The 57,671-nt window shown below is 30.7% G+C and carries 52 protein-coding genes and 1 pseudogene (2 of these 53 only partly in view); 4 read left to right on the plus strand and 49 right to left on the minus strand.

The window, feature by feature from the left end; all coding sequences use genetic code 11:
- From murA to JOC70_RS10185, 16 genes are all read right to left on the minus strand, one after another.
- Positions 1-1,156, minus strand: partial view of a UDP-N-acetylglucosamine 1-carboxyvinyltransferase gene (gene murA / locus JOC70_RS10110; RefSeq protein ID WP_204598767.1) — the 5' portion only. It extends 104 nt beyond the left edge of the window; only the first 1,156 of its 1,260 coding nucleotides appear in the window; its start codon is at positions 1,154-1,156; its stop codon lies beyond the left edge, outside the window.
- Between the two features lie 21 nt (positions 1,157-1,177).
- A complete protein-coding gene (locus JOC70_RS10115; protein WP_204598768.1) occupies positions 1,178-1,870 on the minus strand; it encodes a YwmB family TATA-box binding protein in 693 nt (230 codons plus the stop codon).
- 218 nt (positions 1,871-2,088) lie between these two features.
- Positions 2,089-3,267: an acetyl-CoA C-acetyltransferase gene (locus tag JOC70_RS10120; protein ID WP_204598769.1), complete on the minus strand. Its 1,179-nt coding sequence runs from the start codon at positions 3,265-3,267 to the stop codon at positions 2,089-2,091.
- 129 nt (positions 3,268-3,396) lie between these two features.
- Positions 3,397-4,551: a non-hydrolyzing UDP-N-acetylglucosamine 2-epimerase gene (gene wecB, locus JOC70_RS10125; RefSeq protein ID WP_204598770.1), complete on the minus strand. Its 1,155-nt coding sequence runs from the start codon at positions 4,549-4,551 to the stop codon at positions 3,397-3,399.
- Between the two features lie 18 nt (positions 4,552-4,569).
- The gene (locus JOC70_RS10130; RefSeq protein WP_204598771.1) at positions 4,570-5,604 is read right to left on the minus strand and encodes a glycosyltransferase family 4 protein; all 1,035 of its coding nucleotides are present in this window, start codon (positions 5,602-5,604) and stop codon (positions 4,570-4,572) included.
- 14 nt (positions 5,605-5,618) lie between these two features.
- A complete protein-coding gene (locus tag JOC70_RS10135) occupies positions 5,619-6,107 on the minus strand; it encodes a deoxycytidylate deaminase (protein WP_204598772.1) in 489 nt (162 codons plus the stop codon).
- A gap of 115 nt (positions 6,108-6,222) precedes the next feature.
- Positions 6,223-6,852, minus strand: a complete 630-nt coding sequence (gene upp, locus JOC70_RS10140) for a uracil phosphoribosyltransferase (RefSeq protein WP_204598773.1) — start codon at positions 6,850-6,852, stop codon at positions 6,223-6,225.
- 21 nt (positions 6,853-6,873) lie between these two features.
- Positions 6,874-7,323, minus strand: coding sequence for a ribose 5-phosphate isomerase B (gene rpiB / locus JOC70_RS10145; protein ID WP_204598774.1), 450 nt, complete (start codon positions 7,321-7,323; stop codon positions 6,874-6,876).
- 67 nt (positions 7,324-7,390) lie between these two features.
- Positions 7,391-7,840, minus strand: coding sequence for a low molecular weight protein arginine phosphatase (locus JOC70_RS10150; RefSeq protein WP_204598775.1), 450 nt, complete (start codon positions 7,838-7,840; stop codon positions 7,391-7,393).
- Positions 7,841-7,920: 80 nt separating this feature from the next.
- Positions 7,921-8,973 carry an L-threonylcarbamoyladenylate synthase gene (locus tag JOC70_RS10155; protein ID WP_204598776.1) on the minus strand — a complete coding sequence of 351 codons (1,053 nt, stop codon included), beginning with the start codon at positions 8,971-8,973 and terminating at the stop codon, positions 7,921-7,923.
- A gap of 35 nt (positions 8,974-9,008) precedes the next feature.
- Entirely contained in the window at positions 9,009-9,749 is a 741-nt protein-coding gene (locus tag JOC70_RS10160) for a ZIP family metal transporter (RefSeq protein ID WP_341534882.1), read from the minus strand.
- A gap of 45 nt (positions 9,750-9,794) precedes the next feature.
- Complete coding sequence (locus tag JOC70_RS10165) at positions 9,795-10,397, minus strand: hypothetical protein (RefSeq protein WP_204598778.1); 603 nt, start codon at positions 10,395-10,397, stop codon at positions 9,795-9,797.
- 25 nt (positions 10,398-10,422) lie between these two features.
- Positions 10,423-11,496, minus strand: a complete 1,074-nt coding sequence (gene prfA, locus JOC70_RS10170) for a peptide chain release factor 1 (RefSeq protein ID WP_204598779.1) — start codon at positions 11,494-11,496, stop codon at positions 10,423-10,425.
- A 93-nt stretch (positions 11,497-11,589) separates the two neighbouring features.
- A complete protein-coding gene (gene prmC, locus JOC70_RS10175; RefSeq protein ID WP_204598780.1) occupies positions 11,590-12,465 on the minus strand; it encodes a peptide chain release factor N(5)-glutamine methyltransferase in 876 nt (291 codons plus the stop codon).
- Positions 12,466-13,398 (minus strand): DUF1385 domain-containing protein, encoded by a 933-nt coding sequence (locus JOC70_RS10180; RefSeq protein WP_204598781.1) that lies wholly within the window; start codon positions 13,396-13,398, stop codon positions 12,466-12,468.
- Positions 13,399-13,402: 4 nt separating this feature from the next.
- Positions 13,403-13,984 (minus strand): thymidine kinase, encoded by a 582-nt coding sequence (locus JOC70_RS10185; RefSeq protein WP_204598782.1) that lies wholly within the window; start codon positions 13,982-13,984, stop codon positions 13,403-13,405.
- A 168-nt stretch (positions 13,985-14,152) separates the two neighbouring features.
- On the opposite strand from JOC70_RS10185, the gene rpmE reads away from it, so the two are divergent.
- Positions 14,153-14,365, plus strand: coding sequence for a 50S ribosomal protein L31 (gene rpmE, locus JOC70_RS10190; RefSeq protein ID WP_035304707.1), 213 nt, complete (start codon positions 14,153-14,155; stop codon positions 14,363-14,365).
- Positions 14,366-14,407: 42 nt separating this feature from the next.
- Here the strand turns inward: rpmE and rho are convergent, their stop codons facing one another.
- From rho to ypeB, 7 genes are all read right to left on the minus strand, one after another.
- The gene (gene rho / locus JOC70_RS10195) at positions 14,408-15,799 is read right to left on the minus strand and encodes a transcription termination factor Rho (protein WP_423880672.1); all 1,392 of its coding nucleotides are present in this window, start codon (positions 15,797-15,799) and stop codon (positions 14,408-14,410) included.
- Between the two features lie 187 nt (positions 15,800-15,986).
- On the minus strand, positions 15,987-16,328 hold the full coding sequence (locus JOC70_RS10200) for a hypothetical protein (RefSeq protein ID WP_204598784.1): 342 nt from the start codon (positions 16,326-16,328) through the stop codon (positions 15,987-15,989).
- Between the two features lie 92 nt (positions 16,329-16,420).
- Complete coding sequence (locus tag JOC70_RS10205) at positions 16,421-16,726, minus strand: ribose-5-phosphate isomerase (protein ID WP_204598785.1); 306 nt, start codon at positions 16,724-16,726, stop codon at positions 16,421-16,423.
- 105 nt (positions 16,727-16,831) lie between these two features.
- The gene (locus JOC70_RS10210) at positions 16,832-17,254 is read right to left on the minus strand and encodes a YwiB family protein (RefSeq protein WP_204598786.1); all 423 of its coding nucleotides are present in this window, start codon (positions 17,252-17,254) and stop codon (positions 16,832-16,834) included.
- Positions 17,255-17,290: 36 nt separating this feature from the next.
- Positions 17,291-18,271: a tRNA 4-thiouridine(8) synthase ThiI gene (locus tag JOC70_RS10215; RefSeq protein ID WP_204598787.1), complete on the minus strand. Its 981-nt coding sequence runs from the start codon at positions 18,269-18,271 to the stop codon at positions 17,291-17,293.
- Positions 18,272-18,283: 12 nt separating this feature from the next.
- Positions 18,284-19,315, minus strand: a complete 1,032-nt coding sequence (locus tag JOC70_RS10220; RefSeq protein ID WP_204598874.1) for a D-alanine--D-alanine ligase — start codon at positions 19,313-19,315, stop codon at positions 18,284-18,286.
- A gap of 153 nt (positions 19,316-19,468) precedes the next feature.
- Positions 19,469-20,836, minus strand: a complete 1,368-nt coding sequence (ypeB, locus tag JOC70_RS10225) for a germination protein YpeB (RefSeq protein WP_204598788.1) — start codon at positions 20,834-20,836, stop codon at positions 19,469-19,471.
- 242 nt (positions 20,837-21,078) lie between these two features.
- Here ypeB and JOC70_RS10230 point away from each other — a divergent pair, with 242 nt between their 5' ends.
- Positions 21,079-22,209, plus strand: coding sequence for an MGDG synthase family glycosyltransferase (locus tag JOC70_RS10230; RefSeq protein WP_204598789.1), 1,131 nt, complete (start codon positions 21,079-21,081; stop codon positions 22,207-22,209).
- A gap of 83 nt (positions 22,210-22,292) precedes the next feature.
- Here JOC70_RS10230 and spoIIR read toward each other — a convergent pair whose 3' ends face one another.
- The 12 genes from spoIIR to JOC70_RS10290 all read right to left on the minus strand — a co-directional run bounded on the left by spoIIR (position 22,293) and on the right by JOC70_RS10290 (position 36,084).
- Complete coding sequence (spoIIR, locus tag JOC70_RS10235; protein WP_204598790.1) at positions 22,293-22,976, minus strand: stage II sporulation protein R; 684 nt, start codon at positions 22,974-22,976, stop codon at positions 22,293-22,295.
- Between the two features lie 92 nt (positions 22,977-23,068).
- Complete coding sequence (locus tag JOC70_RS10240) at positions 23,069-24,253, minus strand: Ger(x)C family spore germination protein (protein ID WP_204598791.1); 1,185 nt, start codon at positions 24,251-24,253, stop codon at positions 23,069-23,071.
- On the minus strand, positions 24,237-25,343 hold the full coding sequence (locus JOC70_RS10245) for a GerAB/ArcD/ProY family transporter (protein WP_204598792.1): 1,107 nt from the start codon (positions 25,341-25,343) through the stop codon (positions 24,237-24,239). The genes JOC70_RS10240 and JOC70_RS10245 overlap by 17 nt, the downstream gene beginning before the upstream one ends.
- A 19-nt stretch (positions 25,344-25,362) precedes the next feature.
- Positions 25,363-26,820 carry a spore germination protein gene (locus JOC70_RS10250; RefSeq protein ID WP_204598793.1) on the minus strand — a complete coding sequence of 486 codons (1,458 nt, stop codon included), beginning with the start codon at positions 26,818-26,820 and terminating at the stop codon, positions 25,363-25,365.
- 14 nt (positions 26,821-26,834) lie between these two features.
- Entirely contained in the window at positions 26,835-27,041 is a 207-nt protein-coding gene (locus JOC70_RS10255; RefSeq protein WP_204598794.1) for a CLC_0170 family protein, read from the minus strand.
- Positions 27,042-27,155: 114 nt separating this feature from the next.
- On the minus strand, positions 27,156-28,001 hold the full coding sequence (ispE, locus tag JOC70_RS10260) for a 4-(cytidine 5'-diphospho)-2-C-methyl-D-erythritol kinase (RefSeq protein WP_204598795.1): 846 nt from the start codon (positions 27,999-28,001) through the stop codon (positions 27,156-27,158).
- Positions 28,002-28,114: 113 nt separating this feature from the next.
- Positions 28,115-30,739, minus strand: a complete 2,625-nt coding sequence (cphA, locus tag JOC70_RS10265) for a cyanophycin synthetase (RefSeq protein WP_204598796.1) — start codon at positions 30,737-30,739, stop codon at positions 28,115-28,117.
- Positions 30,740-30,742: 3 nt separating this feature from the next.
- Complete coding sequence (locus tag JOC70_RS10270) at positions 30,743-31,540, minus strand: cyanophycinase (RefSeq protein WP_204598797.1); 798 nt, start codon at positions 31,538-31,540, stop codon at positions 30,743-30,745.
- 129 nt (positions 31,541-31,669) lie between these two features.
- Positions 31,670-33,232 carry a DUF3794 and LysM peptidoglycan-binding domain-containing protein gene (locus JOC70_RS10275; protein ID WP_204598798.1) on the minus strand — a complete coding sequence of 521 codons (1,563 nt, stop codon included), beginning with the start codon at positions 33,230-33,232 and terminating at the stop codon, positions 31,670-31,672.
- 357 nt (positions 33,233-33,589) lie between these two features.
- On the minus strand, positions 33,590-33,823 hold the full coding sequence (locus JOC70_RS10280) for a Veg family protein (RefSeq protein ID WP_035304675.1): 234 nt from the start codon (positions 33,821-33,823) through the stop codon (positions 33,590-33,592).
- 275 nt (positions 33,824-34,098) lie between these two features.
- Positions 34,099-34,965 (minus strand): sporulation peptidase YabG, encoded by an 867-nt coding sequence (gene yabG, locus JOC70_RS10285; RefSeq protein ID WP_204598799.1) that lies wholly within the window; start codon positions 34,963-34,965, stop codon positions 34,099-34,101.
- Positions 34,966-35,079: 114 nt separating this feature from the next.
- Entirely contained in the window at positions 35,080-36,084 is a 1,005-nt protein-coding gene (locus JOC70_RS10290) for a CotS family spore coat protein (protein ID WP_204598800.1), read from the minus strand.
- A 171-nt stretch (positions 36,085-36,255) separates the two neighbouring features.
- On the opposite strand from JOC70_RS10290, the gene JOC70_RS10295 reads away from it, so the two are divergent.
- Positions 36,256-37,380, plus strand: a complete 1,125-nt coding sequence (locus JOC70_RS10295) for a glycosyltransferase family 4 protein (RefSeq protein ID WP_204598801.1) — start codon at positions 36,256-36,258, stop codon at positions 37,378-37,380.
- Between the two features lie 15 nt (positions 37,381-37,395).
- On the opposite strand, the gene JOC70_RS10300 is transcribed toward JOC70_RS10295, so the two are convergent.
- The 3 genes from JOC70_RS10300 to JOC70_RS10310 are packed head-to-tail and all read right to left on the minus strand — an operon-like array spanning position 37,396 to position 40,197.
- Positions 37,396-38,415 (minus strand): CotS family spore coat protein, encoded by a 1,020-nt coding sequence (locus tag JOC70_RS10300; protein ID WP_204598802.1) that lies wholly within the window; start codon positions 38,413-38,415, stop codon positions 37,396-37,398.
- Positions 38,416-38,426: 11 nt separating this feature from the next.
- The gene (locus tag JOC70_RS10305; protein ID WP_204598803.1) at positions 38,427-39,167 is read right to left on the minus strand and encodes a spore coat protein; all 741 of its coding nucleotides are present in this window, start codon (positions 39,165-39,167) and stop codon (positions 38,427-38,429) included.
- Positions 39,168-39,189: 22 nt separating this feature from the next.
- The gene (locus JOC70_RS10310) at positions 39,190-40,197 is read right to left on the minus strand and encodes a CotS family spore coat protein (RefSeq protein WP_204598804.1); all 1,008 of its coding nucleotides are present in this window, start codon (positions 40,195-40,197) and stop codon (positions 39,190-39,192) included.
- A gap of 178 nt (positions 40,198-40,375) precedes the next feature.
- Here JOC70_RS10310 and JOC70_RS10315 point away from each other — a divergent pair, with 178 nt between their 5' ends.
- Positions 40,376-41,494, plus strand: coding sequence for a glycosyltransferase family 4 protein (locus JOC70_RS10315; RefSeq protein ID WP_204598805.1), 1,119 nt, complete (start codon positions 40,376-40,378; stop codon positions 41,492-41,494).
- A gap of 3 nt (positions 41,495-41,497) precedes the next feature.
- Here JOC70_RS10315 and JOC70_RS10320 read toward each other — a convergent pair whose 3' ends face one another.
- The 11 genes and pseudogenes from JOC70_RS10320 to ileS form a co-directional block, all read right to left on the minus strand.
- Positions 41,498-42,769: an ABC transporter substrate-binding protein gene (locus JOC70_RS10320; protein WP_204598806.1), complete on the minus strand. Its 1,272-nt coding sequence runs from the start codon at positions 42,767-42,769 to the stop codon at positions 41,498-41,500.
- A gap of 247 nt (positions 42,770-43,016) precedes the next feature.
- Positions 43,017-43,778, minus strand: coding sequence for a nickel pincer cofactor biosynthesis protein LarB (gene larB, locus JOC70_RS10325; protein ID WP_204598807.1), 762 nt, complete (start codon positions 43,776-43,778; stop codon positions 43,017-43,019).
- A complete protein-coding gene (gene larE, locus JOC70_RS10330) occupies positions 43,771-44,586 on the minus strand; it encodes an ATP-dependent sacrificial sulfur transferase LarE (protein WP_204598808.1) in 816 nt (271 codons plus the stop codon). The genes larB and larE overlap by 8 nt, the downstream gene beginning before the upstream one ends.
- Before the next feature lies 1 nt (position 44,587).
- A pseudogene (gene larC, locus JOC70_RS10335) lies at positions 44,588-45,789 on the minus strand (nickel pincer cofactor biosynthesis protein LarC).
- Positions 45,790-45,858: 69 nt separating this feature from the next.
- Positions 45,859-46,464, minus strand: coding sequence for a DNA-3-methyladenine glycosylase (locus tag JOC70_RS10340; RefSeq protein WP_204598809.1), 606 nt, complete (start codon positions 46,462-46,464; stop codon positions 45,859-45,861).
- 69 nt (positions 46,465-46,533) lie between these two features.
- Positions 46,534-48,867, minus strand: coding sequence for an ATP-dependent Clp protease ATP-binding subunit (locus JOC70_RS10345; protein WP_204598810.1), 2,334 nt, complete (start codon positions 48,865-48,867; stop codon positions 46,534-46,536).
- A gap of 146 nt (positions 48,868-49,013) precedes the next feature.
- Complete coding sequence (locus JOC70_RS10350) at positions 49,014-50,342, minus strand: VanW family protein (protein ID WP_204598811.1); 1,329 nt, start codon at positions 50,340-50,342, stop codon at positions 49,014-49,016.
- Positions 50,343-50,505: 163 nt separating this feature from the next.
- Positions 50,506-51,573 (minus strand): sugar phosphate nucleotidyltransferase, encoded by a 1,068-nt coding sequence (locus JOC70_RS10355; protein WP_204598812.1) that lies wholly within the window; start codon positions 51,571-51,573, stop codon positions 50,506-50,508.
- Positions 51,574-51,678: 105 nt separating this feature from the next.
- Positions 51,679-55,767: an AAA domain-containing protein gene (locus JOC70_RS10360; RefSeq protein ID WP_204598813.1), complete on the minus strand. Its 4,089-nt coding sequence runs from the start codon at positions 55,765-55,767 to the stop codon at positions 51,679-51,681.
- Between the two features lie 248 nt (positions 55,768-56,015).
- Positions 56,016-57,014, minus strand: a complete 999-nt coding sequence (locus JOC70_RS10365) for a LacI family DNA-binding transcriptional regulator (RefSeq protein ID WP_204598814.1) — start codon at positions 57,012-57,014, stop codon at positions 56,016-56,018.
- 73 nt (positions 57,015-57,087) lie between these two features.
- Positions 57,088-57,671, minus strand: the final stretch of a protein-coding gene (ileS, locus tag JOC70_RS10370) for an isoleucine--tRNA ligase (RefSeq protein ID WP_204598815.1). It continues 2,527 nt past the right edge of the window; 584 of the gene's 3,111 nt are visible here — the last part of the coding sequence; the start codon falls outside the window, past its right edge — the gene reads right to left on this strand; it ends in the stop codon at positions 57,088-57,090.

The following is a 57,671-nucleotide window of genomic DNA, read 5'->3' on the forward strand; positions in this document are numbered from 1 at the left end:
CTTCTGCTGCAAGCCCACATAGGACAAGTGCTGCTCCTGCTCTTAAATCCGTGGCTTTTACTTCACACCCTGTTAATTTATTAACACCCTGAACAATAGCGCTTCTTCCATCTACCTTTATATTTGCTCCCATTCTTTTCATTTCTGAAACATGCATATATCTGTTTTCAAATATAGTTTCTGTTATTAAACTAGTTCCATCCACGGTACATAAAAGAGACATCATTTGAGACTGCATATCTGTTGGAAATCCTGGATATGGCATTGTTTTTATGTCTGTAGCATTAAGCTTATTAGTTCCATCAACTATTAAAGCTTCTCCTTTAACATCTATCCTAACTCCCATTTCAATAAGTTTTGCTATTACAGGCCTTAAATGCTGATAATTTACACCATTTATCTTTATTAAACTCTTAGTAATTGCAGCTGCTACCATAAATGTTCCCGCTTCTATCCTATCATATATAGGTTTATGAGTTATTCCTTTCAATTCTTTGACACCATCAATTCTTATTGTATCCGTTCCTGCTCCAGTAATTTTTGCTCCCATCTTATTCAAAAAGTCTGCTAAATCTTCTATTTCAGGTTCTTCTGCAGCATTCTCTATTATAGTTTCTCCTTCAGCCAGTACTGCTGCCATCATTATATTTTCAGTAGCACCCACAGATGGGAAATCTAAATAAATTTTCTTTCCTATAAGCTTTTTGGCTCTAGCTTCTACATATCCATGCCCTATGTTGATTTCAGCTCCAAGGGCATTTAGCCCCTTCAAATGAAGATCTATAGGTCTTGTTCCTATATTACATCCGCCTGGTAGGGATACTCTAATCCTACCAAATCTTGATATCATAGGCCCCATTATCAAAAATGAAGCTCTCTGCTTTTTTACGAGTTCACTACAAGGTTCAACATCACATACGGATTTTGTATCAATTATTATCTTTCTATCCCCTGTATCTATATCAATATCTGCTGATACAGATCTTAGTATATCACTTATAACAAAAACGTCTTCAAGCATAGGAGCATTATCTATAATACATTTATCTCCGCTTAAAATACTTGCCGCTATAATAGGAAGAACTGAATTTTTTGCAGCACTTATTTCAACTTCACCCTTCAAGGTTTTTCCGCCCTTGATTATAATCCTATCCATATATATCCTCCATAAAAATTACTAATAAGTTATAGGTATAACTGGTGTAGCTAAGATCATATAATCTCCCGTATCATAACTGCATAAAGCATAATTAAAATCTATAAATCTTCCTCCAACATTTAATTCATCATATTGATGAGTATATGCCGTGGTACTTAACCCATTATTTATTTCTACTGTTTTTATCTCTTTTGTATTAAAAGACTTTAATATACCTATAACTTGTTTATTTAACTCTTTCATATTCGAATTAATAGTTTTTGCTTTTATATATTCAAAAAAGACTACTTCCTTATCACACTCAATAGAGTTCTTGATTTTTGCTTTTAATTCAGCTAATTGATTTTCATGACTGTATTCTTTTATATTGATAGATATAATATTATCATTGTCAGAATTTATACTTTGAATATTTCCTTCAACTGCAGGGCTTGAAAACTCCATATAGTAATTCCCGTCATTTTTCTCTATATTAATTTTAGTGCTTTTATCATAGTTTAACTTCATGAGAATAGATTTACACACCTCTTCTCCAGAATTCTGTGTAGAAAAGTTTACTTGAACTCCATACTCCATTACCTGAGCTCCAGTTCTGTTAATTATTTCCGAAAACATGTCTACTTTTTGGTTTGCTTGAGAGTACATCGGAAATTTATATCCCCATATTATTAACATTATGATAACCACAATAACCCATCTTAACTTTTTCATATATTTGCCCTAAAGAGCCTTCCCCCTTTTAATTCATCTTGAAACCTATTTGAATTATGGACAAATACATGCTATTTATTCAATAAATATATTACTAATATATAATTTTAGAGAAAAAGTGTTACTAAAAAGAAATATAATAAAGCCTACACGTAAAATTTTACAAAAATAAAGAGATTGAGCAAATTACTCAATCTCTTTATATAAAACTAATTATATTATCTTTCAACTATTAAAGCTGTTCCCATTCCGCCACCTATACATAAAGTAGCTAAACCTTTTTTAGCATCTCTTTTCTGCATTTCGTGAATTAATGATACAAGTATTCTAGCACCTGACGCTCCAATTGGATGTCCTAATGCTATAGCTCCACCATTAACATTAACCTTGTCCATGTTAAATCCTAAATCTTTAGCAACAGCTATACTCTGTGCAGCAAATGCTTCATTAGCTTCAATTAAATCTAAATCTTCAACTGCTATGTTAGCTTTTTCTAAAGCTACTTTTGTTGCATGGAATGGACCATATCCCATTATAGCTGGATCTAATCCTGCTGAACCGTAGGATGTTATTTTAGCTAATGGAGTTAATCCTAATTCCTGAGCTTTTTCAGCACTCATTACTACAAATGCAGCCGCTCCATCATTTATACCTGATGCATTACCAGCTGTAACTGTTCCATCTTTCTTGAATGCTGGCTTTAATTTTCCTAATTTTTCTATAGTTGAACCAAATTTTGGGAATTCATCTGTATCAAATACCTTTGGCTCTCCCTTTCTTTGTGGTATAACAACTGGAACTATTTCATCCTTGAATTTTCCTTCTTTTATAGCTGCTTCAGCTTTTAACTGTGAGCTTAAAGCAAACTGATCTTGCTCTTCTCTAGTTAATCCCCATTTTTCAGCTATATTTTCAGCTGTAACTCCCATATGATACTGGTTGAAAGCGTCCCATAAACCATCGTTTATCATTTCATCTACTAGTTGTCCATTTCCCATTCTTTGTCCCCATCTTGCATCATTCATTACATATGGAGCTCTGGACATGTTTTCCATACCACCAGCTATGATTACATCAGCATCTCCTGCTTTTATCATTTGAGCTGCTAAGCTTACTGCTCTTAATCCTGAACCACAAACTTTGTTTATTGTGAATGCTGAAACTTCTTGTGGAAGACCTGACTTTATAACTGCTTGTCTAGCTGGATTTTGTCCAAGACCTGCTTGTAAAACGTTTCCCATTATAACTTCTTGTACATCTTCTGGCTTTATTCCTGCTCTTTTTACAGCTTCCTTTATAACGATAGCGCCTAACTCAACTGCTGGAACATCTTTTAATCCTCCACCAAAAGAACCTAATGCTGTTCTAACTGCACTAACTATAACTACTTCTTTCATTAGTAACCCTCCTAAAAATATATTTTTATTAAAATTTATTTTATAATTCACAAATTTTTCTGTCAACAACTCCATTATAACCATAAATTAAAATTTAATCAATAGATTTTGTTAAAAAAAACACAAAGTTTATATTACTTTAAATTCTTTTGGTTTTTTCGTCTCTTTTTTAAAATGATATAATATAGCTTCTACTATTCTCTGAGATGCAAAACCATCCCCATAAGGATTTATAGCCTTACTCATTCTTTCATAACAATTTTTATCCTCTATAAGAATCCTTGCATTTTCTAATATGGTATCTATATCTGTCCCTACAAGTTTTACAGTGCCTACATCTACTGCTTCCGGCCTCTCTGTTACATCTCTTAGGACTAATACCGGCTTCCCTAAATGAGGCGCTTCCTCCTGAAGTCCTCCTGAATCTGTCATAATCATATAGCATTTATTCATTAGGTTGTGAGTTTCCTTAGTATCTAAAGGAGAAAGAAGGTGTACTCTATCCATTCCCCCTAAGTATTTATATACTACATCCTTTACTATAGGATTTAAATGAACAAGGTATACCAGCTCCACATCTTCATATCTTTCAACTAATATTTTTAAAGACTTACAAATGTTTTCTATACCCTGCCCCCAATTTTCTCTTCTATGAGCAGTGACCATTATGACCTTCTTATTTTGGTAATCTATATTATTTAGTTCATTATTTTCAAAAACATAATTATCTTCTACTGTAACATTCATTGCGTCTATTACAGTATTTCCTGTAATATATATATCTTCTCTTTTTACCCCTTCTAAAAGCAGGTTATTTTTAGAACTTTCAGTAGGCGCAAAATTTAAATCTGCTATAGCTCCAGTAAGCTTTCTATTCATCTCTTCAGGAAACGGAAAGTTTTTGTTATGCGTTCTAAGTCCCGCCTCTACGTGCCCCACCTTAATTTTTTGATAAAATGCAGCTAGAGCTCCTGCAAAAGTTGTTGTTGTATCACCATGCACTAATATTAAATCAGGTTTTTCTTTTTCAAATACTTCTTCTAATCCTTGTAAAACCTTAACTGTAATCCCTGTTAAACTTTGCTTACTTTGCATTATATCCAAATCATACTCTGGAGTTATATCAAATAATTGAAGTACTTGATCAAGCATTTGTCTATGTTGCGCTGTAACACAAACTATACTTTCAACCTTCTCATACTTTTTTAGCTCCTTTACCAGCGGTGCCATTTTTATAGCCTCTGGTCGGGTTCCAAATATAGTAATTATCTTAATTTTTTCCATTACCTTACCTCCAGAAAATCATTCTTTGTGTTTAAAAAATCCAAATTTCCACGCAATAATAACTATTAAAATCATTATTGATGCTAATAAGAAATAAGAATTTGCACTGCTTATTTGCATAGCTATTATTGCAAAAGCCCCTAGAACGGTACTTATAAGGTACATTATTATAACCGCTTGCCTTTGAGTTAATCCCATATCCAACAATCTATGATGCAAATGTCCCCTATCTGCACCCATTATAGGCTTACCATTTATTTTTCTTCTTATCATGGCAAATAAAGTATCATATATAGGAAGTCCTAGCGCTAATATAGGTACTGATATAGCAAAGGCAGCCGCTGACTTAATAGCACCTTGTATAGATATGGCTCCTAATAGAAATCCTAAGAGCTGTGCTCCCGTATCCCCCATAAATATAGAAGCAGGATAAAAGTTATATGGCAAAAATCCCATTATAGATCCGATAAGTACAGATGTCAGTATTGCCGCTTCCATTCTAGTACTTATATTAAGCAAAGCTATAATAAACAATGTTACAGTTGAAATCAATGCTACTCCAGCTGCTAATCCATCTAGTCCGTCTATAAGATTAATAGCATTAGTTATTCCTACTACCCAAATTACGGTGAGTGGTACGGAAAGCCACATTATATTTATATAAGAATCATAGCTGGAGAAAGGATCTGTAACAGATATTATCTTTATATCATATAAAATCAAACATATTGCAGCTGATATTTGAAGCAATAACTTTATAATTGGTTTCAAATCATATTTATCATCTAGAAATCCTGCTATGACAATAATAGTAGCACCTATAATTATTCCCTTTTCTTGTTTAATTAAATGTCCATTTTTTAACATCATTGTAATGATAAAAGAAAAATATATAGCTAATCCCCCTAAAAGTGGAGTTGGCTTTTTGTGTACTCTTCTTTCATCTTTAGGTACATCTATTGCATTTATTTTTATTGCTAACCTTTTTATTAAAGGAGTAAAAAGAAATGATAAGATTGCTGCAATCACTCCTAAGAAAAGCATATTGTCCATATTTATCTCCCCATTTAATATGATCCATCTCCCGCAAGTGAATCATCATTTTCTATCCATTGATTTACGAGTATTTCTCTAAATTCTTCCTTAGTATCTCGTATTACTACTTTATCAATTCCTGAATTTATTATAAACCTTTTACATAAAGAACACGGCGATGCATTTTCTACAAATTTTCCTGTCTTTTCTTCTTTTCCTACTAGGTACATAGTAGAACCTATCATATCCTGTCTTCTTGCAGAAATTATGGCATTTTGCTCAGCATGCACAGATCTGCATAATTCATATCTTGTACCTCTAGGTACATTAAGTTCTTCTCTTCTGCAATATCCTAAATCACAGCAATTAACTCTTCCACGAGGAGCTCCACTATATCCCGTTGACATAATTTCATCATTCTTTACTATTATAGCTGCAAAATTTCTCCTAAGACAAGTTCCCCTCTCTAATACAGTTTCACATATATCAAGATAATAATTATTTTTATCTATTCTATCCATAGTTCCTCCGTTATTACAAATACTTAGTACTACTATGTACTATTCTATACTAAAAAAATACTAATTAAAAGTATAAGTAATTTAAAAGTCGGCTTAAATTAGCCGACTTTTAATATTATTTAGTTCCAAACAATCTATCTCCTGCATCGCCTAGACCTGGTACTATATATCCCTGTTCATTTAGTTTTTCATCTATTCCAGCTACATATACATCTACATCTGGATGTGCATCCATAACAGCCTTTACTCCTTCTGGAGACGCTATAAGGCACATAAGCTTCATATTCTTTGCTCCCTTTTCCTTAAGAAGAGTTATAGCATCTATAGCAGATCCACCTGTTGCAAGCATAGGATCTGTAACTATTATATCTCTTTCTCCTATATCCTGTGGGAGCTTACAGAAATATTCTACAGGTTTAAGTGTTTCTTCATCTCTATATAATCCTATATGTCCAACCTTTGCTGCTGGGATAAGTCTTAACATACCATCTACCATACCAAGACCTGCTCTAAGTATAGGAACTATAGCAACCTTTTTCCCTGCTAATACCTTACATTTTGTTTTACATATGGGTGTTTCTATTTCTACTTCTTCCACTTGAAGATCTCTTGTAACTTCATAAGCCATAAGCATTGCTACTTCTTCTACTAGTTCTCTAAAATCCTTAGATCCTGTATTTTTATCTCTTATAAATGCAAGTTTATGTAATATTAATGGATGTGCTATTTGTGTTACTTTACTCATTATTATTCCTCCCTATAATCTCTATTTATTATATTTTGCTTCTATATCAGAAATTTTATCTATTCTATTTTGGTGTCTTCCACCTTGAAATTCAGCACTTAAAAATGCATCAACTATATCAAGCGCCAACCCTAAACCTACTACTCTCTGTCCTAATGCTAATATATTAGCATTATTATGCTCTCTACAAGAATGTGCACTAAATGTATCTGAACATAGAGCTGCTCTTATACCAGCAACCTTATTGGCTGCAATACTTATTCCTATTCCTGTTCCACATACAAGTATACCAAAATCAAAATTCTTACTAGCTACCTCTTCTGCAACCTTTAAAGCATAATCTGGATAATCAATAGACTCCTCTGAAAAAGTACCAAAGTCTTTTAATTCTATGCCCTTGTTTTTTAAATGTTTTATTATTTCCTCTTTTAATGGAAATCCAGCATGATCACTTCCTAATGCTATTTTCATAAAAACACCTCCAAAATAATTATAATTCTTAGTTTACCCACAAAAAAGGAAGATAGGAGTAGCTATTTTAGATACCTTTATCTTCCTTTAATTTATTTAATAATAATATAATACTATTTTTTAATTGTTCAAATGTATTTTTGTAAACAGAAAGTGTGCCACCATAAGGGTCTAAAATTTCACCTTCTATGCCGACAAAACTATTTAAAGAATATATGTTATTTTGATATGTTGGATAAACTCTTTTTAAATAATCGCATATACTTTCTGTCATAGTAAGTATAAGATCACTATCTTTAATATGTTCTTCTGTAAGTTGTATTGCTTTTCTGTCGCTTATATCAACTTTTAAATTTTCCATAACAACAGCTGAAGAATTTAAGGAGGTTTTACTACCGCTTACTACAGCTACTCCTGCTGATAATCCTTGATGTAACTGTTCTGAGCAATAATTAAATATAGCTTCTGCCATACAACTTCTACAAGTATTACCTGTGCATATAAATAAAACCTTCATAATTACCTCCTTATTTTTTCTTTAACTATCAGTTAATCATTTTATATTAATACTAGCTCTATGTCAATATCAACATAAAGTTATATAGATATTATATCAAATCCTGCTGATTTTTTTAACCTATTCATAACAGCAATTCCCATTCCCTTTTCTTCAAATGCTTCCGAAAGAATCACATCAACATTTTTATCATCAAACCTTCTTAAGGTTTCGAATAGGTTCTGTGCTATTACATTTATATCGCTTCTACTTCCCAAAGTTTCTACTATTGCATTATGATATTTATTTAATGTCTCATCTGTAGCTATTACCCCTACATTTTTCCCTTCCTTGGTATACTTATCTATCAATTCATTAATCTTTGTTATTGTAAAACCTAGATCACCTTGCACAACTTTTACTGGTGCCTTCGGAGCATAGTGCCTATACTTCATGCCAGGTGCTTTAGGCCTTAACTTTTCTTCTGGCTTCTTCATTATACCAGGATCTATATAAACGCCTTTTTCTACTTCCTTTAGCATTTCTAACGTAACTCCACCAGGCCTTAGTATACACGGAGGATATATTGTACAATCTATAATGGTAGATTCCACACCTACATTTGACTTTTCTCCTCCAATTATATAGTCAACTTTGCCATTTAAGTCTTCTACGCATCTTTCCAAATCTGTTGGACTAGGTCTTCCTGAAATATTGGCCGAAGGTGCTGCTATAGGCACTCCTGATGCTTTTATTATTTCTCTTGCTACTTTATTGGATGGCATTCTTATTCCTATGCTGTCAAGTCCTGCACTAGTGGTGTTAGGAATTTTGTTACTTTTAGGCAATATTATCGTTAAAGGTCCAGGCCAAAACTTCTTTATAAGTTTAAAAGCAACCTCTGGAACTTCCTCTACTAAGCTTTCTATATCAGATACTTCTGCAATGTGTACTATAAGAGGATTATCTTGTGGTCTTCCTTTAGCCTCAAATATTTTTTTTACAGCTCTATCATCTAAAGCATTGGCTCCTAATCCATATACGGTTTCAGTGGGAAAAGCCACTAGACCTCCATTTCTTAAAATATATCCTGCTTCTTTTATTGCTTCCCTATCTAAATTATTGTAATTTAGCTTTACAATTTTTGTATCCAAAGATTACATCTCCTTCTAAAGTCATTGTTTTCGTCCTACAACAACGTGATTATAGCAAGTCCTACAATTATACCTAAAAGTATTCCAAATGTAGTAGTTATTCCTTCCCAAAGTTTATTGGATTCTGGTATCATTTCCCCACACACTACATATAACATTATCCCTGAAGCAAATGATAAACTTATTCCTAGTGCGCTCTGAGAAATATTCCCTATATACAATCCCATAAAATTTCCAAATATAGTAGGCACCGCTGTAAGAAAAGTATATATAATTATTTTTAACATCTTAGTTTTTGAAGCCATAAGTGGGGCTGCAACTGCTAGACCCTCAGGAATATCATGTAGCGCTATTATTATGCTCATTTTTATTCCGAGTATCCCTCCTGTAGCAAATCCACACCCCATTATAATTCCCTCAGGGAAATTGTGCATCATAAGCCCTATAGCCGTAATAAAAGCTATCTTTGCATGCTTGTTTATTTTCTTTTCCTCAGTTTTTTTATCTATAAATGCTACTGTTAGTATCCCCATAATACAACATATAATCGTATATACAAAGCTCCACTTGCTTAATGCTTCCGGAATTAGGTCAAAGACCACTACAGCCAACATCAGCCCTCCAGAAAACCCTATAAGCCATCCTAATGTTTTATTTGAAGGATTCCTTACAAAAATAGCTATAAAAGAACCGATAAGAGTACCAGCTACTGCTACTATGCTTCCTATAAGTATTATTAAATATAGGTTATTCACTTTAAACCACCTTTTAAAAATATTATCTATATAGATATATTTAGTCGTGGTTTTATTTATTCTATGTTATAGCGATTCCCTATATTCTTTTATTCTATCTATTGCTTCATAAGTGAATTCTGCATTTACGCATCTTCTGTATATCATATCCAAAAGAACATATTTATAAAGCTTTCCTTTTTTTATAACTGTGAAAAAATATGACTTCTCAGGGTAAAGCATTTTTCTCTTTTTATATCGATGTGCTATAAAAGGATGTAGCTTAAACAATTTAGAATTAACAGCCACTACATATTCACTTTTAAATTTAGATGAGGTGATTATTATAATTTCAAAATCCTCTTTACCATCAGACTTTCTTTTAAAACTTTCAGCATGTACTATTTCAATTTTATCACATAACATGTTAACTTTTTTCTTAAACAATCCTAGTTCTATATATAGCCTGTAGTTGTCTATAATTTTAAATTTAATATGTTCATTATGCTTTTTTACAAGCATGGATATTATAATTAAAAACTGTATTATACTAGCATATGCAATGTAAAACAAGGACAGTTTTTTAGTATAAATCAATATAGCAGGGATTATAAAAAAAATAAAGCACATTATAAGCATAAATCTTTTATAAGACTTTTGTTGCTTCCTAATGGCTTTATTTATATTCATAATGCCCCTCTCTCTCTTTTAATAATTAATTTCCGCCCAAGTTCTTCATCTTTTCTGCTTGTTCTACAGTTATAAGTGCATCTATAATTTCGTCTATATCTCCATCTAAGAAAGATTCTAATCTATATAATGTAACTCCAATTCTATGGTCAGTAACTCTTCCCTGTGGATAATTATAGGTTCTTATTCTTTCACTTCTATCTCCAGTACCTACCTGGCTTTTTCTATCTTCAGCAATACCTGCGCTTCTCTCTGCTTGAAGTCTATCAAATAATCTAGACTTTAGTACTTTCATAGCTTTTTCCTTATTTTTAAGCTGTGATTTTTCATCTTGACAGGAAACTACAAGTCCTGTAGGAAGATGAGTAATTCTCACTGCTGAATCTGTAGTATTAACACACTGTCCACCATGTCCTGATGCTCTAAACACATCTATTCTTAAATCATTAGCATTTATCTCTACTTCTACATCTTCCACCTCTGGTAAAACTGCAACTGTAGCTGTTGAGGTATGAATTCTTCCACTTGATTCAGTGTCAGGAACCCTTTGAACTCTGTGAACTCCACTTTCATATTTCAATCTACTATATGCACCATTTCCCTTTAGCATAAATACAACTTCCTTAAGTCCACCTAAGTCAGTTTCATTAACACTCATAGGCTCTATTCTCCAGCCAACTCTTTCTGCATACCTTGTATACATTCTAAATAAATTTGTAGCAAATAAGGCTGCTTCCTCACCGCCAGCACCAGCTCTAATTTCTATAAATACATTTTTATCATCATTAGGATCCTTAGGAAGCATTAGTATTTTTAATTCCTGTTCAAGCTCTTCTTGTCTTTGGGAAAGTTCTTTTAATTCTTCCTGCAACATTTCTTTAAGCTCTCTATCTGATTCTTCCTGTATCATTTCTTTATCTGTACTTATATCATCCATAACCTTTTTATACTCTTTATACTTGCTAACTACTATTTCTAAGTCTGAATGTTCTTTACAGAGCTTCTGCCACTCTCTTTGGTTTGTCATTACACTTGGATCACTTATTTTTATGGATAACTCTTCATATTTATTTTCTATAAAATCAAGTCTTTCTAACATAAACTTTATCACTCCGTTATTATATTTTAACAACTACCAATTATATCACAATACATACATTTAAATCAAATATATTGTTTAATACATAATACATTACTTATTATTTAAGTAAGCAGTTATTACCCTATCATTTCCTGCTAAATCTTTATAACATTCTATAGTATGAAAATCACTGTTCTTAAGGATTTCAGTTACAGCTTCTCGTTGATCGTGCCCTATCTCTAGAGCAATAAGCCCATTACTGTTTAAAACCCCCTGGCTTTCCAATGCAATTCTTCTATAAAAGTAAAGTCCATCCTCTCCTCCATCCAAAGCTTCATGAGGCTCATAATCCTTGACATCTCCCATAAGACTCGGAATAACATCTTTTCTTATGTAAGGAGGATTAGAAACTATAACATCATACATTGAACCATTTTTTATTGCCACTTCTAGCAAATCGCTTTTATATACTTTTACCCTATGTTTTGCTTCTTGAACACTTGCATTTTCATCGGTAACTTCACAAGCTATATTTGAAATATCAAAACAGTCTATGTGGGTTTTAGGACAATAAACAGCTATAGATACTCCTATAGCCCCACTACCACAGCATACATCCGCTATATTCATATATTTATTTTTATTAATGACGGATATTACATTTTCTACTAATATCTCTGTGTCAGGACGAGGAATAAGCACACCCTGTTTAACCTTAAAGTTAAGTCCCATAAATTCAGTATACCCTAATATATACTTAATAGGCATTTTATTTTTTCTAAATTTAATTAATTCAAAATACTCTTTAGCTTCCTCAGGTGATATTTGAAAATCTCTGTTAAGCATTATGAATAACTTATCTTTATTTATAATTTTACTTAATAGAAGCTGAGAATCAAGTATATAACTACAATTATTTGATTCCTTAAGGACTTTATATCCCTGCTCTAAAACTTTTCCTATTGTATAAACTTCCTTTGTATCCATTTATTGATTTTCTCCGTTCTCCATTACATCAATGCCTTCAGCTGCTTTGATTGCCTTAATAGCTACTTCTAATTGGCTTAAATCCGGTTCTCTAGTAGTTAATTTTTGAAGCATTAACCCTGGGTAAGCTATAATACCTGACAAACTACTTTTGCTTCTTCCTAACCACTTTATAAGTTCATAAGTTATTCCTGATACAAATGGTAATAGTACTATTCTCCAAAGCATATTTTCCCACCAAGAATTCCAGCCCACTGCCGAAAACAATATTATACTCACTATCATTACCAAAAACATAAAATTAGTTCCACATCGAGGATGGAAACGAGGATATTTCTTTGCCTTTTCAGATATAAGTTCATCGTCTTGTTCATAGCAAAATATAGTCTTATGCTCTGCTCCGTGATACTCAAAAACTCTCTTTATGTCTTCTAATTTGCCTATAAAATATAAATAAGCTAAAAATATGCTTACTCTTACTATTCCTTCTATTATATTTAACATAATTGTACTTTCTATTCTTAAAAACTTAAATCCACTTGCAATTAAATTAGGTAGTATAAAAAATAAAAGAACTGAAAAAATTAATGATATAATAAGACTTATACTTGCTATTATACTGTCGCTTTTCTCTTTAAATTTATTTTCAAACCACCTATCAAAGGTAGATTTATTTTCCTCTTCCTCTTCAAAAAATGAAGCTGAATAATTCAAGGTTTTTATCCCTATTATCAAAGATTCTATTAGGGATACGAATCCTCTTATAATTGGTATATTAAAAAACTTATTTCTTTTTGAATAAGGTACAAATTTTTCTAATTTTACTTCGATCTCTCCATTTTCTTTTCTCACCGCAGTAGCAATGCCCCTACTTCCTCTCATCATTACGCCTTCAATAACCGCTTGTCCTCCTACTGTACAGTTCTTTTTCATTGCTTCACCTCTCTCCTAAAACAACGTGACATTTTCTACACCTAGCTTCATAAGATTCCTTAGCCCCTACAAGAACTATAGGTTCATCATAACTTGCTGGCTTACCATTTATAAGTCTCTGAGTTCTAGTAGCTGGGTTCCCACATTTCATACATATAGCTTGAATTTTATCTACAAATTCTGCCACAGCCATAAGTTTTGCAATAGGTCCAAAAGGCTCTCCTTTAAAATCCATATCGAGTCCTGCACAAATTATCCTTTTATCCATGTTTGCTAAATAATTTACTACCTCTATTATATTGTCATCAAAAAACTGAATCTCATCTATGGCTATTACTTGAACATCTTTATCAATTAATTCGATTATTTGATTGCTAACTGTTACAGGTATGGCATCTTCCTTGTCTCCACAATGAGAAACTACATCTTCCTTACTGTATCTATTATCAATTTCAGGCTTAAATACCTGAACCTTTTGCTTAGCAATCTTAGCCCTTCGTATTCTTCTTATAAGTTCTTCTGATTTACCACTATACATCGGTCCTACAATTACCTCTATCCAGCCATGATTCTTTGGTCCATACATAGAAATCCCCCCAGTCTTTAATAAACAAGTATAATTGTAACAGAGAAGCATAATATAATAAAGAGGAAATAATTAAATTTTGTTGACTTGCAAATAATCACTGTGTTATAATTTAGTAGTTAAAAATTCGGACGATAAAGTCTAGAATTCACGAGAGAGGTGAAAAACATGAGAGAAGGCATACATCCAGACTACCATCATGATGCAGTAGTTAAGTGTGCATGTGGAAACACTTTTACAACTGGTTCTACTAAAAAAGAACTAAAGGTTGAAATATGTTCTAAATGCCATCCATTCTTCACTGGCAAGCAGAAGATCGTTGATGCTGGTGGAAGAGTTGATAAGTTCATGAAGAAGTTCAACTTAAAGAACGAAGAATAATTTTTATAATAAATAAACCCGAATTAATTCGGGTTTATTTTTTTATTTATTTAGCTTTTCTTTACCTATTATATTTAAAAATTCAGCATTGTTTTTAGTTTTAAACAACATACTAATTAATTGTTCTGTTACATTTTGAGTGTTACTTTCGGTATATAACATCTTTCTTATGTTAAATGATGCATCATACTCTACTTCCGTTAAAAGTAAATCTTCTTTTCTTGTTCCAGATTTATAGATATCTATAGCTGGGAATATTCTTCTTTCTTGAAGCTTCCTATCTAAATGAACTTCCATATTGCCAGTACCTTTAAATTCTTCAAATATCATATCATCCATTCTGCTTCCAGTTTCCACCAAAGCTGTAGCAAGTATAGTTAAACTTCCGCCTTCTTCTATATTTCTTGCGGCACCAAAGAATTTTTTAGGCATTATTAAAGCTCCTGGATCAAGACCACCTGAAAGTGTTCTTCCTGTTGGATTAATTGTCAAGTTATATGCTCTTGATAATCTTGTTATACTATCTAGAAGTATGATCACGTCTTGTCCTTGTTCTACCATTCTCTTAGCTCTTTCCAGAACCATATATGCTACCTTTGTATGATGTTCTGGCTCTTCATCAAAGGTGGAGTATATAACTTCACCATTTATAGATCTTTGCATATCAGTAACTTCTTCCGGTCTCTCATCAATAAGCAATACTATAAGTTTAGATTCAGGATGATTAGTAGAAATGCTTTGAGCAATCTTTTTAAGAAGAGTGGTCTTTCCAGCCTTAGGAGGAGCTACAATAATTCCTCTTTGACCTTTTCCTATAGGACATATTATATCCATAAGTCTTGCTGAAAGATCTTCTTTTGTGGTTTCAAGTCTTATTCTTTTATTTGGATAAATAGGAGTTAATAATTCAAAAGGTTTTCTTCTCACTGCTCTTTCAGGATTTTCCCCATTTACCTTTTCCACATATAATAAAGCCTTAAACTTTTCTCCTTCCTTAGGAGTTCTAACTTTACCTTGTACTTCGTCACCAGTTTTTAAGTTAAATCTTCTTATTTGAGATGGTGATACGTATATATCATCCGGTCCTGTTAAATAATTTTTTCCTCTTAAAAATCCATAATTATTATTTTCTATTATCTCTAATACACCTTTAGCTGTATCTGATTCATTTATCATTTCTTTAAGCTTTTCTTTTTTCTCCTCAGGACTTACCTCCTGTGGCTTTATGTACTCTTTTTCTTGTTCCTGCACCGGTTCATATTTAACTTCTACCGTGCTTTTAGGACTTATTTTTTCTCTTAATACTACTCCGTCCTTTTCTATATACATAGGAGATACCTTCTTAATCTCCTCTATAAGCTCTGATTTTTTTAATTTAGATATATTTTTTATTCCTAATTCTTTAGCAATAGACTTTAATTCGTTTACAGTCATATTGCCTAATTCCACACTTGACAAAAAATAACACCTCCTGCGATATTAAATTATATATAATAAATCCTCTGGGAAAATAAAAGAAACTCTTCGAAGGGATACATGCGATAACATTATAACCTATTTTATAAACTTTATCCAGAAAAATTTTAAACACTAATATTACTAGAGTGGTACTTAAATATCCTTATAATAATGCATAAATTTTATTATTAGTACTATTAAATAATTTAACCTTTTCTATAACTTTTTTATGATTTCCTATATAAAATAATGGTATATAAATTTCTTTACATCCACCTACTATTAGTTTAGAATTTAGAAATTCTTGAATGCTATATTCATACTGATGATTTCGTCCACAAAGTGGGCATACAATCTCCAAACATACTTGCCTCTCTTCAATACTTATATTTTTAATAGAGTCAACTTCATATTTTAAAGAGCTTATTTTAAATATGGAGATTTCTCTTATCTCATATTTAATCATATGGTTTTTTAAAGCTATAGTAATATTTGAATTTATCATTTTTTCATCTCCAAAAATTTTAAAATAACTAAAGTTATATCATTTATAATATTTCTATAAATATTATAAAATTCCTTCTTTTTAGTATATTACTATTTCACTTTCTTATCTAACAGCTCCTCTGCTTCAAAATACATGTCCCTTATTCTTTTATTAAAAAGCATCTTCTCCTCTGCATTTCTCATGTATTCTTTAAAATTTACCTTGCTTGAAGGAAAGTTTTCATGAAATTCTTGTTGATTTAAACATTCATACTTTTTTAATAGCAAGGCTAATAAATACTTACAATCTTCATCCTCTAGTATTTTAAAAAGTTCTCCTTCACTTACGCCTTTATATTGACATAAAAACTCTATTATATTTTTATATCTATTATGTCTATCAAAAAAATAATTCATTTATATTCAACTACCTTCCTTAAATATTTACTTACATTAATGTCCATTTTTTTTATTTTTAAACTTTATACATCAATTATATTAAAAAAACCTCAATAGAATACTCTATTGAGGTCTTATATCTATGGACAAAATAGTGCGGACAGGCTTTTGACCTGACACACTCATTTCATAATCTATGCGAATTTTTCCTCCATTATCGTTTATATCGATCTTTAGATCATTAGTTGTTATGGCAATTTCCAAAACACCATATGGAGTATCATAAAGGCATACATGTTTTTTTCTATTTTCAAACTCCATTCTAGCATCTGTACTTCCCATTCTCAAAAGAACCATCCTTTTTTCATCAGGGTAAATCTTAAAATGAGTAGTGGTACCTTCCATCCCAGATATTTGAGTTTCTTCATATACTACACGATAAAGCCCTTCCATTTTAGCAAATTTACCAACGGAAATTACCTCAATGGAGTTTTTTTCATCATTATCTTGAGTACTTTTAACAGTAATAAGCACTTCCTTTAGCATTAGAACAACCACCTCTTCATCTAACAATTACAGAGCTTATATTATATACTTATTTATTTCTTCATCAGTAGCTGGAGTAACAGTTATATGATTATTTAATTCTCTAGAGAAATTACCATACTTTATTACCACCTTAGGATTATCTTTTCCTTTAGAATATCTTGCAGTTATTTTAGCTGCCATTTCTATATCCTCATTAGTAGGCTTTCCAATAAGTACTACCATAGATCCATTATAATCTTCAGCAAAAAATATTAAGTCTTCATAATTTAAATATTCTTTTATAGAATTTGCTTCATCTAATGTTCTGGTAGATATTATTTTGCAATTAGGTGTGACTCTAAAGTGCCTACCTATTCTCAAAAGATATAATTCTGATGAATTTGGTTCTTTATTATATTCCAATAGTTCCTTCAATCTCTTAGAATAGTTAGGTTCTGTTAACTTACATCCTCCAGCAGGAGATGGATAATCAATTATTCCCCACTTTTCAGCTAATTCCATTTGAACTTTTCTGCTTCTTCCTGAAATTTCCAAAAACTTTTCTCTATCTACCAACCCATTTAACTCCATTTCTGTAGGAGGTAAATTTTTAGCACACAATGGTCTTAATATCTTATCACTATATCCTGATTCATTTTTTACTATATCTAATGCTGAACGATTTTGAGACATAGGTCTTTGATTTAATACCTCTCCTGTTATTATGAAGTCTGCATTAAGCTCTTCTAAAAGTTTTCCGGAATAAGTCATCATTAAAGCATGGCAATCTACACATGGATTCATATTTTTTCCATAACCATGCTTTGGATTTTTTACTATTCTTAAGTGATCATCTGAAAAGTCTACTACATGTAACGGTATTTGTATTTGTTCTGCCATTCTTAAAGCATTTTTTTCGTTAAAAAAATTTGATCTGAAGCATATTCCTATTACATCTATACCTTGTTCTTTTATTAGTTTAGCAGCAAGTGTACTATCTAACCCACCTGACATCATCGCTAATGCTCTTGTCATATTCATCACCCTTTATTTATTATTTCTTTCTATTGCAAGTTCGATTAATTCATCTATAAGCTGTGGGTACTTTTTACCTGAAGCCTCCCAAAGCTTAGGATACATACTTATTTGAGTAAATCCAGGTAATGTATTTACTTCATTGAAATAAACTTCTCCCGTTTCCTTATCCATTAGAAAATCTACTCTAGACATTCCTTGACAATCCAATAATGTATATATTTTTATAGCTAATTCTTTTACCTCTTGTAACTTTTCATCTACCAAATTAGCCGGTATTAAAAGCTTTGAAGCTTCATCTTGATATTTCGCTTCAAAATCGTAGAATTCCTTTGCAGGTATTATTTCCCCTGGAACAGCACCCTGAGGTTCATCATTCCCAAGTACAGCTACCTCTATTTCTCTTGCATTTAAAGCCTCTTCTACAAGTATTTTCCTATCATACTTTAGAGCTTCTTCTAGACCTCTTATAAGTTCTTCTCTATTATGAGCCTTAGTTATGCCTACTGAAGATCCACTGTTAGATGGCTTTATAAACACATCATATCCAAGCTTACTTTCTATTTCTTGCATTAATTTATCTTTATTTTTATTATAATTGTACTCTGTAACAACTACATAATTAGCTTGTTTTATTCCGAAGTTTTCCAGAACATACTTAGTATAGACTTTATCCATACATAATGCTGAAGATAGAACTCCTGGTCCTACAAAAGGTATTCCTATAAGCTTACATAATCCTTGAATTGTTCCATCTTCTCCATATAAACCATGCATTACAGGAAACACTACATCAACTTCTTTATTAAAAAGTATATTTTGAGCGTTTTCCTTTTTATTTTCATTATCTTTTTCCCATAATCCACTTTCTATATTATCTATAGAACCCAAGTACTCATACCAGTTTCCTTCTCTTGTAATCCCTACTACACGTATTTCATATTTAGAATCATCTATATTTCTAAGTACTGATGCTGCCGATACTCTAGATACCTCATGTTCTGTTGATTTTCCCCCAAAAAGAATAGCTATTTTATTCATTATTCCATCTCCTCTTAAAATAATTGGAAAACATACATCATTGGAGTATTATAATATCATACTATACTATTTTAATATATTATTTAAAAATGTAAATACTCACTATGAATAGTTTAATTTTTTTTATGTATTTAATCAATAATTTTTTATTATATTTTACATAGTAAGTTCACCATTAGGAGTGTTTATTATTTGTATTATTCTCTGTTCAAAACCTGTATTTGCATTTATATATACTATAAAGCTTTCTCCATTATATGCTCCTGAAAATTCATAGCACAATGCCTCTGTATTTATTTCAGTAGGAACAATAGTAAGATTTACAGATTTTATATTTAACTTTTCTCCAACCCTTTGTTTTGCAACTTCTTGTGTAACCTTAGGACTTCCTATATTTCTCTTTTCTAAGTGTGATATAAGATACTTTTCCGCCTCTACACCTACTATTTTCCCATCATCTAATGCCATTTTAACTTTTATTTGATCAGGATATACTATTATATCGCCTTGTTTATAAACATAATTCACTATTAAGGTATTATTATAATTTAATGCATATGTAGGATACATATTATTATATCCTAACCCTTGCAAATAGGTTTTTCCTAACTCCATCGCCTTTTCCTTAGACATATTCGCTGCTTTCACTTGTCTATAATCTAGTATATATACTACTTTTCCACCTTTCTTACTTATATCACATACTACTTTAGACTTTTCATCTCTTCCCTTTAATATTATATCAAAGGAATATGTAGGAATCTTTGCTCTTGTGTGTTCTTCCTTTAAAGTTATATTTTCTATTCTATTTTTACCTATTGCCTTTTCAGCCACCCCTTGCGCTTCTTCTTTTGAAACTTCCCTTTCCGAACTTATCCTAGGCTTTATGTCTTGTACGTTATCAGAGAATGGCCCATCATATATTAGGGCAGGATATTGTGCTACTTGTTTCTGTATGGATGAAAACTTTTCCACCACAGTTTCTTCGCCACTTCTTGCTAGCACTCCAGAAACTTTTTTTCTTATTTCTCCCCATCTTACTCTTCCGCTGTTAATATCATTTGCAACTTCATTTAATGATGCTTCTAATTGAAAAGATTTATTTTTAAGCAATTCTATAGTATTATAATCCTTTTCCTCTAACTCTTTACCCTGAGATGCTGCTTTCCCTAATGAATAACAAAAATCTCCTACCTGAGATAAAAACTTGCTAGTGTTTTGTATCGTTTGTTGTTCTATAGGTAAAGAATGTAGCTTATCATTAGCAATAGCTGCATTTCTAAATATATCTCCAAAAACAATTATACTTTGTTCTCTAGACCCTACTATAGCTGACTTACCCAAATTTACTCTTATATTTTGCACAGAGTTTATAAGCTCATACATATTTTTACTATACTCTGCTTGTAAATAGTTTCTATAATCTGTTCTTTCTAACGTCATTAATATAGCAAATGTAGTAGAAAAAACTACTATTAGTGTTACTATTATGGTGTACAACACTCTTTTATTTCTTATTTTCATACCAATACCTCCTATCTGGATAAATTTCTTCTTTATTATCTGTAATAACCTTTATAGTTATTCATTACCTAAATTTAAAAGACTCCACTTTACTTGTGTGGTATAATATATTTGTAATAAAATTATCTAACTATTAAATCATATTGTTAGTCACTTATATTTTTAATTAAAATAGTGTACAATATTTAATGTGAGTTTTTGCTAATTTTAGGAGTTTTACAGGAAGGGGACATACTTAGATAATGAAAGTTTTAATTTTTTCAGTATCCGCAGGTGGAGGGCATAAACGTGCAGCTGAAGCAGTAAAATCCTATATTGATATTTACGATAATAATAGTGAAGTAAAAATAATAGATACAATAAGATACATAAATCCCTTAATAGATAAAGTTGTAATAGGAGGATATCTAAAAACTATAAAGCTATCTCCTAATCTATTTGGCAAGCTTTATGATTATTCTGAATCAGACTACGGAATTGCAAACTTAAGTGCTAAAATAAATGAAATATTAACTTATAAACTAATACCTCTTATAGATGAGTTTAAACCGGATATTTTAATTTCTACTCATGCATTTACTACAGAAATGATATCCATTATAAAGATGAAGCATAGAAAAAACCTACCGACAGTTTCTGTAATAACTGATTATGCTTGTCATAGCTTTTGGCTTCATCCTTATATAGATGCCTATATAGTTTCAAATTCAGATATGGCTAACGAAATGGTGTCTAAGGGAATAGATAGAGATACTATATACAATATAGGAATACCTATTAAACCTGAGTTTTTTAAAAAATATAATTCTGCAAAAACTCTAGAAGATATAGGGCTTTTCCCAAATAAAAAAACCATTCTCATTATGGGAGGTAGCTTAGGTATTGGTAAAATAGAGAATATATATAAAAAACTTTTATTTCTAGATAAAGACATACAGATAATAATAGTTACAGGTAGGAACAAAAAGCTATATGATGAACTCATTAAAATTAGGGATACTTTTCAAACAAAGCCTACTTATATTATCGGTTTTACAGATAATGTAAACAAGTATATGCAAGCTTGCGACTTGCTTATTTCCAAACCTGGTGGACTTACTGTTACAGAAGCTTTAATATGTGGAGTTCCTCTCGCAATATTTTCTCCAATACCAGGTCAAGAAGAAAAAAACGCAGAGTTCCTATTAAAATATAATCTTGCTATAAACTTAAGCGAAAGCAAGAATTGTATAGATGCTATAGATTATCTAATTTCAAACGAGGCAAAGCTTCAGGAAATGAAAGATAATTGCAGAGAATTTTCAAACCCACATGTCGGCGAAAACTTATATGATATATTAAAAAGCCTACTAGATAAAAGTTCTTTAAAATAAAGGCCAATGGTAAATTCTATCGAATTATACCATTGACCTTTATTTTAAAATATTAATTTATACTTTAATTAAGCACATTCAACTTATATATTAAACACTTCTTTTATCAGCTCAAATATCTTAAATTTAACAACTACCTTGTTTTCATCTTTAGAGTTCTCTTTATTTTCCTTGTTTTTATCAGTATCATTTTTTTTTACAGTATTATCTACAGACTTATATTCTTCATCTGTAAACACAGCTTTCATTTCTTTTTCCGTTTCCTTTTGTGCTATGTTTCCTTTTGTAATATCTACAAAGCATAATGGCGGAAACATAATACACCACCAATTTTGACCCTTACCTTCCCCTATTATTATTCTATATGCTTCATAATTTCCCGCTGGCAAGGTTATACTTCCATAAGTTTTAACCGGGAAATTTTCATGCGATAAAGTTGTGTTTAATGTGTATTTATATCCATTTTCTTTTATTACTCTTTCTGATATCTTTCTTATTTCATTATCGTTTTCAGCTATTATCTTTCTTGATTCATCTAGACTCTTTGAATTCTTAAGTTTAGGTGTCATATATTTTAATACTTCATTTCTTACTTTTAACTTAAGATTTTGATCATAATTCAAATCACTATTTGCTATTACATGAAACCTTATAAGCTTGTCTGCAATTCGCTTTTGCATAAAGTTTGTCTTAAATTCAGAGCCATACGTATTTATGGTTATAAATGCTAAAAATATAGTAATAATAGCTATAAAAGTTTTTTTCATAATTTTTTCCCCCTAATTCCTCTAAACCTTTTCCCCTACTCTACTAGCTATTATTACCAATATTTTTTTTAATAATCACTTATTTATATTTTTTATTTTACTTGGCCTATTCTTCTTACATTAACTACACAGTTTACATTTACCTTAGCGCTTTTATATACCTCATCCCAATTATCCTTAACTTTATTCCATATAAACGGGTGAAATTTTTGAACATATTCTCTAAGATCCAATAAATCTGATTCGTATTTACTTTGAAGTGCTTTTATAAGCCTTTCGTTTTCATCCTTTAATGATTTCCCCAAGTTATTTTCTAGTTCCTCAATAAACGCTCTAGAAAGCACTTCCTTTTCAACATAATATCCTTTAATTTCTCCTTCTATCTTTAAATTAACATCAAACTCCAATTTATCATCATTTTCTCTAACCTTCATTCTTCTCTCAATTCCTTCTATTTCAAAATCAATAGGATGACCTTCCCTATATACCACTCTCTTTCCTCTTTTAAGCTTTCCCTGCAAAATCTGAATATCCTCAGTCATATCTACTGATAATGTATCTACCATCTTATAATTCTTTACTATACCCGTTCCTGCAAGCTTAAGTTCATTTTTTTCTCTATCTAAAGCTATACATGGAACAGTAACATTTCCAGATGTAATTAAGTCATTCATAAATTCATCTAAAGTTATTGGTATTACCCCAATTTTCCTATCGCTGCCTTTTATAAGCCCTCCCAAGTAGTTATCTAAACTTTTCTCCATCTCAGGTTTATATTTCAAAAAATCCTCTACCTTCCCAAGGGTCATAATAACTAGCATAGTCCTATTTAATGATGGTTGCCTTTGGAGATAATCTACAACTTCTTTTGCCACATCAGGATGTGCAAAGAACTCACTTCCAAGTAAAATCATTTCTGTGTGCGCAAAGCTTATACTTCTGCTACTTTTTTCTATAGCTTTAGATATAGCATCCTCCATGGAATAAGATTGTGTAGTTATTGTCTTTGTTTCTGCTACTCCTCCCTGTTGTGGTCCCAACTGACTTATATCAGGAAAATTGTAGGATACACTTAGCTTTTTAATGTCAACTTCTGCAAATGGATCCTCAGGCTTTATTTCTTTAAGTTCATCTATCTTTCCTATATCCGTCCCTATATCTATTCCTATGGTAGAAATAAAATATCTTCTATCTATTTCGACTTTATCCCAACAACCATTAAGCAATATACTCATACTTAATAAAAGTGTTAACAAAATCTTATTGCGGCTTCTCATTTATATCTCCCCTCCTTTTTCTAGGTTTTAAAATAAGCAGTGCAAGAGGAATCAGTACTATATTTATAAGAAATAATATAGGACTCATAAATGAAGATATTTCAGAAACATCTTGAACATTTTTAGGATATAAAGCAAAAAGATATGTTAAAGGTATAATTATTGCCGCCCCTAGCTTTATGTCCTCTAAATTAAATATTCTCTTTGTCATATCCGCGGCAAAATAATACTGATTTACAAAGGTAGTTATGTAAAAAATGATCCATATACTCATGAATACACCTTCCCATCTTTCTATAAACGAGCCTGGTATATTTATATTTCCTATCATACTTACAACTGGCCATAATAGAATTGAAACTTGTTTTTCCCCAAATGTAGCTACTGTAAGGACAAAGGTAATTAAATAAAATACTGTTATAAATATAATTCCTCTTTTTATAGCCTTCTTTGTATTTACTTGCTCTTTTACCAAAGGAAGAATTAAGAATAGTATTGACAGTCCACCATATCTAATTATCGATGTATTTAAACCAGTTATATATTTGATTGGCTTAGCATCGAATACAGGTAATAGATTCGTAAAATCTACATTGTATAAACACACCATAAACACTACTCCAATTGGTATAAACATAAGCCAAAATGAAATTTCATTAAATTTCACTAAGTTATCCACCTCTGCTCTAATTAAATAACTTCCAACTAGTATAGTTACTAAAAATACAAACTCTATTGGAGTCCTTTCTAATAAGTATAGTTTTATTTCCTCTCCAAATACTCTGAGGCCAAATGCAGAAAATACAACACTATATATTACAAAACTTAGTCCTACTATTTTACCTAGTATTTTACCAAAGGTCCCCTCGATTATTTCCTCAAAATGTCTATACGAGTTGTTTTTCATTACTTTATATATTAAATAACATACGAACCATACTATAAATCCGCTGATGATTATAGGTATCCATCCATCATTTCCAACCATTTCTGAAAGTTCTCTTGGATACGAAAACACATTAACTCCTAATAAAGTAACTGCAATTGTAGAGAACAGCCCATATCCTGTTGTAAATTTTTTATTATCCATATCACTTTCTCACCCCTTTTTACTTTTGCCTTATTTTATCCTTAGTATTTAAATACTTAGGTCTTTCCTTAAACGAATCCCAAGGTAATCTTACGTATACATCCTTAAAATCCTTTATATTAGGATTGACCAGTGGTGATAAGTACGATATTCCAAAACTTTTAAGCCTTATAAGATGAATCAATAGCAATACAAGTCCTAGTACTATTCCATATAAACCTATGAATGAAGCTGCAATAATCAATAGAAATCTTACAATTCGTATTGCCATAGCTACTTCATAATTAGGTGTTGTAAAGTTAGTTATAGTTGTTATTGATATAATTATTATCATTATGGGGCTTACTATTCCAGCACTTACTGCCGCCTGACCTATAATCAATCCCCCTACTATTCCTATTGTTGAACCAATAGGTTTTGGGAGCCTTACGGTAGATTCCGTAAGCAATGCTAAACTTACTTCCATAATAATGGTCTCTACAAATGCCGGAAAAGGCACACCTTCCCTAGAAGCTGCAATGAAGTATGCAAGTTTTGTAGGTGATATTGATACATGAAAAGAGGTTATAGCTACATATAAAGCTGGCAGTACAAGAGACATAAATACTGCAATTAATCTTATAATTCTAAACATACTTCCATATGCCCATCTCTGATAGTAATCGTCTGGAGATTGAAAAAACACTGGTAAGGTTGCAGGTACTATCAATGCAAAAGGGGAATTATCCACTAGTATAGCTACTCTTCCTTCATATAATGCACTTGCTACCACATCTGGTCTTTCTGTGCTTTCAACCTGGGGAAATATCGACCACTTACTATCTTCTATTAACTGTTCCACATATCCACTGTCTAATATAGAATCTATACTTATTTTTTCTATTCTTTTTATAGTTTCATCCACTATTTCTTTATCTGCTATATCTTCCATATACATAATTGCTGTATCAGTTTTAGATCTACTTCCTAAACTTTTAGGTATAACTTTAAGGCGAGTATCTCTTATTCTTCTTCTTACGAGAGCTGTGTTAAATCTTATAGTTTCAGTAAATCCATCCCTACCACCTCTAACAACAGTTTCTCCAGATGGCTCCGATACACCCCTAGCTGGCCAAAAGCGTGTTGCTATAACGTAACAAGCTGTAAAGTTATTAATAAATAACATAGTGTCTCCAGACATCATAGAATTTACAGCTTTACTTAAGTCTTTTTCCTCCCTCATATCAGATACAGTCAGAAATCTTTTCTCAATATCCTCAACTTTTATGGATGTTTTCTCCAACATCAAACTCTCAAGCACAAAATTGTTTATAAGAATTTTATCCGCCATACCATCTATATATATTAATGTGGCTTTGTTTTCTCCTATGTAAAATTCTCTATATACTATGTCAGATACATCTTTAAGCAAGCCCTTTATGTAATCTATATTTTCATCTAAATTGGAGTAAATTTCATTTCTTATTTCCTCTTTCATAATCCGCCCCTCCTTTATAGCAATATCATTCTAGTTATATAGAGTACTGCAGCAACTATAGTACTGATAAAAGATATTGATTTACATTGTCTTGCTGCCCTACACATATTTTCTCTTTTAAAGTAGTTATAATCTAACATGTATAATACAAAACTTTGTATTAAAATAAGTATAAAAAAATATCCATCGAATAGCTCCAATAAGTCTAATAATATATTCATAGTTAACCTCACTTAAATAAATAATTTGCTTTACTTATTTTCTCTAATCATTATCTTATTTATACATAAAAAGACTTAGGACATACTTAATATAGTCCTAAGTCTTTTTTATATCTAAGGTATAATTGTTTTAGTCAAAAATACTTGATTATAACTTTTCATAGCTTCGCTATAACAATTTTCTGCTTTATGTAAATCGTCAAAAATGCCATATACCGTAGGTCCACTTCCACTCATCAAAGTTCCAAGGGACCCATTTGATTTAATCATTTCTTTTATATCTCCTATTATAGGATTTTGTTCTATGGTTACTTGCTCTAATACATTATTCAACCCCCTTCCTATTTTAGTTAAGTTACCTTCATCAATCCCTTTAAGGATTTTATCTATTGGTGGATGAACATAACTTTTGCTATCTATTTTATTAAACACTTCTTTTGTTGAAACTCCAAAGCTTGGTTTAACCAGTACTAAAATACAATCCCTTAAAGGTTTTAAAGGCTTTATTATTTCTCCCACGCCTTCACACTTAGCAGTTCCTCCAACTATGCAAAATGGAACATCTGCACCTATTTCCTTTCCTAGACTTATCATTTCTTTCTGAGATAAGTTTTTATTGAATATTACATTAAGCATCTTAATTACTGCAGCTCCATCAGTACTTCCCCCTGCAAGCCCCGCCTCCACAGGTATATTCTTTTTTATTTTAATTTTAACTCCACTATTTATATTATAAGTTCTTATAAATAGTTCTGCTGCTCTGTAGGCAATATTGCCCTTATCTATAGGTAAATTAGCATTCTCACAGATTAATTCTATTCCATCATCACTCTTCTCAACATCAACTTCATCCCATAGATCTACAGTTTGCATAATCATTTCTAAATCATGATATCCATCAACTCTTTTACCTATAACATCTAAAAACAAGTTTATTTTTGCATAAGCCTTTAATTTCATAATTCCTCAATCCCTTTGTATAAATTTTTATTAATTTATTATAATATACTGATTAAAAGAAAGCTATAAAATAAAGCAGCATCCCTTTATAAAATGCTGCTTTATTTTATAGCTTATACGCACGTTAACGCTTCTTTAATATTTATATCCTTATTCATATTAATTTCATTTTTTACAATATCTAATAAAGGTTCATACTTTTCAAAGAATACTATAATCAAATCTCCCTTTCTAGAGTTTCTAATTGCTTCTAATAGTGCATCTTTTTCATTTAATATTATACTTACATTCTTAGTATTAAAATCAGTTTGTCTTACACCTTGTTCTAAAAGTTCTGCTACTTCTCCTACTTTTCTTCCTCTTCTATCTTCATCTTCTTTTATATAAATATAATCAAAATTTTCTCCAGATATCTTTCCTAAGCTTAATATATTTTCATCTTTTCTATCTCCTGGAACTCCTATTATCCCTATAAGTCTCTTACATCTTAGTTTTTTTGCTCCTTCTAGCACGGCCTTATATCCTTCTATATTATGCCCGTAATCTAATATTACAGTTATATCATTTATCTTATACATATTAAATCTTCCTGGATTATGTTCCTCATCGGGATAAAAATTTTTCATGCCCCTTCTTATAAGCTTAAGATCTATATTCAAACCTATAAGTGCTGCACAAGCAGCCATAGCATTTTCTATATTGTACTCCAATTTCCCATCTACTGTAATTTTTATATCTTTCACTTTGATTATAGGAGTCATTCCTTCATTATTTTCTAAACAAATGTAGCCATTTTCTATATAGATTGACTTTCCTCCATTTTTTATATGTTGCAGTACATTTGTATTATGCTTATCCTTAGAAAACAATATTATACTACTTTTTATTCTACTTCTTATGCTCATACTCATTTTATCATCTGCATTTAATACCACATATCCATTATCTTTAACAGCTTCTCCTATGAGGGATTTTACAAATGCCAATTCTTCGATAGAGTTTATTCCATCCAACCCTAAATGATCTGATGCTATATTAGTTATTACCCCAACATCTGCCAAGTCATATGCTAGACCTTTTCTAATTATCCCCCCTCTTGCCGTCTCAAGAACTGCCGCGTCTACATCCTTATTAAGAAGTATCGTCATCGCACTATTGTATCCAGTTGTATCTCCCTTACTAATACATTTATTGTTTACGTATATTCCTCCTGTGGTAGTCATTCCAGTTCTATGCCCTGCTAAGGATAAGACATAAGATATTAATCTTGTTGTTGTAGTCTTTCCATTAGTCCCTGTAACTGATACAACAGGAATTTGACTTTCCACATTTTTAAACAACATATCCATTATTGCTCCTGATACATTTCTTTGCTGTCCTTCATATGGAATTTCATGCATCCTTATTCCTGGTGCAGCATTTATTTCTATAATTACACCATCTATAGGTTTACTTATATCTGTACAGCACACATCTATACCACATATATCTAAACCCACTGCCTTTGCCGCCCTAACACATATATCTATATTTTCATCACATATAGAATCAGTGTAATCTACTGCTACTCCCCCTGTTGATAAATTAGCATTTTCTCTTAGCCATATCTTCTGCCCCTCTTCAGGGATTGATTCTAAATAATATGAGTCTTTTGATATATAGTTTTTTAGCTCATCATTTATCTTTATTTTAGTTAAAGGTTTTTCATGTCCTTCTCCTCTTCTTGGATCTTTGTTTAATTCCTCAATAAGTTGTTTTATAGTACTTTTTCCATCTCCAGTTACACATGGTGGTATTCTTTCTGATACCGCTACTACCTTGCCATCTATCACACAAACTCTATAGTCCCTTCCCTCAACATATTTTTCTATAATTATTTCCTTGTATTCTTTAATTATGGTCTTATATGCTTTTATTAATTCCTGTTCATCTCTTAGATTTACCAAAACTCCCTTGCCTTGATTCCCAAATCTAGGCTTTAACACTACTGGAAACCCTATTCTGTCTGCAAGCATAAGCATTTGAATAGGACTCTTTACCTCTTCCCCATCTGCTACTGGAATACATTGTCTTTGCAAAATATTTTTTGTAAGTAGCTTGTCACATGCAATATCCACTGGAATACATCCAGTATTACTGCTTACAGTAGCTTCTATTAACTTGGAAGTGCTACCGTAACCTAACTGAAATACACTACCCTCATTCAATCTAATTGCAGGAATACCCCTTTTTTTAGCTTCTTCTAAAATAGCAAGTGTACTGGGCCCTAATTCTTCAGATTTTAGAGTATTCTTTAACTTACTAAAAGCTTCATCTATATTAATATCTTCATCTTTTATAAGTGAATTTATCAATGATACTGCAAGTTTACCTGTATCTATACCTGTCTTTTTATATTTATATTCATAAATTATGTAATAGCGATCCCCATTTACTTCTCTTGCTTTTCCATATTTAACTTCTATCCCCAATCTATTTTGAATGGCAAGTATCATATGTTCACAAATATGTGCTAGATATGTACCTTCATTTAATCTTTTTACGAATCCACCTTCTTCATCTATACCACATCTATGTTCTCTTAATTCAGGCAAAATCTGTAGTAAACTACTATTAAAATTTTTTATTTTATTGCTTGGAATATCACTATATCCTTCTAAATCTAATTCTAATTTTATACAAGGTCTATGACTATAGATATTTCTACCCTCATACCAAGCTATCTCTATTACTTTCATTTTCTAAGGTGTCCTCCTATTTAAATCATATTTATCATCTTTTTTTAGTATGTGCATTTTAATATTACATATAGATAATATTTCATCTGGATTTTGCTCAGAAACATTGGTTTTAGTAATTTCACTCCCATCAATTACATATACAGCTCCAGAACCTATTACACTAAATTGAGCTTCTCTATTAACTATAATGGCAGTATCTTCATCAATACCAATTCCTATACTTTCAGGATTTTCTGATATTCCTACTAACAATCTTCCAATTCTTCCCCTTTGAGCAAAATGCTGATCTATTATTACACCTTTTATTAGACCCAATCCAGGAGCCATTTTTAAAGTACATTTTCTTGGCGATTCCTCTTCGGGACCTGTCACAATCATAGTATCACTCATAACAGAAGCCCCTGCAGAGGTTCCTACAAACATACAGCCTTCCTCGTACCTCTTTTTCATCATTCTATACAAAGGAGTCCCTCCAATTAAACTCGTTATCCTTAATTGATCTCCACCTGTAAAAAATACTATCGAGGCTCTTGAAATTAAATTTACATGGTAATCATCATAAGCATCTTTTCTTTCCTTAACATTCAATATCGTTATATTCCTTACACCTAAGCCAGAAAATATGTATTTATATTGATCTCCTAATTCTTCTGGTACTCCTGATGCCACTGTTGCTACAAGCAATTCATCCTTATCCTTATCAATATGAGAACAAACTTCTTTTAATATATTCTTATCGCCTTCTTTATCCTCTGCTCCTCCTATTATTATTAAATTGCTTTTTATTCTTTCCTCCAAAACTCAACACCTCTTTCCGCAGGTATTTTTTATTTTTCCCAATTTAAATCCACTTATTCATATAAAATAAAAAAACACAACATACTCTTGTACAAATACAGAACATGTTGTGTTTTAAATAATTTATTATCAGAATACTAGTCTTCCAGGTATCAATAGTTTTTCACCTGGCTTTACCATATCTGGTGAATCAATACCATTCATTTTCATTAAATCATCCATAGTTGTAAAATACTTTTTAGCTATTTTCCATAAAGTATCTTCCTTTTGAACAATATATATTGTAATACTGCACTTTTTCTTTGTCACTTCATCTTCTACAGATTCAAGTTCTACTAAAAATTCTTTATTAACTGGTGCATTTACTCTTATATTCAATTCTATTAGCGCCTTTATAGCTATATTCCCAGCTTCTATAGAAGCTTCTAAATTTTCTAAAAGTGCCTTTGCTATAGCCTGCATATCCAGCTTACAGCCCGAAATGTCTACTGTAGCACTAAACGGAAGCTCTTCTCTTATGTTTTCAACAGACTTATTTTCATCATCTACCTTGTACATTACTTCTGCTCTAACTACACCTTCTACTGCTACTTGTTCCTCCATTACTTTCTTATCAGTAATACATACATTTCCACTAGCCATAATTACTTCTACAGGTTTTGCAGATTCTTTATCTATTTCAATATCTGCCTTAACTACTGTTTCTGTATTAACATTTCCAACCATGTCATTAAGTTCATAACTTTCTTTTTTCATGTTTAATATTGCATCTGGCGAATATATATCTTCTAGAACATCCATCTGTTCTTTATTGAGAACCTTGGTAGATGTTTTAACATTAACCTTTGCTTCAACCACCCTATTTTCAGCAACTTCATCTTCCTTCACTTCAATTTCTACTGGTTCTATATTAAATTCAGTAAACCCTTCCATAAGTGGATTGATTCCATCAAATTCAAATTCGTTATTTAAAACCACTTCTTTTTCTAAGCAAGCTATATCTGTCGTATCCTTACCCCTATATAAAATATACAAAACAGCATTAGCTTCTACATTTATCTTATTCTCCATAATATTTATATTTTTCTTTTTTAGATTTATATTAGTTTTCAATACATTTCCTATTTGTGGCTTATCTGCAGGAACAGTTAAGTTTATATCTGCTTCTAAATTACCCTTTATAGTTCCTACAATCTTATCTATTTTAGAAGTATTTTTTAGCATTTGAACATTTTTATCTCCATCAACATCCTTAACTATTTGAAAGTTATTATTTTTATATACTTCAGCTTTTAATTTTACTATGCCTTCTACCATTACCTTTCTTTCATTTAGTATGTTGCATCCCATGTGTTCAACGTAACACTCAACATCACAATCCATTCTATGTTCTGCACCCTTTAACTCTATTTGATTAGAGAATTTATTGTTGTAGGTCACATTGTGTATGCCAATCTTTTCATCTTCACGAGCCTTATAAATTACATTATGCTTCACTTCACCTTCTACCAAAACCTTATCCTGCTGCACTTCTTTATTAGTTATAACAGGTTTTGATTCTACAGTCAGTATTTCTACCACATCTGGATGAGTATCAGGTATAACATACTCTCCTTTAACTATTGTATCCGCCATATTTTCCCCTAGGAGCTGTTCGCATTCTATATTTTCTCTTATCAACTCTATAGACATAATCATATTCCCCCCTATTATAAACCTACTATCTATATATATAGTATAATTATAATAAATATGATAATTTTTAATTATTTAGTTTTTTACACAAACTAGCTTTTACCGAACATCAATATACATATTTCGTCATTTTTTTATGTTTTACATCTATTTTTTTTGAAAACCTCTTAATAATTGTTGACATATATCTTATTTTGGCGTATTATAAAATTAGTTGTTGACCATATAACCTCTCATAAATTCTCAATACCCTTTTATACCATAGTCGAAAGATGGAAAAGCCATCTTTCTTTTTTTATATGTAGATAAAAACAAAGCAGCGATATAATCGCTGCTCTTTTATTATGTGTTTTATTATGCATAAACCAATTGAACTGTCTTTGTCAATACATCTGAATAACTGTAAGTCACTGTCCTCTGGGCGTCACTGTCTAACCTTACTACAAAGATGCTAGGGTAAGTTTTTTCAATAGTGCCTTTGTTAACAAAAGTCCTTCTTCTGCCTCCGTTAGCCTTTAGTGTTACGCTTTCCCCCACATGGTTTTCTATATCTTTTTTTATAGAAGCCAATACATTTCCTCTTTCCACACTAAACACCCTCTTTCTACATAATATATTATATAGCATATATTTATTTTTGTCAATAAACTTATAATTTTATCTTGATTTTTACACTTTGTCAATATTAACTTTTTGTAAATTATGCTATTTTTAAAACGTATACATATATTATTCCTTTTTCACTTAATCCTCATATAGTATTCCCTCTATAGTTTGCCATTATTCATAAAAATGTAATAAAGACATGCATGAGAAATCTTTGCATATCTTTATTACACTTGATAAAACTTCTTTATGTTTAATTATTTTAAATACTGTGATTTTGGAAATCCCTCTCTGTATTTTCCTCTTGTTTGAAGCCCACCTATCCCCTTTACTCCTGTAATAGTGTTTTCTAATGCTTCAGGTATAGATACTACTTTTTCTATATTTGTATATGCTATTTTTTCACATAGAAATACAGGATCAAGGCAATGTATTAAAACTCGATTAGGTGAACTTGCAAAATTAGCACCTGCGTCTAAAAGAGCTTCATAATTAGACTGACACGCTCCTGCAAAGATAACTAAATTATCATACCCTGGTTCATAATTTCTAAGCTCAGATACAGTTTCAACATAATACTTAGAGTTTCTATAGTTATTTATGTCTATATAATCTCTTGTTCCCTTAGTTACTGCATCATGGCCTGTTATAACTACAATATCAGGCTTTACTGTCTTTACTAGCTGAAGCACCTGTGCAGGTTGATCCTTTTCTGCAATCACTCTTCCAATGACATCTAATCCTAATTGTTTATACACCTTTAAACATACATCTAGGTACTCTGAATCTCCATCAACATGAAGTATTTTCCCTGGCCTCCCAAAAGACAGTTCATTACTATTACCTTTTATTACTTTAAACTCTCTTCTATAAAGATCTTTTCCTGTTCTACCTAAAAGAATTTTTTTTATTGATGAATTTACCTTTCTGCTGAAAACTTGTTCCTGCTTTGTATCTTCTTCAGCGACTACTTCCAAATCCTCTTCTACTGAATCCGCTATTATTCTAAGATTTATTCCTTTAAGTGTATATATTTCTCCATCTTCTGTTTCTTTTATATTTATTATCTTAAATGTAATATCTTTTCCATAGGACTTTCTTACTACTATATCTCCTATTTTCAATAAAAACATCTCCATATACCCTTAATTTCATTATATATAATATGTACTTTCCCTTAGTTAAGTGCAAAATTATTGGCATGTACTACTTTTTATAAGTAATACATGCCTTAATTACTATTCCTCCTGATTATAGTACTTTTTAAATTCATCAATAAAATTAATATATAAATCCTGTTCAGCTATTAATTCCTCCATTTTATTATTAAAGGTATTCGTTGGCCAATTAACTTCATTGTAATAATATCTATTACAAAGTCTCCAAAATCTTTGTGGGAATAATAAAAAGGCGAATAATACCTTATACTCATCTGTGGACAATGGGCTTATCTCATTATAAGCACTTATAATTAAATGTGCATATTCTATATTCCACTCAACTCTTTTAAGAACCTTTATTATAAAGGAAGAAATATCATATGCTCTTACTTCTCTCTTACAGTAATCGAAATCTATGACATTTACATCATTATTATTATCTATTATTATATTATGATAAGTATAATCATGATGACAAAATGCCTTTTCTTCTTCTGCCATTCTGCAAATCTCCATGTAATTAGATGAATTTAATACCTTCATTGCTCTTTTTCCTAAGTCTTTATAAAACTGTATTGTCTTTAGATAATTCATTTCAAAGTTATTTTTATTACTTCTTTTGCGAGTCATGTCCCTCATTTTTTCAAAAGATCTGACCCTTTTCTCCATAAGGTGAGGCCATCTTCCCAAATCACTTTTAAGTTTGCTGTTTTCTGGAGGTTCATATCCTTTAGAAACAATATGCATATATGCAAGCTTTTGAGCTGCTATATAGAGGTCTTCCTTATTTCTAAAATCTGCTTCTCGTCCATCAATCCATTCAGATAATGTGTATATGTCCTCATTTACTAGAGCATATGGATTTCCATCTACATTAAGACAATATCTATCTACTTCCCTAAATCCCTTGTTTATAAGATGCTCCTTTGCTCCATATACAAATAATAATTTTTGCACTCCATAATTTATTTTCTTTAGACATTTGATACCTTTATTTGTTTTTACTAAATAAACTCCTCTATTTGGTTTAAGGCTTTCAATTTTAATGTCGAATTGCCTTTCTATTTCAAATTCTCTCATCATAGTAATCACCTCCTTATAATTTATATGAAATAAACATACTATTTAGAAGCTAAATTAATGTATAAATTGTATAATATCCATCATATGATTTTTATATAAGAACTTTTATTAACACTTTCAATCCATGTCTAATATAATGAAATATAACCACTATAAGGAAGGTTAGTTCGTATGAAGATAGGTATAGATGGAAGAGCTTCTCAATGGTATAGAGGAACTGGCATAGGTACTTACACATATCAACTTATAAACTATGTAAATAAAGTTGATTCCCTAAATAATTACATGATCTTTATGCCTGAAAACTCTAAATACAATATTAATTTTAACTCTAATTTTTCCATAAAAAACATTACAGAAAACTGCAAAAACAATTTCTGGGATGAGGTTAACATCCCAAATATACTAAAGTCTAATGAAGTAGATCTTTATCATGTTCCTCAAAACGGCATCGGAAGCCCTGAGGAAAAAAAGTGTCCCCTAGTGATAACACTTCATGATGTTATACCTTATAGGATGCCTGAAACTACTAGTGAAGGTTATCTAAAATTATTTCAAGAGAAACTACCTGAAATAGTATCAATGTGTGATGGAATAATAACAGTATCTAATTTTTCAAAGGAAGACATTATAAAAACATTTAATTTTCCAAGAGAAAAAATATTTGTTACTTATTTAGCTAGTGAAGATATTTATAGACCTATAGATAAACTTGTTAGTAAACAAGTAGTAAAAAACTTTTATGGAATAGATAATGACTTTATTTTATATGTAGGGGGCTTTAGTCCTCGTAAAAATATAATAGGTCTTATTGAATCATTTAGTAAAGTTATAGCTCACTATAAAAGAGATATAAAGCTTGTCATTGCAGGCAAGAAAGGTAAGTCTTATGAAATATATAAAAAGCGCTGCGAACAACTTCATATAGAAGATAAGGTACTCTTTCCTGGATTTATTTCCATAGATCATATGCCTTATTTTTATAATGCAGCAAAACTCTTTGTATATCCATCCTTTTATGAAGGTTTTGGCCTTCCTCCTTTGGAAGCTATGGCATGCGGTGTACCAGTTGTGGCTTCAAACCTTACCTCTATACCTGAGGTGGTTAAGGACGCTGCACTACTTATAGACCCTAACAATATAGATGACCTATTTCATTCCATTTCTAAGGGGCTAATGGACGATAGTCTCCGTGAAAAACTTATTTTGAAGGGACTCGTACGTTCCTCTGAACTTACCTGGGACTCTACTGCACGCAATACTATGATTGCATATAGTAAAATACTTAATAGTTAAAAAGCTGTGTGTCTATTAAACTAGACACACAGCTTTAAATTCATTTAAAAATTCCTGCCTAAATTCTTCTTTCTCTATTTTCTTATTTAATCTATCGATAAACATTTCGTTAGTCCAATTTTTTCTTCGTCCATAGTAATCTCTACAAATAGAATATATCTCTTCAGGAAACTTTAAAATTCCATACAATACTTTTAGCTCTCTACTTTCAATTGGGTTTATGCTCATGTATTCATTTAGTATAACCTTAGCCTTTTCCAAATCAAACGCAAAATTTTTAATTACTTTTAATATAAAATTTGCCAAGTCATGTACTTTTAAATCTATCATAGCATAATCAAAGTCTATGAAGTAAGCCTCGTTATCCTTTATTATTATATTGTGATATGCTAAATCATTATGACATAAAACCTTCTTATCTTCTTCACTACAAAGCTTGTAGTAACAAGAACTTTCAAGTATTTCTATACTCTCTTCAATCTCTTTTATATAAAAATCAACATACTTTAAAAAGTTAATATCAAATTCATTTTTATTTTCATGCATTTCAGCGATCCTTTTGAAAAACTTCATTTCATCTATTCTTCTTTTAAAGTTATCGATAAGTTTTCCATTGTTATCTTTACCTACAAGCTTACACCTAAATCCTTCCGATGCTGAATGCATTTCTGCCAACCCCTGTGCTGCAATAGAGATATCTATGGGATTATTAAAATCACATTCTATTCCCTCTACCAAATCTATTAAGCAATAAACCTGACCCTCAAAATTTATAAAGATTTCTCCATCTTTACTTTCGTGAAAATTCATTACCCTATTAAACTTTTTCTTTATATATTCCAGGCCATTATATATAAATGTTAGCTCTTCCATACTGTAATCTATTTTCTTTAATATTTTGTTTCCTTTATTTGTACTTACAAAAAATACACTTCTAAGTGGATATATATCATATATTTCTATATCAAACTTATTAAATAATTCAGTATCTAGTGCATATCCACAAAGATATAATTTTTCATCATATACTTCCATTAATATCCCCCCTATATTAAGCTATCTCCGTCCTGCCTCATAGCCCTTATCAATTTTTCAAAACATTCTTCTGGGGTTAAATCCTTTTTTCTATATCTAGTACATATTCTTACAAACTCATAAGGATAGGATAGAAGGCCTGCAATAAAACTATAGCTATCGTTCATTAAGGATTCTATGGAACAAAACTCTCTTATAAGCTTTTGATAATCCAACTCATATTTTTTTTTCTTATACTTTCTAAGTAAATAAAAGCAATCTATTTCCACCATATCATAACTACACTTATTTGGACTTTTTATTTGTAAGATGTTATCTTTTGTTAAATTCACAAAATCTTCAATTCCTAAACATATCTCCTTATTCTTCATGCTTCTTCTTATAAGATCCAAGTATCCATTGTCATAAATAGTTTTAATTGATTTCTCTCCTCTTTCTATATAAAATTCTACGTTATTTAAAAGAAGCATTTCAAATTTATTTTCTACCCCTTTTGATTTTAATACTTGTTCTTCTCTTTTTAACTTTTTAAGTCCTACCTTAAAATCTTCTACAAGCTTTCCTATAGTGTTTTCTAACCTATTTTTAAAAATCACTTGCCCCCCTATAGTTCTTTTATGAAATTCATCTATAATCTTCATTTGCTTTATCAAGTTCTCTTCGTTTACAGCTATACCATCATAACTGAATTTATCTACTATATCTATATTTTTATCTTTTAGATATTGCTCAAATGTAACTATAGTCATCATATTATATATTCCACCTCCAGCTCTACTTATAACTTATAGATTTAAATTCATCTACAAAATCTTGCCTATAGTCCTTATCTTCATATATTTTAATAAGCTTATTAATAAAAAATTCCTCTCCCCAAGGTTGTTTTTCCTCATAATATTGTATTCCTAATTGCCAATAAGCTTGAGGAAATTCTATTAAAGCTGCCATAATTGGAATATCATCATTGTCTAATGCATATACACCATTATAAGAGTCTAATATAAGCTTTACATTATCCACATCCCACTTTCCATTTTTCATAACCCTTATAATTAAACTACTTAAATCATGCAGGTGAGTATCTAAAAGACAATAATCAAAATCAATTATATTTATATCTCCACTTTCTTCTATGAGTACATTATGATGAGCATAATCATGATGACAAAAGCCCTTGAGCTTATATTCTGATACCATCTTTGAAAGATATTTAGTATTTGATAGATTCCCTAATGTTTTATCTATTCTTCCCAGTTCTTCTTCCATAGATTCTAAATATAAATTATCAAATTCTGTTCTTTGAGCTTTTGAAAGTATTGTATCTTTAAATTTTAATAAATCTCCTTTTTTCTTTAAAAAATCTCTAGACCAATTAAACCAACCCGTTCTTACTTCCATTTTTTTATCTACTATAAACCCCAAGCTTTTTTTATGAAGATCTGCAAGCTTTGATGCAGCTGCCATAACATCTAAAGGATTACTATAGTTGCATTCTCTTGCGTTTATCCAAGGAGTTAAATATGCAAAATAAGATCCTATTTGTACATACTCACCTCCATCCTTATTTTTTATTATTGTAGGAGTGCTTTTAAATTTTTTATTTTGTAGATGCTTTATAGCTCCAATTACAAATAAAAAACGAGAAAGATTATAATTTATAACCTTCAAACAGTAATCTTCCTCTTCCCCTGATATTTTATATACATTTTTTATCTTTGTCATATCTAATACATCTAAATTATATTTGTCTTTTACAACTTGTTTTACATTGTCTATGTTCATACAGCCTCCTCATAATATGCATACTTATATTTTTATTATATGAATTATATGGCTTTGAGGTGACATACATATAATATAGGTTTATTTTAGATCATAAGGCACATTTTCTCATTTTAATAATATTAATAATATATATACACATAATTTCAATCTATAAGCTTTAACAGGAGGTAGATGTATGAAAATAGCCATTGATGGAAGAGGGATAGGTTGGTATAATGGCACAGGTATAGGAACATATACTGAAAATTTAGTTAAAAATATGATTAACTTAGATAAAGAAAATGAATTTTTTATTTATTGGTGGGGAAAAAACTATGATAAATTTAAAATGGATAATTCTCATATAATACTTAGCTCTAAAAAGCACAAAAGTTTCTTTGAAAAATATTACTTTGGTGAAAATTCAAGAAGAGAAGGTATAGATTTATTTCATGTGCCTCAAAATGGTATAGGCTTGGATGAAAGCATTTCTTGTAAAAAGGTAATCACTATTCATGATTTAATTCCATATATAATGCCCGAAACTGTTGGTGATGGATATTTAAACAAGTTTTTATCTTCTCTGCCAAAGCTTGTAGAATTAAGCGATGGAATACTTACTGTATCCGAATACTCAAAAAAAGACATACTTAGATTTTTTCCCATTGATGAAAGTAAAGTTTATGTTACCCCCTTAGCTGCAGACAAAAAATACACACCTTTAGACAAAGAAAAGTGTAGGCAGGCTCTTGGAAAAATCTATAACATAACTAAACCATTTATATTATATATAGGGGGCTTCAGCCCAAGGAAAAATGTTAACTCTCTTATACTTGCATTTTCAAAAGTATATAAGGATTTGCCCAAGGAGTATTCACTAGTTATTACAGGTGCAAATAAAGACAGCCTAGAAGAGTTATTTAATTTAAGTCAAACCCAAGAGATATCTTCAAGAATAAAGTTTACTGGATTTATACCAGAAGAGCATCTTCCTTGGTTTTATAATGCCTCTGATGTTTTTGTATATCCTTCTTTATATGAAGGTTTCGGACTTCCTCCTCTAGAGGCAATGAGCTGCGGTACTCCTGTTATAACCTCTAATATTTCCTCTATTCCTGAGGTTGTTAAAGATGCAGGAATACTTATAAATCCCTTAAATAGACAAGAATTAGAGGATGCCTTATTAAAAACATTGTCTAATGAAAGTATTTTGAATGAATTAAGTGAAAAAGGATTAAAACAATCAAAGTTATTTTCTTGGCATAATACAGCATTGGCTACATTGGATGCTTATAAAAAAATACTGGGTTCTTAGGATTTAGAACCCAGTATTTTTAAGTTTTTCCTTTATATTTTTTTCAACATCTAAAGTATTTTCTTTTAAGCTTTTCTTTTCTTTCATAATATCATATATATGTTTTTCAAATTCACCTTTTATATAAGGATAGTTAGCACCATACGAATTGTAAAATGATTGCTTTTGCACATTACTTAAAAATTGCCATACCTTATCTGCTCCAAAGTATTCTACAGAGTTTAATACGGCCTTGCTTTGTTGAATATTTAAGTTACATGGAAATATAGAGTATTGCGCAAATAAATCAAGCTGCAATTTTTCATTATCTAATAAGAATTCAAAAAATGCATTAATTAAATTGTTATATTTACTGTTATCTAATGCAATTAGATTATTTCCATTAATGGACACAAACTTATTTCCACCAGCTTCAAAGGAAGGCATAGCCGCAATTTGAAATTTCCCCTTTAGCTCAGGAGCCTTTTCTTCTAATATCTTAAGTTCTTTATAATTTGCAATAAAAGACACTACCTTACCAGATTTTATGGAGTTTAAGGAAAACCTCTGTTTATCATCCTTCAAAATTCCTCTTTTTCTTAACTCTCTTATCAAATTAATTGACTTCATGGATTCAGATGATGATATATACACATTATCCTTTGAGTCTATCAATACCTTATTTAATTGGCTTAAGAACATCTCATAGTAATCAATAGAGTTTCCAGATAAAAAACTATATGATATTTTAGAATCCTTTTTTAGTCTTTCATATTGATTTATGTAATCATCCCAGGTATTTATGTCCTCTATTTTAATTTTATACTTAGAAAATATATCTTTTCTATAAACCATAACATATGGATTGCTTTCTATAGGTACAGCATATATCTTTTCATTAAGAGATATATTATTCAAGGTTTCCTTTTTAAATAGATTCTTACGACTACTTACTATACTAGTTACATTTCCCAAGTCATCCTCATATTTTTTTAGATAGTAAGGAGTGTCCCTATCTTGTATCATAAATATATGAGCCTCATTTTGTAGCTTATCTTCTATATTTAAATCTTTCCCATTAGCTAATTTTATGTTTATAGTAGTTTTAGGATATACCTTTTTAAAAGCTTGTGCTACAAACTTCATGCTAGCTTCATATTCTTCGCTGCACCATATATTTATTACACCCCGTATGTTCTTAGGAGCATTAGATTCACCTATGCTTTTACAAGAAGAAACACTAATAAAAAATATAAGAATTAGAAAAAGTGAACTGAATTTCCTATATCTTTTCATATTTACATCACCTTTTACAACCCTTTTAATTTATAATTTGTTTAACACATTCATTAATACCGCTAAAATTACTTCCTGATTTTTCACTTATTTTTATTAAGTCCACTTCATTCATGCTTCCATTTATTAATATATCCATGCGGTCTACTTCATATCCTTTAGGAATCATGCATTTTATTGTAATCCTTTTAAAAACTTCTTATAAGTCTTCCTTATATCTAAAGTTATCCTCTCCATAGATCATGAATTATATGTCTTTATTCTCCAATTTATTAATAATACTTGCGGAATATCCAGCTCCAAACCCATTATCTATGTTGACTACAGTAACTCCACTTGCACAACTGTTAAGCATACATAAAAGTGCAGATAGTCCATTGAAATTTGCTCCATATCCTACACTTGTTGGAACTGCAATAACTGGTTTATCTACAAGACCACCTATTACACTTGCTAAAGCGCCTTCCATTCCTGCCACTACAATAACTACCTTTGCTCCTCTTATATCATCCAATCTATTAAACAATCGGTGTATCCCGGCAACCCCTACGTCATATATTCTTTTTACTTCATTTCCAAAGGTTTCTGCAGTTATAGCTGCTTCTTCAGACACAGGTATGTCAGAGGTTCCTGCAGTAACTACAGTTATATAGCTTGAGCTCTTTTTTACCTCCGTTTGCATAATTCTTATTATTCTTGCTTCCTTGAAATACTCAGCTTTGTCACATATACGTTTTATTTCTATATACATTTCCTCTGTAGCCCTTGTAGCTAGTATATTATTTTCCCTTGTCATCATAAATTTCACTATGCTTTTCACTTGTTCTACAGTTTTTCCTGCACAGTATATTACCTCTGGGTAACCTACTCTAAGTTCTCTATGATTATCTATGTTTGCAAAGCCTAAGTCCTTAAATGGAAGTTCCTTTAATTTATTTAATGCCTCATCTATCTCTAAATTATCTTCTTTAACCTTTAAAAGAAGTTCTCTTAACTCCCTTTCATTCATTATCCATGCCACCTTTTATATTTACATTCATACTTCCTGTTCTATATCCTTCTAGATCTAATGTCACATATTTGTAACCTACATTCTTTAAACCTTCTATTATACTTTTTCTTACGTCCTTATCTAAAAGGTTATTTATTTGTTCATTATATACTTCTATGCGAGCTAAATCTCCATAGCTTCTTATACGTGAGCCCTTAAACCCAGCTTCAGCTAAGTAATTCTCTCCCTTTTCAATTTTATTAAGCTCTTCTAATTTTATTTCTTCCCCATATGGAATCCTAGATAATAAACAAGCATAAGATGGCTTGTCCCAAGTGATAAGCCCTAATTCTTTAGATATTTCCCTTATGTCCTTTTTAGTAAGTTTACATTCTAATAATGGACTTTTTATATTAAGTTCCTTAAGCGCTCTCATCCCTGGTCTATAATCCTTTGTATCATCTAAATTGCTTCCATCTACTACATAATCTATTCCCATTCTGTTTGAAAATTCTTTTATTTTACTAAACACATGTGTTTTGCATATATAGCACCTATCTTCAGGATTATATTTTATCTCTTCTAGCATAGGAAACTCCAAAAAATAATGTTCTATTTTTAACTCTTTTATTATACTTTCCACTTCTTTTATTTCTCTATCAGGTATATACGGTGCTTTTACAGTTATGGCAATAACATCCTTACCAATTGCATCTTGACAAACCTTTAATAAAAAAGTGCTATCTACTCCTCCAGAAAAGGCAACTACAATTTTTTTAAGAGATTTTACATAGTTTATAAGGTCATCATACTTCTCATTATACAATTTACTCACCCCATACTTTCAATTCTTCTATTTCCATTTTTATATCTTCATATAATCTTATAAAAGGTATACTTCTTTCTAAAGCAATTGCTTTTATATCCTCAAATTCAGGCTTATATTTAACTACATCTCCATCAATATAACATACTTTTACTTTTATTTCTCCATAAGAAGTGCTTATACTTTTTACATCTCTATCTAAGATACTCTTTGCTACCTTGTATCTTCTAAGTCCTATAGTTGTCGTTTCATTAAATAATATATTCCTGATATCTTTTTCTTTTTCTTCTGTATGCAATACAGATAGCTTTATAGCAGGTCTTCCCTTTTTCATAACTATAGGAGTTAAATATGCATCTTGAGCTCCAGCACTTAAAAGCCTATCTATTACATATGGATAAATCTCCGAACTCATATCGTCTATATTACATTCAGTTACAAAACACTGTTTTTTTTTTCTTCCTTTTCAGCAATAAATACTCTAAGTACATTAGGTATCTTATCAAAATTCTTGTATCCTATACCATATCCAACCTTTAATATCTTAAATTCTTCTCTATCCGTAAATTGCTTTACTAAAGATTTTAATATGGCAGCTCCAGTTGGAGTAGTTGCTTCAAAAGGCACACTTCCCTTTCTTATTGGTACATTCTTAAGTATTTCTACTGTAGCTGGCGCAGGTACTGGCAGTACTCCATGAGCGCAATGAACAAATCCACTACCTACCTCTACAGTAGAACAAAATATTTCTTCAATATCTAAGTAATCACAGCATATTGCTGCTCCAACAATATCTATAATAGAATCTGTCGCTCCAACTTCATGAAAATGAACTTCATATAACTCCTTATTATGAACTTTGGCCTCTGCTTCTGCCACTTTCTTAAATATATTTAAACTTAAATCTTTTACTTTCTCTTTAAGATTGCTAGTTTTTATTATATCTTCTATATCCTTTAAATTTCTATGATGATGGTGATTATGTTCATCATGATGGTGATGAGGCCTTAAATCCACATTTACCTTGGTTCCTAATATTCCATTTTTAATTTCTTTAGTTATATTTAATTCATATTCATCATTTATATCAAGTTTTTTGAGTTCTTCTACAAGATATTCCTTAGGAACTCCTAAATCCATCATAGCCGCTAAATTCATATCTCCACTGATTCCAGAAAAGCAATCATAATACAGTATATTCATAAATTTCACCCATCCCTTTATCTATAAAAATTAAGCATTTTAATATATTATAATTTTACCACATTTTACTTATTTAGATACATATGGATTTCCTGAAACAAAAAATCTCCAAGGGTAATGCTTAGCTTCTTCAGCATAATCAATCCCAATTCTAGGGGATTCCTCAATCTGAAATTCTTCTTTGTTTCCTTCTTCTATGTATATCCTATCTCCCAATAAATCCTCACCATTCATGTCTCTATCAATATTAAGAGCCATACATAATTTAGAAGGCCCGCTAGTTAAATTAATTATATCTCTTTTCTTTAGTTCATCATAGTTCTTGTTAAACCTTCTTCTACTCATAATTTCTTTTCCTTGCAAAGGCTCAACAGCTCTTATTAATACTGCCTGAGCTATTCCTTCCTCCCTTGCTACTACATTCATACAATAATAAAGTCCATATATGAAATACACATAAGCAACTCCAGGTTTTCCATACATAACCTCTACTCTTTTGGTTCTACGGCCACCATAGCTGTGAGCAGCCTTATCTTCTAATCCCATATATGCTTCTACTTCTACAATCTTACCTGAAGTTATTATATTATTTTCAACAGTGACTAAGTTTTTTCCTAGGAGCTCCCTTGCTACTTCTAAAGTATCCCTATTATAAAATTCTCTTGACAGCTTCATGCAAAATGTCCTCCTTTAAAGTTTACAGCCTGGTATTAACATACCAGGCTGTAAATTCAACTAAAAATTTTATAAAACATTATTTATTGTTATTTTATCCTTTTCTACACCTAAGTCTATAGTTGAGCCTTCCTTAATACGTTTTTGGAAATAAGCCTCTGTTATTTCATCTTCTAAATATCTTTGAATTGCTCTTCTTAAAGGTCTTGCTCCATATTTTTCATCATATCCCTTTTCAAGAATAAAATCTTTAACATCCTGATTAACCTTTATTTTTATATTCTTTTCGAATAGCTCTTCTTCCACCTCTTTAATCATTAAATCTACTATTCTATATAACTCTTCTTTTGAAAGAGGTTTAAACACTATTGTTTCATCTACCCTATTTAAAAATTCTGGTCTGAAAGTGTCTTTAAGTGCATCTCTTACCTGAACTTCTAAAGCTTCATAATCACCACTACCAAATCCTATTTTGCTTCCCTTAAAATTTGTTCCTGCATTAGATGTCATTATAATTACCGTATTATCAAAGTATACAGTTCTTCCTTGACCATCTGTAAGCCTTCCATCATCCAATATTTGAAGTAACATGTTAAATACATCTGGATGAGCCTTCTCTATTTCATCCAATAGCACTACAGAATAAGGTCTTCTTCTAACTTTTTCTGTAAGCTGGCCACCCTCATCATATCCAACATATCCTGGAGGTGCTCCTATAAGCTTTGACGAAGTATGCTTTTCCATATATTCAGACATATCCACTCTAATTAACGCTTCCTCGCTTCCAAATAATTCAGAAGCCAATGCCTTTACAAGTTCTGTCTTTCCTACCCCTGTAGGCCCTACAAATATAAAAGACGAAGGTTTTTTCTTTTTCTTAAATCCCAATCTATTTCTTCTAATAGACTTTGCCAAAGCATTTACAGCTTCTTCTTGCCCTATTACTCTTTCATGAAGCTTATTTTCTAAATTTAATAATCTTTCTCCTTCGTTTTCCTTTACCTTATGAATCGGAATTTTTGTCCACGCCTCTATAACAGAAGCTATGTCTTCTATAGTTAACTCCGCGCTATTGCACTCCTCTTCAATTCTCTTTAGCTTTTCTTTAATTCTAAACTCTTGTGTTTTATATTCAGCTGCCCTTTCATAATTTCCATTACTAGCTTCTTTTATTATTTCTTGTTGTATTTTTTCAAGTTCTTCCTTTAAAGATTTCACTTCTATAATACCTTTATTTTTTAAGTTTGCTCTAGAGCTAGCCTCATCAATAACATCTATAGCTTTATCAGGAAGATATCTGTCATTTATATATCTTTCAGAAAGTTTTACAGCTTCAATTATAACATCATTACTTATATGAACTTTATGATAATCTTCATAGTATTTCTTTATGCCCATTAGTATTTCTATAGCTTCTTCTATAGTTGGCTCCTCTACAATTACAGGTTGAAATCTTCTTTCAAGTGCTGAATCCTTTTCTATGTGTTTTCTATATTCCTCTAAAGTAGTTGCTCCAATAACTTGTATTTCACCTCGAGCTAGTGCAGGCTTTAATATATTAGCAGCATTTATAGCTCCTCCCTGAGCTTCTCCTGCCCCCATTATATTATGAATTTCATCTATAACTAATATAATATTTCCTTCTTCTTTAGCTTCATCAATTATACTTTTCATTCTTCCTTCGAATTGTCCTCTAAATTGAGTTCCTGCAACTACTGCTGTAAGATCTAATAAATATACCTCTGCATTAAATAGCTTCGCTGGAACTTCCTTCTTAGAGATTCTAACTGCTAATCCCTCTGCTATTGCAGTTTTACCTACACCAGGTTCTCCTATAAGTATAGGATTGTTCTTAGTTCTTCTATTAAGGATTTGAATTACTCTATCTATTTCTGAATTTCTTCCTATTACAGGATCAACCTCACCATTCTTAGCTCTTTCATTAAGATTTATACCATACTTATCTAAGTTATTTCTTTTCTTTTTAAATACATTATTTTTTGTCTTTATATTGCTTTTATTTTCCCCATATTCATAGTCCTTGCTATCTTGAAAACCTCTAAACATATTCTTAATTTCATCATTTTCAGACATATCCTTTGTTTCATTTTTCTCTAAAGATGTTTCATTACTTGTGGTTAAGCTATTTATTATATTATTAAACATATCATTATTAGCAAATTCATTTAAATCTACATTTTCAAGCATACTATTCAATTGCTCTGTATAGCTCTCCATATCATCTGAACTAATTCCTGTAGATTCTAAAAGTTGGTTTAATGCCGGAAGGCCCATCTTTTTAGCACAGTCTATGCAGACTCCCATTATTTGAGGCTTTCCTCCTTCTATTTTAGAAGTAAATATCGTGGCTACATTTTTATGACATATTGAACACAATTTCATAACATCATCTCCATACTCTATAATGTCTTATATCCTATAAGTTCATGTAAATATAGTATATCATAATTAAATATTATTATTTTACAAAATTTATGAATTTATTTTAACCATTATAATAACATAAAATAACTAGCTTTGACAGCTAGTTATTTTTTTATTCCTATCTTTATAACTTCATTTGTCATATCATAATTATCATTTGAAATTAGTTTTTTATTTGTTATTTTACCAGATCTTTTTTCAACAATATACACCTTTACCTTATATCCAATGTGTGGCTTTTGTTCTTGTTTTTTTATTCCTAAATTGAGATTTGAATCTTCTCTATATACAGTTTTAGGTATAGCTTTTTCGTATATTTCATTTATCAAATCATATTTTATACTATTTAAAGAAGAGTTTGAATATATATTAAACTTTACTGTCCCCTTAGAAATTATTCCTTCTATATAAATTGGATATTTTAAAGTATTTTTAAATTTATAATCTATTGCTTCGGAAACTGTTGCATCAAATCCAGGTTGTATATAAAGCGGAGCTAATGTGTGATTACTTCTTTCTAAAGACATAATGTTTAATCTTATTATTGCATTATAAAGTGTAGTAGATACTTGACACACCCCTCCACCGTCACCTTTTTCTAACTTGTTATCTATAATAATTGGTGCTTGTTTGTAGCCCCTTTCTGGTGTTCTTTTACCAACTATTTTATTGAAACTAAAGATTTCTCCTGGCATAAGCAATGTACCACTTATAGCTTTTGTTGCCAATCCTATATTATATACCCTTTCTTCTTCAGTTATGCTATATCTAGTTTCATAAGCTGAAATAATTGCATTCATTATTGAAAGCTCCTCCTTGGTAATATCCGGAAGTATATCTTTAACTTCTGCATTTATAATACTGTTATCTTTATTCTTTATTTCAGTCAAGATATCCTTATGTAGCTTTTCCTTGTTTAATTTTCTTCCGACAATATGGTCATTAATTAGAAGCTTACCCGATTTTACACCTTTTACTGAAGCACTTTTTTCTTTTTGATTTACTTCCTTTTCAATTTTATTCAACAAGTTGATTATTATATCTTTATTGAATGTCTCCGTAGTACTGAATTTTCTCTCCTTAGAACTTTTTATCAACTCTTCTTTTTTTGTTTGACTTAAATCTCTACCATAGGAAAATGCCTTATTTACTATTTCCTTAATATTATTATGACTTTTTAAATCCTTTGTATTTAAAATGTACTTTTTATTGTTAGCATTTATTATTATCTGTTTATCAGGAACTATGATCTTACTCTCCAATATTTTTATGGCTTCTTCCTTTGTCTTTCCTGTCATATCTATATCATTTATAACTACCTTAGGATATACTTTATCATCCACGTGACTTAAAGATGAACATCCCCAAAAACTTATAACAATTAATAAATTTATTATAACTATTATGAGCGATATAAAATTTCTTTTCGTCATCTATCCATCACTCCTTATATTCAGTTTTATATTATACTTAGTATGTGTACTTTTTTAATTCTTATCAAATGAAAATATATACAATTTCATACTTTAAAATAAAACATAAAAGACCTTCTATATGATATTCAAACTATCCCTATAGAAGATCCTTATAATAAATCTATATATAGTGTTTAAATTCATTATCTTTTTTCAGTTCACTTACTAAATATTTTATCTCTTGATCCTTATTTTTATCCATTACAAGCAGTACATCCCCAGCATCTACTATTATTAAGTCCTTTACTCCAAAGCCTATGACAAGCTTTTCTCCACCAAGTACTATACAATCTTGACTTTGATCCATGTATATATTTCCACTTACATTATTTCCACGGAAATTCTTTAAGAATCGTGCAAGTGACATGAAGTTGCCTATATCATCCCAGGCAAACTCACATTTTATAACAAATGCCTTTCTAGTTTTTTGCATTATCCCGAAGTCTACTGAAATTCCATCAATTAAACCATATTCTTCCTTTACAACTTCTTCTTCCTGTTCGGTATCTAATGCAGAATATATATTCATCATACTTTTATACATTTTAGGCAAATACTTTTCCATTTCTCTAAGATAAATATCTGCTCTCCAAATAAACATACCGCTATTCCACAAATACGTACCTTTCATTAGTAAATCTTTAGCCACCTCTAAATTAGGCTTTTCTAAAAATCTCTCTACTCTATACGAAGGTATTCCTCCAATAATTCTTTCTCCTATTTCTATATACCCATATCCTGTTTCAGGTCGAGTTGGTTTAACTCCAATTGTAACTAGCCCTCTTTTTCTTTCTACAATTTCTACAGCTTGACTCAAAGTATCTGTAAACAGTTTTTCATTTTCTATATAATGATCTGAAGGGAGTACCATCATTATCGCATCTTTGTCTTTTTTCAAAAGTTTTACTGCCGAAAGCCCAATACAAGTTGCAGTTTCTTTATTTGCAGGCTCTACAAATATATTTTCTTTTCCAATATCCGGTAAATCCTCATACACCTTATTTAAATATATCTCATTGGTTACTACATATATATTTTCTTTATTTACTAAAGGCTTTATCCTGTCTACAGTATTTCTTAAAAAGCTCTTATTATTTATTATTTTTAGAAACTGCTTAGGATTACTTTCCCTTGATAGGGGATAGAGCCTTGTTCCTTTTCCACCAGCTAAAATTAATGCATATAACACAAAAAACCTCTCCACAAATAAGTGCTTTAATTCTATAGTATGAATTAAAGCACTTATTTGTGAACAACCCCTTTTTATGTTTCTGTAAAAATTCTATAAAATCTATTACACAACTCTAAGGCTGTCGTGTTTTATATATTTTTTCGTATCTTCTAAAGAGCTTTTTATCATTGTAAAACCTTGTAGCCTCTTTAATAATGCAGGTATCATCTTATCTGGATATCTATAGAACTTACTTCCCCTTACTTTTATAACATTCCATCCACATTCCGTTAGTTTCAGCTGCATATTATAAAATTCGTGGTAGTTACTAGTATACTCGCTCTTTTCATCTTGACATAATATAGCTACCTTATTCTGTCCATTTTCTAGTACTAAGTCTATAGTATAGTTTCCTAATGCTATATTCGATAAGGGGTTAAATCCCTTACTCTTCAATATTTCATATATGTCCTTTTGTAATGTAGAATAGAATATACTATCTATGACCTTTTCTTCCCTCCTATACTTATCATAATTTTGGCAGTAATCTAAAAGCTTATATCTTACACATTCCTTATTCAAATCTTCTAAATCTATGGAATGAAACACCCACATTTGATTTCTAGCCCTACTTGTAGCTACATTAAATCGCCTTACATCCGATTCACGATTAAGTACAGTATACTTTACATTATTAGACACTACCATAGAGAGAAACATTATATCTCTTTCGTCTCCTTGAAAAGAGTAAGCATCACCACATACTATTTTTCTTTTAAGAATTTCTTCCTCACCAATTTTGTCTCTTAAGAGAGCTTGAATAAATTCTGTTTGCACATCTCCAAGTAGAGATATTACTCCTATGGACATTCCATTATATATTTTATCATTACATATTTTACATATCCTATCTACTATGGCTTCTGCCTCTATTATATTAAGAGGCCTATTTTTTTCTCTAATTCCACTTACCTTAACTGCACATACAGGCGGGTCAAATTTTTCATTTCTATGGGCAAACCTTAATGTTGTTATCTCATCATTATAACAAAGCTTATTACTAAATTGTATTATTTCTGGTACTGATCTAAAGTGTTCTCTTAATACTACTCTATCAGGAAACACTCTGAGTGCAGTATCATATAAACTTGTACTTAAATCAAACCATTCCTTATTAGGTATATTTCTCAGATACGCTCTTATATACTTTTGCACCTCACCATGTGATATTCCCACAACTTCCGGGCTTATTTGCTTATCATCTCCAACTATTATGGCCTTCTTCGCCCTCATAAGAGCACATAAGGTATAAATATTACTCTGACTACTCTCATCACAAATAATAACATCAAATTGTTTATCTGAGAGCTTTACATTTTCTAAAAGCCTATTTAAAGGCATAATCCATACAGGTATAGCTTCCTTACAGTTCTCCATTTCCTTTTGTGCAATTTGTATATAATCATTTACGAACTTGCCTGTTCCTTTTCCAATCCTTTTTACTGCCTGAAGCCATGAAAAAAGGCTTCTCTTTCCTTCTTCCGTTATACTACATATCTGTCTAAACCAAGTTTCCTTATAAACAAGCTGCCTAATTAGTATCTTTTCTTTTTGTTTTTCCTCTTGCAATCTTCCTTCTAACCATTCCTCATTTTGCTTCCATACTCCCTTAAGAAGGCCATCCCATTCTTTCCACTTCCATGCATTATTCCAGCTCTTCATATTTAATGATTCTTCTGTAGTTAATTTTATATATAACCTAGGACATACTCCCTTTATCTTATATAATATTTCATTTATCCCATTTAACTTATTTCTTATAATTCTTAACCTATTCACCTCTTTAAAACTTTCTTGAAGTTTTAAAACATCTCTTTTTTCTAGAGCTTCACATAGAATGCTGAAACCAGAATTATTCATAATTCTTATAATACTATCTAAAAAAATTTCAATCTCCTGTAACTCATATAATTCTTTGATTGACTTACAACATTCTTTTATATTTAATAAATCTTCTCTATTGTTTAAATCAATATCACTTGGAACAACAATTGCTCCAATTTTTTTTATTATATTTGGCTTTATATTATTAGTCCACTGACATAAATTTTCTATTTTATCTATATACCTTTCTGCTTTTATTAAGTCTTCTTCCTTTTCAGAAATGCCACATATATTTTTATAGCCTTTAAATGTACTATTCCAAATCGTTGTAATACCTTTAATTATTTGCACCTTTTCAAAATATAATTTTAATATTGTAGCTTGATATATATTATTTATTGGATCACCATCTACTAGACATTTATCAATAACATATTTCTGTGATTTATTTTTTAATACAAACCACTTACTAAGCTTACCCTTCTTATCTAATTCATGAAATACTATTTCAAAATCCTTTTCTAAATGGGATAACTCAACCTCCTTTGGAAGTGTTATACAATGCTCACTTAACTCCTTTCTTATAACACTTATTCTTTTTATATAGCTTTTCCACCTTAATAAAAGGTCCATCGCGGAGTCTCTTAATAAAGCGCTATTATTAAAGTCTCTTACAAAACTATCTAATTCTATCTCATCACATATATTAAGCTTGTTATATCCTTCTTCTAATAGCTTAATAAGACCTTCATAATCAAATCCTTTGTTATCAGATATATTCCATTTTTCTAATGCTTTTTTATTATAATCATGATTACTTTTTAATTCTTCATACTTAGTAAATACATTGTAAAGTTCCTCATGCCTTGGCATCTTATCTAAAATAGGTAACACCTTACTAATAATTTCTCTTTCTTTATTTGGAACTTCATTTAAAAATTCTATTACCTCTTCAAATTCACTTTCTGTAATTGGCGATTTTATATGAGAGTTTATATCATCTTCTATCCAAGAATATTCTTCTTCATTTTCTTTAAGCCATCTAGCTATTTCCATTATGCTATAATCTCTTCCATGATACGGAATAATGGTATTTTCATTTTTCCATATATATTTAAGTTTATCTATTATATTATCTTGATTTCTCTTACATTCATTTAATTTAATCCTTAGTACTCCTATCTCCTGCTGAAGTTGTATTGGATTTATGGATAAATTATCTGTAATATTCTTTACAGCACTCTCAAGGTTATCCATATCATTATTTTCATTACCTATAACATTCATACATAGTGAACTTATTTCCTCAGGAATCATATTCTTTAATACTTTAAGTGCTCTATCTGTTTCACTAGTAACTAACACACTTTTTCCATGAGCTAATAAGTGACATATAAGATTTGCTATAGTATGACTTTTCCCTGTGCCTGGAGGCCCTTGAACCACTAGTCCAAAATTACTTAATAGTCTAGTTGCTATTTCTTTTTGCTCTGTATTATATGGAAGAGGAAATAATAAGTCCTTCTCTAAATCCTTCCACTCTTCTTTTTCACCCTCTGTATGCTCTATCTTCTCATTTGTAACCAACGCCTCTATAGTTTTGGGTATTTCATATCCATTATCTATTTGCTCAAGTATGTGATTTATTTCCTCATTCCAAATTCTTAAATCATATTCTCTAATTATAATAGCACTCTTATTTAATATATTTACATTAGAAGTTACTTCTATATTTTCTTTAAATACATTTTCATTACACACTTTAAATTCTTTATCATTATCCACAGATAATACGTTTATAATGGGCTCATAATAGTTATTAATGTATTCTAACTCACTGATTTTAACACTTTTATTTCTTACTTCTTCCTGTATTTCTACAAGTTTAGAGTAATTATGTATATTGAGCCCTTCTAGAAAGTGAGTATCCATCTCCATACTACCCTTACTTTTCAAACAGAATATTGCCTTTTCTACTTTAAACTCCAGCTCTAACTGCATGGAAAACATTGTATGAACTATAGTTTCTTTTTCTTTTATCCATGTAATAAGTCCTTTACCTAAAACAATTTCTAAATTCTTCGATTTGTTTTCAATTTGCTGATGTAAATTAAAGAAATAACTATATAGCTCTTTATCCATTTTACTTATTTCTAATACACAACCTTCATCAGTACTTATCTTGCATCCAGTATGACTTAAGAGCTCCTTTTCAAAAAATACCCTTTCATACTCCCTTATATGCCTTACTCTTTTTTCTTGAGATTTTTTTAAATTTCCTAGGTAATTAAATACACTTCTTACCTTTTCTCTTGTGTTTAAACTCATAACTTTTACCCCCATAATTTATACTAGATGCTTGTCCTTGCTATAAACTATAAGTATATTACTTGTATGTTAAATTATAACACCCATGTAAATGTTTTTCAAAATTTTTATAATACAATATTTGTTCTGAATTTACATTAATATACAGGCCAAATACATAATTAAACACTTATTTTAATTATTAGGCATAAAATAATACACAAAAAATAAAACCATGTAGATTTTTCTACATGGTTTTATTTGTAATTTTATTTTTTAGTAGAGTTTCTTTCAATCATCCTATATGGTAGAACATAATGTTTTTCCTCTACAGGCTGCTTGTTTATTATTTTTATAAGCATTCTCATTCCTACAGACCCCATATCATACATTGGCTGTGCTACAGTTGTAAGTTTAGGATAAAATATTTCTGATGCATATATGTTATCAAAACCTACTACTTCTATATTATTTGGCACATCTACTCCCTTTTCTCTTAGTGCATTTATAACACCCATGGCAATTTCATCTCCAGCACAGAATACTGCATCTACCTCAGCCTTATCTAGTATACCCAATATTCCTTCATATCCGTCGTTAGGTTTCATTCCACCAAAATGCACAAGATGAGGATTTAAATTTATACCTTTTTCTCTTAATGCCCTTTTATATCCAACATATCTAAGTGCCGCCGCGTTAAAATTTTCTTCATCCGAACCAATATAGGCAATCTTATTATTCCCTTTATCTATTAAATATTTCACTGCATCATAAGCTGCCTGTTCATTATCTATTACTACACTTGGGAAACTATTATCTTTATCTATGGTCTCTACTAATACTGTAGGAATTTCTAATTTATTTATAAGCTCAATTGTATTTTTTTCAAGGGAATTACTCATATAAAGAACTCCGTCTACCATTTTTTCCCTTAGAACCTTTAGATATTCCATTTCCTTTTCTACATCCATGTCTGTATTACACAAAATTATGTTGTAGTCATATATATTAGCTACATCTTCTGCCCCTCTTACTATTTCAGGATAAAATTGATTTGATATATCTGGAATTATTATGCCAATAGTGCTAGTTTTCTGCGTTTTTAGACTTCTCGCCACTATATTAGGTCTATAACCTAATTTTTTTATTGCATCTACGACCTTTTTCTTTGTATCATCGTTTACAACGTCTACGTCATTTAAAACTCTTGAAACTGTTGCAATGGAAACTCCTGCCTCTTTTGCAACGTCTTTTATAGATGCTGCCATAATATCACCCCTAAAAATATTTTTATATAAATAGCATGTAGATAAGACATATTATCTACATGCTATGTTTAAATTACTTTATTACTTGTGCTTGAAGTTTGAAGTCTTCTCCATTTATCTTAGTATCTACATATTCTACATTTTCATTATACTTTATTTCCATAGATAAAGTTTCTTTTTTAATATTATCTTCAAACTTTTTAACTACATTTTCAAGCTTTTCATTGCCATCTACATAGAGAATTATCTTATCAGCTACTTCAAAATTGTTTTCTTTTCTCATATTTTGAACTTTGCTTAATATTTCTCTTAGATGTCCTTCTTCTCTTAATTCTTCTGTTAAAGTTGTGTCAAGTACAACACCCATAGTACCTTCGCCTGCGAAAGCAAATCCTTCTAATCCCTGCATTGTAACAAGTAAATTATCTTGATTTAACTCTATTTCTATATCGTTAGCTTTTATTACTATGCTTTCTCCAGCTTGAATCTTTTGCGCTAGCTCCATTTGATTCATAGCTCCAAGTTCTTTTCTGATTACAGGAATATATCTCCCATAAGCCTTACCAAGTACAGGTAAGTTTGGCTTAATATCAAAGTTAACATAACTTGAAAGGTCTGCTCCAAATATTACTTCTTTTATATTAAGTTCATCTCTTA

Origin of the sequence: Clostridium pascui (assembly GCF_016908015.1) — a bacterium.
GTDB lineage: Bacteria > Bacillota > Clostridia > Clostridiales > Clostridiaceae > Clostridium_AK > Clostridium_AK pascui.

What these genes read in the sequence shown, in the direction of transcription:
- JOC70_RS10115 (WP_204598768.1), bottom strand. Translation starts at nt 1,870, where the DNA reads ATGAAAAAGTTAAGATGGGTTATTGTGGTTATCATAATGTTAATAATA.
- JOC70_RS10120 (WP_204598769.1), bottom strand. Translation starts at nt 3,267, where the DNA reads ATGAAAGAAGTAGTTATAGTTAGTGCAGTTAGAACAGCATTAGGTTCT.
- wecB (WP_204598770.1), bottom strand. Translation starts at nt 4,551, where the DNA reads ATGGAAAAAATTAAGATAATTACTATATTTGGAACCCGACCAGAGGCT.
- JOC70_RS10130 (WP_204598771.1), bottom strand. Translation starts at nt 5,604, where the DNA reads ATGGACAATATGCTTTTCTTAGGAGTGATTGCAGCAATCTTATCATTT.
- JOC70_RS10135 (WP_204598772.1), bottom strand. Translation starts at nt 6,107, where the DNA reads ATGGATAGAATAGATAAAAATAATTATTATCTTGATATATGTGAAACT.
- upp (WP_204598773.1), bottom strand. Translation starts at nt 6,852, where the DNA reads ATGAGTAAAGTAACACAAATAGCACATCCATTAATATTACATAAACTT.
- rpiB (WP_204598774.1), bottom strand. Translation starts at nt 7,323, where the DNA reads ATGAAAATAGCATTAGGAAGTGATCATGCTGGATTTCCATTAAAAGAG.
- JOC70_RS10150 (WP_204598775.1), bottom strand. Translation starts at nt 7,840, where the DNA reads ATGAAGGTTTTATTTATATGCACAGGTAATACTTGTAGAAGTTGTATG.
- JOC70_RS10165 (WP_204598778.1), bottom strand. Translation starts at nt 10,397, where the DNA reads ATGAATATAAATAAAGCCATTAGGAAGCAACAAAAGTCTTATAAAAGA.
- prfA (WP_204598779.1), bottom strand. Translation starts at nt 11,496, where the DNA reads ATGTTAGAAAGACTTGATTTTATAGAAAATAAATATGAAGAGTTATCC.
- prmC (WP_204598780.1), bottom strand. Translation starts at nt 12,465, where the DNA reads ATGGATACAAAGGAAGTTTATACAATAGGAAAAGTTTTAGAGCAGGGA.
- JOC70_RS10180 (WP_204598781.1), bottom strand. Translation starts at nt 13,398, where the DNA reads ATGAAAAAGAACTGTACAGTAGGAGGACAAGCGGTTATTGAAGGCGTA.
- JOC70_RS10185 (WP_204598782.1), bottom strand. Translation starts at nt 13,984, where the DNA reads ATGTATGGACCAAAGAATCATGGCTGGATAGAGGTAATTGTAGGACCG.
- rpmE (WP_035304707.1), top strand. Translation starts at nt 14,153, where the DNA reads ATGAGAGAAGGCATACATCCAGACTACCATCATGATGCAGTAGTTAAG.
- rho (WP_423880672.1), bottom strand. Translation starts at nt 15,799, where the DNA reads ATGACTGTAAACGAATTAAAGTCTATTGCTAAAGAATTAGGAATAAAA.
- JOC70_RS10200 (WP_204598784.1), bottom strand. Translation starts at nt 16,328, where the DNA reads ATGATAAATTCAAATATTACTATAGCTTTAAAAAACCATATGATTAAA.
- JOC70_RS10205 (WP_204598785.1), bottom strand. Translation starts at nt 16,726, where the DNA reads ATGAATTATTTTTTTGATAGACATAATAGATATAAAAATATAATAGAG.
- JOC70_RS10210 (WP_204598786.1), bottom strand. Translation starts at nt 17,254, where the DNA reads ATGCTAAAGGAAGTGCTTATTACTGTTAAAAGTACTCAAGATAATGAT.
- JOC70_RS10215 (WP_204598787.1), bottom strand. Translation starts at nt 18,271, where the DNA reads ATGACAAGAGCATTAGCGATGATGTCAGGTGGGTTAGATAGTACACTT.
- ypeB (WP_204598788.1), bottom strand. Translation starts at nt 20,836, where the DNA reads ATGAAAATAAGAAATAAAAGAGTGTTGTACACCATAATAGTAACACTA.
- JOC70_RS10230 (WP_204598789.1), top strand. Translation starts at nt 21,079, where the DNA reads ATGAAAGTTTTAATTTTTTCAGTATCCGCAGGTGGAGGGCATAAACGT.
- spoIIR (WP_204598790.1), bottom strand. Translation starts at nt 22,976, where the DNA reads ATGAAAAAAACTTTTATAGCTATTATTACTATATTTTTAGCATTTATA.
- JOC70_RS10240 (WP_204598791.1), bottom strand. Translation starts at nt 24,253, where the DNA reads ATGAGAAGCCGCAATAAGATTTTGTTAACACTTTTATTAAGTATGAGT.
- JOC70_RS10245 (WP_204598792.1), bottom strand. Translation starts at nt 25,343, where the DNA reads ATGGATAATAAAAAATTTACAACAGGATATGGGCTGTTCTCTACAATT.
- JOC70_RS10250 (WP_204598793.1), bottom strand. Translation starts at nt 26,820, where the DNA reads ATGAAAGAGGAAATAAGAAATGAAATTTACTCCAATTTAGATGAAAAT.
- JOC70_RS10255 (WP_204598794.1), bottom strand. Translation starts at nt 27,041, where the DNA reads ATGAATATATTATTAGACTTATTGGAGCTATTCGATGGATATTTTTTT.
- ispE (WP_204598795.1), bottom strand. Translation starts at nt 28,001, where the DNA reads ATGAAATTAAAGGCTTATGCAAAAATAAACTTGTTTTTAGATGTTATA.
- cphA (WP_204598796.1), bottom strand. Translation starts at nt 30,739, where the DNA reads ATGAAAGTAATAGAGATAGCTTGGTATGAGGGTAGAAATATCTATAGT.
- JOC70_RS10275 (WP_204598798.1), bottom strand. Translation starts at nt 33,232, where the DNA reads ATGTCTATAGAGTTGATAAGAGAAAATATAGAATGCGAACAGCTCCTA.
- JOC70_RS10290 (WP_204598800.1), bottom strand. Translation starts at nt 36,084, where the DNA reads ATGATGAGAGAATTTGAAATAGAAAGGCAATTCGACATTAAAATTGAA.
- JOC70_RS10295 (WP_204598801.1), top strand. Translation starts at nt 36,256, where the DNA reads ATGAAGATAGGTATAGATGGAAGAGCTTCTCAATGGTATAGAGGAACT.
- JOC70_RS10300 (WP_204598802.1), bottom strand. Translation starts at nt 38,415, where the DNA reads ATGGAAGTATATGATGAAAAATTATATCTTTGTGGATATGCACTAGAT.
- JOC70_RS10305 (WP_204598803.1), bottom strand. Translation starts at nt 39,167, where the DNA reads ATGATGACTATAGTTACATTTGAGCAATATCTAAAAGATAAAAATATA.
- JOC70_RS10310 (WP_204598804.1), bottom strand. Translation starts at nt 40,197, where the DNA reads ATGAACATAGACAATGTAAAACAAGTTGTAAAAGACAAATATAATTTA.
- JOC70_RS10315 (WP_204598805.1), top strand. Translation starts at nt 40,376, where the DNA reads ATGAAAATAGCCATTGATGGAAGAGGGATAGGTTGGTATAATGGCACA.
- JOC70_RS10320 (WP_204598806.1), bottom strand. Translation starts at nt 42,769, where the DNA reads ATGAAAAGATATAGGAAATTCAGTTCACTTTTTCTAATTCTTATATTT.
- larB (WP_204598807.1), bottom strand. Translation starts at nt 43,778, where the DNA reads ATGAATGAAAGGGAGTTAAGAGAACTTCTTTTAAAGGTTAAAGAAGAT.
- JOC70_RS10340 (WP_204598809.1), bottom strand. Translation starts at nt 46,464, where the DNA reads ATGAAGCTGTCAAGAGAATTTTATAATAGGGATACTTTAGAAGTAGCA.
- JOC70_RS10345 (WP_204598810.1), bottom strand. Translation starts at nt 48,867, where the DNA reads ATGAAATTGTGTTCAATATGTCATAAAAATGTAGCCACGATATTTACT.
- JOC70_RS10350 (WP_204598811.1), bottom strand. Translation starts at nt 50,342, where the DNA reads ATGACGAAAAGAAATTTTATATCGCTCATAATAGTTATAATAAATTTA.
- JOC70_RS10360 (WP_204598813.1), bottom strand. Translation starts at nt 55,767, where the DNA reads ATGAGTTTAAACACAAGAGAAAAGGTAAGAAGTGTATTTAATTACCTA.
- JOC70_RS10365 (WP_204598814.1), bottom strand. Translation starts at nt 57,014, where the DNA reads ATGGCAGCATCTATAAAAGACGTTGCAAAAGAGGCAGGAGTTTCCATT.